We start from the raw sequence: 41,388 nt of genomic DNA, 5'->3' as shown, positions 1-41,388 counted from the left end.
GCCACACGCACGCCCTGCGGCGTGGGGGGCAGGGTCGCCGCGACCGTCCGGGCGAAGGAACCCAGGGTGGTGCCCGGCGGGGTGCGGCCCACGCGGCCGGTGCCGGTGCCCGACGGGGTGCCCGCGAGCTCCAGGACGTCGAAGGCGGGCTCCTCGTACGGGTGTGCCTCCCGGAGCGCTGCCAGCACCCTCCCGCGGGCCGACCTGGGCAGGACCATCTCGACGCGGTCCTCGGTGACACGCGTCAGCGAGCCCCGTCCGCCGATCGCGGGGCGCGCCCCCTGCCCCGGCACGAAGCTTCCCTCGCCGGTGGTCGTCCACGCGCAGCGGGTGTACTCCCCCAGGCTCCCCGCACCGGCGGAGGCCAGCGCGTCGACCACCTTCTCGGTGCTGTCGGCCGGGACGAAGACCACCACCTTGTCCAACGCCGGGGAGGGCGCCGGGACCAAGGGCTCCAGGTCCGTCAGACCCACGGCCCGCGCCAGGCCCTCGGCGACCCCGTCCGGCGCGGCGTCGGCGTTCGTGTGGGCGGTGTGCAGGGCGCACCCGGCGCGGATCAGCCGGTGGACGAGGGCACCCTTGAAGGTGGTCGCGGCCACCGAGTGCACCGGCCGCAGGAACAACGGGTGGTGGGTGAACAGCAGGTCGGCATCCCACTCCTCGGCCTCGTCGACCGTGGTGGACGTCGGGTCGACCGCCAGGAGGATCCGACGGACCGGCTGGTCGGGATCACCGCACACCGTGCCGACCGCGTCCCACGCCTCGGCGGTGCGCGGTGGGTACAGGCCGTCGAGGACGGCCACGACATCGGCGAGCGTCGGTGTCTGCACGGGTCGCACGCTACCGGGCTGCCAGGCCGGTGCGCTGCGTGACACGGTGGGCCCGGCCGGTCTCGAACCGACGACCTCCGCGGTGTAAACGCGGCGCTCTGACCAACTGAGCTACAGGCCCGTGCCGTCGGGGACACCCGACGCCGGGCGCTCAGCCTACCGGCGCAGGCCGGGGTCGTGCGCCTACAGGGCGGCCAGTGCCGCCCGGTACTCCTCCAGGTCGCGGGCCCTGCCGTGAGGGCTGAGGGTGCGCCAGCGGACGATCCCGTCGGCGTCGAGCAGGAACGAGCCGCGGCGGGCCAGGCCCTGGTCGGCGTCGAACACCCCGTAGGCGTTTGCCGCTCGCCCGTGGGGCCAGAAGTCGGAGAGCAGGTCGAACCCGAATCCCTCGGCCTCGGACCAGGCGCGCAGGGTGAACATCGGGTCGCACGAGATCCCGAGGAGCCGCACGCCGGCGGCCTCGAAGTCCTCGAGGTTGTCGCGCAGCTCCCGCAGCTCTGCGGTGCACACGCCCGAGAACGCGAAGGGGAAGAACACGATCGCCACCGGGGACCCCACCAGACCCGACAGGGCCACAGGTGTGCCGTGGGTGTCGGGCAGCTGCAGGTCGGGGGCCGGCTCGCCCGGCGCAGGCAGGTTGATCGCGGGGTCAGCGCCCTCGGCCACGGGTTCCCAGCCGGGTGGCCGACCAGTCGGCGGCGATGGTCAGGGTGCTGGTCGCGTGCAGGCCCGCGGTCGTCGCGGCCTCCTCGATGTCGCTGTGGCCGACGTGGCCCTGACGACCGGGCTTACGGGTCAGCAGCCACACCGACCCGCCGTCCTCCAGCGCGGTGCGTGCGTCGACGAGGGCGTCGGTGAGATCCCCGTCCTCCTCGCGCCACCAGATCACCACGGCGTCGGTGACGTCGCCGTAGTCCTCGTCGACGAGCTCGGTGCCGGTGATCTTCTCGATCCCGTCACGCAGCTCGTGGTCGACGTCGTCGTCGTAGCCGAACTCCTGGATCACCTGACCGGCCGTGAGTCCCAGACGGTCTGCGCCCGTCGCTCCCTGGCCGCCCGCAGGCCCCGCGGTCGATCCCACTGGTGTTCCGTTCCCTTCGTCGGTCCTGCTGCCGTTCCCCGGCCGGGGACGCACCGCCTGCTCGGGGGCGTGACGGTAGCCCACAGCATCGCGCACCCCTGTGGCAAGCGCCACACCGGTCGGCGGACACGGGGATCCGAGCGCCCGTCGGCGCCCTGGTGTCACCGACGTCACGTCCACGGACCGGATCGGAGCCCGTCCTGGTGTGACTTTCCCCGCCGGATCGGACGAGAATGGTCGGACGACCGAGGCAGCCGGCTGCGACAGCGACCGGCCCCGGTCGAACCGAGCACCGCGGCCGACCGGCCCAGGGTGCGGACGAGAGGTGAGGTTGCTGGTGGCTGCACGTGACACGACGGGCCCGCTGATCAACGGTCTGCTCAGCCAGGTCCCCGACATCGACCCCGAGGAGACCGGTGAGTGGGTCGAGTCGTTCGACGGCCTGGTCGACGAACGGGGCGGGCCGCGCGCACGTTACGTCCTGCTGAACCTCCTCAAGCGGGCACGGGAGCGCAACGTCGCCGTCCCGACGTCGCTGAACACCCCGTACGTCAACACGATCGGGGTGCACGAGGAGCCGTACTTCCCCGGCGACGAGGTCGTCGAGCGGCGGTACCGGAGCTGGTTGCGGTGGAACGCCGCGGTCATGGTCACGCGTGCGCAGCGCCCCGAGGTGAGCGTCGGGGGCCACATCTCCTCCTACGCCTCGGTCGCGACGCTGTACGAGGTCGGGATGAACCACTTCTTCCGCGGCAAGGACCACCCGGGCGGCGGGGACCAGGTGTACTTCCAGGGGCACGCCGCGCCCGGCGTGTACGCGCGGGCGTTCCTCGAGGGCCGCCTGTCCGCCGAGCAGCTGGACGGGTTCCGCCAGGAGGTCTCCGCACCCCAGGGTGGGCTGTCCTCCTACCCGCACCCCCGCCTCATGCCCGACTTCTGGGAGTTCCCCACCGTCTCCATGGGCCTGGGCCCGGCGTCGGCGATCTACCAGGCGTGGACCAACAAGTACACCCACCTGCGCGGCATCAAGGACACCAGCCAGCAGAACGTCTGGGCGTTCCTGGGCGACGGCGAGATGGACGAGCCCGAGAGCCGCGGCATGCTCCAGCACGCCGCGCAGCAGGGCCTGGACAACCTCACGTTCGTGGTCAACTGCAACCTGCAGCGTCTGGACGGGCCCGTCCGCGGCAACGGCAAGATCATCCAGGAGCTCGAGGCGTTCTTCCGGGGTGCCGGCTGGAACGTCATCAAGGTGATCTGGGGGCGTGAGTGGGACCCGCTGCTCAACGCCGACAAGGACCGGGCGCTGGTGAACCTCATGAACACCACGCCCGACGGGGACTTCCAGACCTACCGCGCCGAGGACGGGGCGTTCATCCGCGAGCACTTCTTCGGCCGCGACCCGCGGACCAAGCAGCTCGTCGAGAAGATGACCGACGACGAGATCTGGGCGCTCAAGCGCGGGGGGCACGACTACCGCAAGATCTACGCCGCCTACGCCGCGGCCGTCGCCCACACCGGGCAGCCGACGGTCATCCTGGCGCACACCATCAAGGGCTACGGGCTGGGCAGCAACTTCGCCGGCCGCAACGCCACCCACCAGATGAAGAAGCTGAAGGTCGACGACCTGAAGCTGCTGCGTGACTCGATGCGCATCCCCGTCAGCGACGAGGAGATCGAGGACCCGTACAACGCCCCGTACTACCACCCGGGCCCGGACGCGCCCGAGATCAAGTACCTCCAGGAGCGACGTCGCGCCCTGGGCGGGTTCGTGCCGGAGCGGCGCAACCGTCCGACGTCCGTCACCCTGCCCCAGGACAAGACCTACGACCTGCTCGCCAAGGGTTCGGGACAGCAGCACGTGGCCAGCACCATGGCGTTCGTCCGGCTGCTGAAGGACCTCATCAAGGACAAGGAGTTCGGCCGCCGCATCGTGCCGATCATCCCCGACGAGGCGCGCACGTTCGGGCTGGACTCGATCTTCCCGAGCGCGAAGATCTTCAACACGCTGGGGCAGAACTACCTGGCGGTGGACCGCGAGCTCATGCTCTCGTACAAGGAGTCCGAGTCCGGGCAGATCATGCACACCGGCATCAACGAGGCCGGGTCGGCGGCGGCGTTCCAGGCGGTGGGGACCTCGTACGCCACCCAGGGCGAGCCCCTGGTGCCGTTCTACATCTTCTACTCGATGTTCGGGTTCCAGCGGACCGGGGACCAGTTCTGGGCCGCTGCGGACCAGATGACCCGCGGCTTCATCATCGGCGCCACGGCGGGCCGCACGACGCTGACCGGTGAGGGGCTGCAGCACGCCGACGGGCACTCCCCGATCCTGGCCGCGACCAACCCCGCGGTCGTGCACTACGACCCGGCGTACGGGTACGAGATCCGGCACATCGTGCGTGACGGGCTGAAGCGGATGTACGGCGAGGACGAGCGTGACCAGAACGTCATGTACTACATGACGGTCTACAACGAGCCGATGATCCAGCCCGCCGAGCCCGAGGACGTGGACGTCGAGGGGATCCTGAAGGGCATCCACCGCGTGGCCACCTCCGACGGCGAGGGGCCGCGTGCCCAGATCCTGGCCTCCGGTGTCGGTGTCCCGTGGGCGATGGAGGCCAAGGACCTGCTCGCCCAGGACTGGGGCGTGCAGGCCGACGTGTGGTCGGTCACGAGCTGGAACGAGCTGCGGCGCGACGGCCTGGCCGCCGACGAGCACAACTACCTGTACCCGGAGCAGGAGCCGCGCACCGCGTACCTGACGCAGAAGCTCGCCGACGCCCAGGGTCCGTTCGTCGCCACCAGCGACTACGACCACATGGTCCCCGACCAGATCCGCCCGTGGGTCCCGGGCGAGTACGCGACGCTGGGCGCCGACGGGTTCGGGTTCTCCGACACCCGGCAGGCTGCGCGGCGCCACTTCAAGATCGACGGGCCGTCGACCGTGGTCAAGGTCCTGCAGGTGCTCGCCCGGCGCGGTGAGGTCGACCGCGGGGCGCCGGCCCAGGCGATCGAGAAGTACCGCCTGCACGACGTGCGCGCAGGCGCCTCGGGCATGGCCGGCGGGGACGCCTGACACCAGGCCCACGACGAGGGAAGGCCCTCCACGACGCGAGTCGCGGAGGGCCTTCCCTCGTCCTGCGTCCGGGTGCCGCCGACGCCGCCCCCGGAGCTGCGGCGCCCGTCAGCCGCCCACGTGCTCCTGCGCGGCTGCGACCTTCGGACCCACCTCGGCGCGGATCCTCGCCACCGCGTCCTGATCGGGGTGCATGTCGAGGGACTGCAGGTGGTGCTTGGCCTCGAGGGGACGCTCGGCCTCCAGTGCCGCCAGCACCAGGTGGCGCCCGATCACCGGGGTCTGGTCCTTGACCCGCCAGTGCCCCACACCGAGCCCCAGGGCATCGACGGGCTGGCCGGCCTCCCGCAGCACCGCCAGCCCCTCGACGAGGGCCTGGCCGGACGGGTCGCGCTCAGCCGCGGTACCCAACCTGCGCAGCATGCCCTCGTGGTCGTCGTGCACCGACAACCGGGCGAGCTCGACCAGCGGGTACCAGGCGCGGGGGTGACCCGCGAGCTCCTCCGCCAGCGCCCAGACCGCGAGGTCGGCCGCCCGCTGCCGCTCCACCTCGTCCTGCGGGGCGGTCAACGGGTCGCCGTCCGGGCCGACCTCCGCGGCCCTGCGGCGGACGATCTCGGCGAGGGCCTGGAACGCGCGGACGTCGTTCGGGTCCTCGCCGAGCATGGCGCGCACGGAGTCCTCGTGGATCGTGTCGCGGCGTCGCGCCGATGTCGGGCGTCGCACCCCGACCTTCGAGGCGGACACGGGCCGGCGGATCAGGCGTCGGAGCCGTGGGAGCAGGGCCATGCCACGACGATAGCCGTAGTGCACAAGTCCCACCTGTGCAGGAGCTCATCACCGGCGCGCGGTGAGCGGTCACACGGTGTGACCAGGCTTCCCGAGGCCCGAGATCGTTGTCGCGACTCTACAAGGCGTGCGGTCGGCGCCTGCCTCGTGGCCCTATGCTCGCCTCATGGCAGGGACGGCGACCCGCGACCAGGCGCACACGCTGCGCAGGCTGCACGACGGGAGCGGGCTGCTCTCGGCGGCCGCGATGCGCAAGCTCGACGAGACCCTCCCCTGGTACCGGGCCCTGCCCGCGGAGGACCGTTCCTGGGTGGGCCTGGTCGCGCAGGCCGGGATCTCCAGCTTCATCAGCTGGTTCTCCGACCCGAGCACGCCCCCGCACGGCGCCAGCGAGATCTTCGCCGCCGCCCCGCCGGAGCTCACCAGGTCCATCTCCCTGCAGCACACCCTGCAGCTGGTCCGCGTGATCGTCGAGGTCGTGGAGGACCACAGCGACCGCCTGGCCGCGCCCGGCGGCGAGCGTGACCTGCGCGAGGCCGTGCTGCGCTACTCGCGGGAGGTCGCGTTCTCAGCCGCGGAGGTCTACGCCCGGGCGGCGGAGGTCCGCGGGGCCTGGGACGCGCGCCTGGAGGCACTCGTGGTCGACGCCCTGGTCCGCGGGGACGCCGACGACGCGCTGCGGTCCCGTGTCGGGGCGCTGGGCTGGTCCGGTCACGGCAGCGCGCTGGTGATGGTGGGCACCACCTCCCACCCGCTGGACGACGTCCGCGCTGCCGACCTGCGACGAGCGACCCGGCGCGCCGCTGACGACGCGCTCGTCGGGATCCAGGGCGACCGGCTGGTCGTCGTGCTGGGCGGCGAGCAGGACCTGCGTGCCGCCGCGACGGCGCTGCTACCGCGTTTCGGTCCGGGACCCGTCGTCATCGGGCCCTCCGTGGCGAACCTCGACGAGGCGGGCCGCTCGGCGTCGGCCGCTCTCGCGGGACTCGCCGCAGCGCCGGCATGGCCCACGGCTCCACGCCCGGTGCTCGCCGACGACCTCCTGCCCGAACGCGTCCTGGTCGGTGACGGCGTCGCGCGCCGCACCCTCGTGACCCAGGCGTACGAGCCCCTGCTCGCGGCCGGTGGGGCTCTGCTCGACACACTGTCGGCGCACGTGGAGCACGGACGCTCGCTGGAGGCTGCGGCACGCGTCCTGTACGTGCACCCCAACACGGTGCGGTACCGCCTGCGCAAGGTCGCCGAGGTCACCGGCTGGGACCCCTTGGACGCCCGCGAGGCCTACGTCCTGCAGACGGCGCTGGCACTGGGCCGTCTCGACAGCCCGCGGGACCGCGGTGAGACCGCACGGTGAGCGGCCCCGGGCCGCGACACCCACATCACAGTTGTAGGGATCGGACAACGCACGAGCGCCAGGTTGGTGGACGTCGTGGCCCTGCCGTGGGGTCCGGGTTGGGCAGAGTGGTCAGGTGCTAGCCCTCGTGTGCCCCGGTCAAGGCTCCCAGTCCCCCGGCTTCCTCTCCCCCTGGCTCGATCTGCCCGGCGTGCAGGACCAGCTCGAGGCGCTCTCCGAGGCAGCCGGGATCGACCTCGTCAAGCACGGCACCGTCTCGGACGCGGCCACCATCAAGGACACGGCGGTCGCCCAACCCCTGATCGTCGCGGCATCCCTGGTCACTGCACGGCTGGTGCTGCAGGACCACGCCCCGGCCCAGGTGCTCGACGTGACCGCCGGGCACTCGGTGGGAGAGTTCGCCGCCGCGGCCGTCGCCGGGGTCCTTCAGGACGGTGACGCCGTCGCGCTCGTCACCCGCCGCGCGTCAGCCATGGCCGACGCCGCGGCCCTCGAACCCACGGGCATGAGCGCGGTCGTCGGCGGTGAGACCGCCGAGGTGCTGGAGGCGATCGGCGTCGCAAAGCTGCACGCCGCGAACGTCAACGGCGCGGGTCAGATCGTCGCCGCCGGTGACCTTGAGGGCCTGGCACGTCTGGCGAACGACCCGCCACCACGCGCCCGGGTCGTGCCGCTGGAGGTCGCCGGTGCCTTCCACACCCCTTACATGGCGGGTGCACGTGACGTGTTCGGCCCGCACGCCCGGGGTGCGACGCCCGCCGACCCGGTCGTGCGGCTCCTCTCGGACGCCGACGGCAAGCCCTACCCCGCCCGCGACGGCGCCCCGCACGGTCGCGGCCGTGAGGTGCTGGACCGGCTGACCGAGCAGATCGTGGCACCGGTCCGGTGGGACCTGTGCCAGGCCACCATGGCCGAGATCGGTGTCCGAACCATGATCGAGGTGGCACCGGCTGGTGTCCTCACCGGGCTCGCACGCCGTTCTCTGCGCGAGGTCCGGACGGTCGCGGTCAAGACCCCCGACGACCTGGCCCTCGCCCGCGAGGTCGTGGCCGAGCACGCCCACGCAGCAACCTCCTCCGCGGGGGACCTCGCGTGAGCCCGGCGACGCTGACCCAGGCGCAGGGACCGGCGCACTCCCGCATCCTGGGGCTCGGCGCGGTCCGCGGTGAACACACCGTCACCAACGACGACGTCGCCGGCCCGATCGACTCCTCCGACGAGTGGATCCGTCAACGGACCGGGATCCGCACCCGTCGCCGTGCCGGCGCCGGAACCGACGTCATCGACCTCGCCGAGGCGGCCGGGCGGGCAGCCCTCGACCATGCCGGGCTCACCGGGGCCGACATCGACGCCGTCATCGTCTCGACGGTCACCCACTTCCACCAGACGCCGGCCGCGGCGGCCGTGGTGGCCGAGCGACTGGGCGCTACCCCCGCAGCGGCGTTCGACCTCTCGGCCGCGTGTGCGGGGTACTGCTACGGCATCGGGCAGGCCGACGCCCTCGTCAGGGCTGGCAGCGCACGGCACGTCCTGGTGATCGGCGCAGAGAAGATGAGCGACTTCATCGACCCGGCGGACCGTTCGATCTCGTTCCTGCTGGGCGACGGGGCCGGCGCGGTCGTCGTGGGCCCGTCGGACACCCCGGGAATCGGCCCGACCGTGTGGGGCTCCGAGGGCTCGATGGCGCACGCGATCCGCCAGACGAGCTCCTGGCGGGAGGCGTTCGCCGCCTCAGAGCCGATGCCGACCCTGCGTCAGGAGGGCCAGAGCGTCTTCAAGTGGGCCGTGTGGCAGATGGCACCGGTCGCGCAGAAGGCCATGGCTGCGGCCGGGGTGGAAGCCGGCGACCTCGACGCGTTCATCCCGCACCAGGCGAACATGCGGATCATCGACCAGATGATCAAGCAGCTCAAGCTGCCTGACTCGGTGGTCGTCGCACGCGACATCGCCGACACGGGCAACACCTCTGCGGCGTCCATCCCGCTGGCCACCGAGCGGCTCCTCCGGGAGGGCCAGGTGAGCAGCGGCGGTCTGGCGCTGCAGATCGGATTCGGCGCAGGCCTGGTCTACGCCGCGCAGGTGGTCGTCCTGCCCTGAGCGGGCCACCGACCAGACCCACAACCGTCAGGGCCCGTCCGGGCACCCAACGACAAGGAGAGCAGCATGGCGCACAGCGAGCAGGACATCCTCACCGGCCTGGCCGAGATCGTCGCCGAGGAGACCGGTCTGCCCACCGACTCGGTCACGAGCGAGAAGTCCTTCACCGACGACCTCGACATCGACTCGCTGTCGATGATGACGATCGTCACCCTCGCCGAGGAGAAGTTCGAGGTCCGGATCCCGGACGACGAGGTCAAGAACCTCACGACCGTCGGCGACGCGGTCAGCTTCATCGCCGGCGCGCAGGCCTGACCTGACCGGCCGGCCCCCGGCGCGACCCGGCGGGCCGGCCGCCATCCCGACCACCACACCCTCCCTGGAGGAACGTTGAGCACCGCACGCGACGTCGTCATCACCGGCATGGGCGCCACGACCCCGTTGGGCGGGGACGTCGCGAGCACCTGGGACGCTGCCCTGGCCGGCCGCTCCGGCGCCAGGACCCTGGACAACGACTGGGCCGAGAAGTACGAGATCCCCGTCTCCTTCGCCGCCCAGCTCGCGGTGCGACCCGACGAGGTCCTCCCCCGGCCCGAGATCAAGCGCATGGACCCCTCCGCGCAGTTCGCGATGATCGCCGCGCGGGAGGCGTGGGCGGACGCAGGTGCACCTGAGGTCGAGCCCGAGCGCCTGGGCACCGTGGTGTCCTCGGGGATCGGTGGGATCTGGACGACGCTGGACGCGTGGGACACCCTGCGGGCCAAGGGCGCACGGCGCGTACTGCCCATGACGGTGCCCATGCTCATGCCCAACTCCCCCGCGGCCTACGTCGAGCTCGAGCTCGGCGCCCGCGCCGGGGCCCACGCCCTGGTGTCGGCGTGCGCCTCCGGCGCCGAGGCGATCGGCTACGGGATCGAGATGATCCGCAGCGGCCGCGCCGACGTGGTCGTCGCCGGGGGGACCGAGGCCGCGATCCACCCGATGCCCTTGGCCGCGTTCGCGGCGTCGCGGACGCTCTCGACACGCAACGCCGACCCGGCGGGCGCCTCACGCCCGTACGACGTGGACCGGGACGGCTTCGTCCTGGGCGAGGGCGCCGGGATCGTCGTCCTGGAGAGTGCCGAGCACGCTGCGGCACGTGGCGCGCGCGTCTACGCACGTGCCGCCGGTGTCGGGCTCACAGCGGACGGCTACCACATGACCTCCCCGGAGCCCGAGGGCCGGGGGCAGATCGCGGCCGTGCGTGCCGCGCTCGCCGACAGCCAGGTCGCCGCCGCGGACGTGGTCCACGTCAACGCCCACGCGACGTCGACCGTCGTGGGTGACCTCATCGAGGCCCGGAGCGTACGTGCCGTCCTTGGTGAGCAGGCCGACCACGTGGCGCTGTCAGCGACCAAGTCGATGACCGGCCACCTGCTCGGGGGGGCGGGCGCCGTCGAGACGATCTTCACCGTCCTGGCCCTGCACGAACGCACCGCCCCACCGACGATCAACGTGGACAACCCCGACCCGGAGCTGGTCCTGGACCTGGCGCGCGAGCCCAGGCAGCTGCCTCAGGGGCCGATCGCCGCCGTCAACAACTCCTTCGGGTTCGGCGGGCACAACGTGGCCCTGGTCCTGACCACCCCGTGACGGCGAGCGCCGAGGGGCTGCGGGGCGTCGCGTGCCGACGTCAGCCCACGCGGTGCAGCCACCGGACCGGGGCACCGGCACCGGCGTACCGGAACGGCTCGAGCTCGTCGTCCCACGCCTGGCCGAGCGCGAGGTCGAGCTCACGCCGCATCCGGGCCGGGTCCTGGGCGTGCTCGAGCGCGACCCGGACACGGTCCTCGGGCACCATCGTGTTGCCGTGGACGTCGGTGACGGCGTGGAAGATCCCGAGCTCGGGCGTGTGGCTCCAGCGCGCGCCGTCCGAGCCGTGGCTGGCCTCCTCGGTCACCTCGTAGCGCAGGTGGGTCCAGCCGCGCAGCGCCGACGTCAGGCGCGCGCCCGTGCCCTGGGCCCCCTGCCAGGAGTGCTCGGCCCGGTACATGCCCGGCGCCGCCGGTTGCTCCGTCCAGTCCATGGACAGGCGCACGCCTAGGACGCCCCCCGCGGCCCACTCGATGTGAGGGCACAGGGCGCGAGGCGCTGAGTGCACGAAAAGTACACCGCGGGTGATGGCACCAGCCATGTCGTCCCTCCTGAGGGTTCGAGGTTCGCCTTCCCCAACGACCTCGTCCTCCGACGGACGGTTCAGCACGCGGCGTGCACGCCAAGCATGCCCGACCGACCCCTGTGTGCGCCAGTACCCGGCGCACACGGTCCTCAGGCGAGCTGCTCCCGCATGGCCCGCATCGCCTTCTTGCGGACGGACCGCTCCAGACGGTCCAGGTAGAGCATGCCGTCCAGGTGGTCCACCTCGTGCTGCAGGCAGCGAGCCATGAGCTCGGTGCCCTCGACCACCACCTCCCGCCCGTCGAGGTCCTCCCCCACCACACGCGCGTACCAGGCGCGCTTGGTGGGGAACCACAGTCCAGGGACCGACAGGCACCCCTCGTCCCCGTCCTGGTACTCCTCCTCGGAGACCTCGACCAGACGCGGGTTGAGGACGTACCCGACCTCGTCGTCGATGTTCCACGAGAACGCGCGCAGACCGACACCGATCTGGTTCGCCGCCAGGCCCGCCCGGCCGTCGGTGTCGACGGTCTCCAGGAGGTCCTCGACCAGGGACCGCACGCGGTCGTCGACCTCGGTGATGGGTTCGCACCTGGTGCGCAGCACCGGGTCGCCGACCGTACGGATCTCTCTCATGGCCATGGGGCCATGATTCCACGCCCGACGCGCGCCGGGCGCCCCGCGGACCTAGGCTCGTCGAAGCGGTGAGGAACACACCAGGTCACCCTTTTCGGACGAAGGAGAACACCATGCGCATGAAGGCCGCCTTCCTCCTCGGCGGAGCCGTCGGCTACGTCCTGGGCACGCGTGCCGGGCGACAGCAGTTCGAGAAGATCCGGACCCAGGCCCAGCGGCTGTGGGAGGACCCCCGTGTCCAGGAGGGCATCGCTGACGTCGAGCAGCGGGCGAGCGACCTGGTCAAGGAGAAGGGCCCGGAGATCAAGGAGAAGGTCACCGGCGCGGTGCGCTCCGCCAACGACGCGGTGCGCGGAGGCGACTCCGACGACAGCGAGGCGGCGGGCGGCAAGCCCAACGGAACGACCGCCTGACCCCGACGCCGTCCCAGGGACGGTGCCGCGACGAGGGCCCCGGGCACCCCACGAGGTGACCGGGGCCCTCGCGCGTCCACCACTCGGTGCTCGTGCCCACGTCGTGGCGGGCAGACTGGACCCATGCTCCAGACCTTCACGTTGTCCCTCGGCGGGGTGCTGACCCTGGCCGGGGCGTTGTTCCTGGTCCGCGCCTTCAGGCAGGGCCAGGAGGGGCTCGCCGAGAATGAACGCCGAACGTTCCGGCTGTCGGTGGTGCTGCTCGCTGCCGGTTCGGCGCTGTTCCTGGTGACCACCGTGCTCGCGGAGAACGCCTGACCGTCCCGCCGGGCGGGAGGCGGGACGCCGTGCGACGGTGGTGGAGTCAGCACGCCGCCGACCCCTGGGGAGCGCATGTCGACCGCGATGCTGGCGCTGACGGTCGTGGTGGCCATCGGCGCCCTCTTCCTGCTGATCATGGGCCTGAAGCTGCATGCCTTCGTCGCCCTGCTCACCGTGAGCCTCGCGACCGCGGTCGCCGTGGGGATCCCCCTGGACGAGATCGCCGACGTGGTCGAGGAGGGGATGGGAGGGATCCTCGGTTTCGTGGCGATCATCGTGGGCCTCGGGGCGATGATCGGCCAGGTCCTGCGGGTCACCGGCGGCGCGGAGAGGATCGCCGACGTCCTGCTCGACGCCTTCGGCAAGAAGCGTGTGCCCTGGGCGTTGGGGGTGACCGGGATCGTGGTCGCCCTGCCGGTGTTCTTCGACGTGGGCCTGGTGCTGCTGATCTCCCTGGTCTACGCACTGTCCCAGCGTCTGAAGATGTCGCTGCTGGTGTTCGCGCTGCCGCTGGTGGGCGGACTGTCCGTGGCCAGCAGCCTGCTGCCCCCCACCCCCGCGCCGGTCGCGGCCGCGGGCCTGCTCGACGCCGATCTCGGCTGGGTGATCCTGTTCGGGTTGCCCGCGTCACTGGCGGCGGTGGCGGTCGGGGGCGTACTGTACGGCCGGTTCATCGGCAGCCGCATCGAGGTCCCCGTCCCGCAGGACATGGCCGAGGAGATGCGCGGGGGCACCGGGCAGGACGGTGACGAGCCGGAGCAGGTCCCGTCGTTCGCACTGATCCTCACGATCATCCTCACGCCCCTGGCCCTGATCATGGGCAACACGGTGACCGAGGCCCTGCTGCCGGAGGACCACGGCGCCGTCGCGGCCATGGCTCTCGTGGGGCACCCGATCGTCGCCATGCTGGTCGCGCTGCTCCTGGCGTTCTACGTCCTGGGGATGCGGCACGGGCTGGACCGGGAGCGCCTGCAGTCGGTGGCCTCGTCGGCGCTGACCCCCGTGGGCCTGGTGCTGCTGGTGACCGGTGGCGGCGGGGTGTTCGGCGAGGTCCTCGAGCGTTCGGGGCTGGGGGACGCGCTCGAGGAGGTCCTGCAGGCCACGGCCATCCCCTTCATCGTGCTGGCGTTCCTCGCGGCAGCGGTGATGCGGGTGGCACTGGGGTCGGGCACCGTCGCGACCGTGACGGGCGCGGCGATCGTCGCCCAGGTGGCCGAGGGCCAGGACCTGTCCGCACCGATGCTCGCGGCCGTCGTCGCCGCCGTGGGCGCCGGCGCCACGGTCCTGTCGCACGTCAACGACTCGGGGTTCTGGCTCGTGGGCAAGTTCCTCAACATGGACGAGAAGCAGACCCTCATGACCTGGACCGTCATGCAGACCATCATGGGGGTGACCGCGTTCGTCGTGGTGCTGATCATGAGCGCGTTCCTGACCTGACCAGGCGACCCGGCGCGGTGGGCCAGGTGCGGCGTGGACCCACGAGCGACGGACCCTCTCCCCATCTGTCGGGCGGCTGTGGTGGCGGTGGGCCGTCGGAGGATGTTACGGATGAGTAGGTGGAGCCGGCGGTCGAGCGAACGTCCGGGGCACCAGCACGTCGACCACGGAGAATCCTGGAAGAGGGTGAGCATGCCGTGCTGAGCAAGCAGTCGCGACTCTCGTCCTCGACAGTGGCCTTCTGGGCCGTCATCGGTTCGGCCGGTGTGGTCGGCGCGTGGTTGCTGGCGACCGAACGTCTGCTCGCCGCGGCGGCCGTCCTGGTCTCCGGTGCGGCACTCGGTGCGGTGCTGGCCCTGCTCGGCCGCCCGCAGGGCTCGAGCATCGTGGATCTGTCCAGCAACGGCCTGCGGGCCCGAGGGCGCGCCTCTGCCGCGGTCAGCGCGATCTTCCTCGTCGCCGGCGCCGTCGGATGGTCCTTCTCCGACGCGGCCGTGTGGCGGGTGCTGATCCTTGCCGGTGGCGGCGGCCTCCTTGGATCTGGGGCGACGCTGTGGACGGCACGCCACAACACCGGGAAGGGTGCAGAACCCGCGTCGTAGACGGCACAGGGCGCTCCGACACGGCCTCGACGTCGTGCGGTCAGGCGAACTGATCCGGGGGGCGCGGTGGGCCAGGTGGGGCTTGAACCCACGACCGACGGATTATGAGTCCGCTGCTCTGACCGGCTGAGCTACTGGCCCGCAGTGGTTCAGGGTACCGGGGCCTCCTTCCGGGAGGGGCGCACCGCACCGGGATAGGTTGGGGCGATGGGACTCTTCGGACGTGGACGGCGTGTACCCGACGACGTGCGCTCGGCGCTGCCGACCTCGCGGGGTGACCGGGTACTGGCCGAGGCCGAGCTCGTCGACGGGTGGGCGGTGGCCACCGGCGAGGGCCTGCACGTCCTGGGCACCGTGGAGGACGCCGACGCGGTGGTCAGCCACCCCTGGCACGAGGTCGACGGCGCCCGGCTGGACGCCGAGAGCGGGGAGCTGACGGTCACGTGGGTCGACGGCACGGCGCCCACCACCGTGCGGCTGAAGGACCACCGGGCCCTCACCTTCCCCCGGGTGGTGCGGGACCGGGTGCAGTCGTCGGTCGTGCACCGCGAGGCGGTGCAGGTGGCCGGGACGACGGTGCGGGTGGCGCTGCGTCGAGGACCAGGTGGTGGACTCTTCACGCAGGTGATCGGGCCCGGGACGGTGGACCTGACCGACCCGGTGACGGCCAGCGCCATCGAGGAGGCCGAGTCCCGCGTCCGGGAGGCCGCCGGCCTGGCGTGACTCGGCACGGCCGTGACCGCCACTGGTTCGGACGACGGCCCAGGATCGGGTAGCATTGCGACCCGCACGATCCCTCGTAGCTCAATTGGCAGAGCATCCGACTGTTAATCGGACGGTTACTGGTTCGAGTCCAGTCGAGGGAGCAGAAGCGGAGAAGGGCCCCGAGGATCTCCTCGGGGCCCTTCTCCGTCAGATCAGGAGGACACCCTCCTCCAGGTACCGCAGCCGATGGTGTCGAACCCCTTGTCGCTGGCACGCACCCGCACCCGGTGACGGTAGGGCTCCTCGGTGATGTCGTACTCGATGATGTCGCCCATGGTCCCGTTGAAACCGCTGAGCCGCGCCCAGAAGCACGGCTCGGAGCTGCTGTAGGCCTCGTACACCCCGGGCCGGATGTGGACCCCCACGGCGTGGATCCCGTCACCCATGCTGGAACGCGGCTCGCCGAGTGCAGTGAGACGCGTCCAGGAGCCGCAGTCCTGGGTGTAGAAGTAGCGGTCGGTGGCAGAGACGCGCACGATCTGGCGACCGAAGCCCCAGCCGTTGGTGATCACACCGCTGGAGGACGACCCCGAGTTGGTCCGACGCTCCCAGTAGCACAGGCCGGTGGTCCCGCTGGACATGTAGGTGCCTGCAGGCAGGGCGGCTCCCACCCGGTGGGTGCCGTCACGGGAGATCACCGCGGCCGGCCGCTTGACCTTGGCGGTGGCGGAGCTGGTGCGGGACCGGGTCGTGAACCCGCTGCGCTTGCCCGTCACCGTCACCGTGATCTTCGCGTTGTAGTCCGCGCCCGTGAGCTTGTAGCTCGACCTCGTCGCACCGCTGATCGCCTTGCCGTCCCTCTTCCACTGGTAGCTCAGGGTCGCGGCGGGTGACCAGGCCGCCGTGGAGGCCTTGAGGGTGGACCCCACCCGCGCGGTGCCGGTGACCTTGGGAGCCGGTGCCTTGGTGAACGCCCGGGTCACCTTCGCCGTCGCCTTGCTGGTCTTCGACGCGGTCGTGTACCCGTCGCGCGTGCCCTTCACGGTGACGCTCAGACGCTTGCCCCTGTCGGCCTCGACCACCCGGTAGGTGCTCTTGGTCGCGCCCTTGATCGCCTTGCCGTCACGCTTCCACTGGTAGGTGCGCTTCGCGCTGGGCGACCAGGTCCCCGGGACGGCAGTCAACGTGGACCCGACCTGCGCGGTGCCACGCACTGTCGGCGTGGGTGCGCTCAACGTGCCCCGGCCCACCGTGGCGGCCGCACTGGTGCGCGTGAGCGTCGTGAAACCGGACCGCTTCGCGGTGACCCGGACGGTCAGCTTCTTGCCCAGGTCGGCGACCACGGGCCGGTACGACGAGGACGTGGCCCCCTTGATCGGGGTGCCGTTGCGCCGCCACTGGTAGGTGAACGTCGCACTCGGGCTCCAGGAGCCGGGCCTGGCCTTCACCGTGCTTCCGACGCGCACCGCACCGGACAGGGTCGGCGTCGGGGCCGTGGAGAACGTACCGGCCTGGACCTGACGGCCGTCGCTGGTACGGGTCTGGGTGACGTACCCGTCGAGGGCGCCCCGGACCTCGACCGACACGGTGGTGCCGCGGTCGGCGGCCACCAGCGTGTAGGTGCTTCCCGTGGCACCGCTGATCGGGGTGCCGTCGCGCAACCATCGCACGGTGACCGCGGCCTCGGGCTCCCACCGTCCCGCGGCGGCGGTCAGCGTCTGCCCCACGCGCCACGTTCCCGCCACGGTGGGGGTGGGCGCGACCACGAACGCGCCTGCGCCCACAGGCCCCGAGGTGGTCGCGCTCACGACGAGCACCTCGCCGTCGACGGACGTACCTGTCACCGTCGCGGTCACGACCTGGCCGTACACGCTCGCGGGGAGCACCCAGGTCAGGTCCTGGGACAGCACGGTGCCGCCCGCGGTCGTCCAGGTGACGCTCACCGGTGCCGCGATGTCGAACGGTGCGGCGATCTCGACGTCGAGGGTGCCGCCGACCACGAGCTGCCCGACGAGGCGGACTCCGCCGTCGGTGACTTCCTGCTGCTCGACGTCCGGCTCGAGGACGGGACCGCTCCCGGCCTGCGCCGACGCCGGGCCAGCGGGCGTCATCAGGGCGGCGGCCAGGGCCATGGTCAGGGCCAGCGCAGGTAGGCGCCGTCGACCTGGGACGGCTGGGCTGGTGGGGGTGTTCAGGGCGCGAGTCATCACGGCCCCTTTCTCATGTTCTCCCGGTTCCGACGACCGGCGGCGATAAACCTAGGGCCTGCGGCCCCCCGTGGACAGGGACCAGGCCCGTTTCAGGCTGGGCCGAACGGGTGAACTTCCTGAGGTGCGCACCGGCGCCCGGATGACCAGACCGGTGGGCGTCACCCCTGGGCGTGCTCCCGGACCGCACGTCGGCGTTGCTCGAGCGCGACCAGCTCAGCGAACGCCTGCTGGTAGGCGTCGGCCTCCTGGACGGCGTCCATGCGCTGCAGGCGGCCCCGCGCATCAGCGATCTGCCTGGTCAGGCCAAGGTCCAGGAGGGCGGTGAGGACACCATCGACGTAGTCGGGCAGGGCGTCGGGACGGTCCTCGGGCAGTGGGGTGACGGCGAGCTCGGTCACCAGGGAGGCGAGCGTCGAACCCGCCTCGGCATGCACGCGCTCCACCCACCGGGCATCGGCGCCCCCCACTCCCCCGGCCGCACGAACGGCCTCGTGGACGGCCCGCAGCGCCGGCACGGTGAACGCGTCGGGGGCGAGCTGGTCGAACGTCACGGCGTCGACCATGTCCGGGTGCTGCAGGACCGACTCCAGGACGTTGCGCTCCAGACGCGCGACGGGGTCGACCCGGTCCGGGCCGGTGGGACGGTTCGACGCACCCGAGTGCTCCCCCCCGGGGCCGGGCACGGCAGGGGCACCCCGGTCGCGGGAGTGTGTCTCGCCGTGGTTGCGGCCGGCGGCACGCTCCGCGGCGGTCACGGCGCGCCGCACCGCCTCCAGCTCCATCCCGAGCCAGCCGGACAGCATCCGCGCGTACTCCGGCCGCAGGGCCGTGTCCCTGATCCCGGCGACCACAGGGGCGCACGCCCGCAGCGCCGCGACCCGGCCTTCCGCGGTGTTCAGGTCGTGTGCGCGCAGCGTCGAGCGGATCACGAACTCGAAGAGCGGCTGGCGTCCGGCGACCAGGGCCCGCACGGCGTCCGGCCCGTGCTCCTGCCGCAGCTCGCACGGGTCCATGCCCGACGGCTCGACCGCCACGAACGTCTGGGCGAAGAACCGCTGGTCCTCACCGAACGCGCGCATCGCGGCCTTCTGACCGGCTGCATCCCCGTCGAACGTGAAGATGACCTCACCGCCGAGCGACGTCCCTGACGACAGCTGCACACCTGCGCCGGCCGATCCGTCGCCCAGGAGCCGGCGCACGACCCGCGCGTGGTCCGGCCCGAAGGCCGTCCCGCAGGTCGCGACCGCGGTCGGGACGCCCGACAGGTGCGCGGCCATCACGTCGGTGTAGCCCTCGACGACCACCACCTGCCGGGCCCGGGCGATCTCACGCTTGGCCAGGTCGATCCCGTACAGGACGTGGGACTTGCGGTACAGCGCCGTCTCCGGGGAGTTGAGGTACTTGGGCCCCTGGTCCTCGTCCAGCAGGCGTCGGGCCCCGAAGCCCACGACGTCACCGGTCACGTCCCGGATCGGCCACACCAGACGTCCCCGGAACCGGTCGTACAGGCCCCGGTTGCCCTGACTCATCAGACCCGAGGCGGTGAGCTCCGCCTCGGTGTAGCCCCTGCCCCTCAGGTGCCGCAGCAGGTGGTCCCAGCCCTGCGGGGCGAACCCGACACCGAACCGCTCGGCCACCCCTCGGTCGAAGCCCCGCTCGGCGAGGAACGTCCGTGCCGGTCCGGCACCGGGTGTCAGCAGCTGCTCGGCGTAGAAGGCGGCAGCGGTCCGGTGGGCCTCCAACAGGCGCTGACGACGGCCGGGCTCCTCCCCCGGGCGGGTCGGCCCGCCCTCCTCGTACCGGAGCTGCACGCCCACACGGCCGGCGAGGTGCTCGACGGCCTCCGCGAACGGCAGGGCGTCGATCTTCTGCACGAACGAGATGACGTCCCCGCCCTCGCCGCACCCGAAGCAGTGCCACAACCCGACCTGCGGCCGGACGTGGAAGGACGGGGAGCGCTCGTCGTGGAACGGGCACAAGCCCTTCTGGGAGTCCACGCCGGCGGGCTTGAGGGCGACGTGCTCCCCCACGACCTCCTCGATCCGGGCACGCTCACGGACCTGCGCCACGTCCTCGCGTCGGATCCGTCCTGCCACGTCGTGAGTCTAGGCCGGGTCGGTGACCGTCCACGCCGCCGGGACCGTCACCGCACGTGGGTCCGCGAGCGCGAGGGGACGAGGCGGACGTGCCATTCGGCCGCGCTCACGTCGGTCAGGGAGGCGACCTGGTCGACGACCACCCGCAGGCGGGCGTCGTCGTCGTGGGCGGCGCGGTGGTCGGCGGCGAACGGGGGTTCGAGTGCGTCGGGTCCTCGGGTGCGGAGCACGTCGACGAGCTCGGCGACGACCTCGCGCTGGCGGCGGTACAGGGGCTCGGACTCGCGTGGGGCCATGACGTAGGTGACGGCGAGTCCCTTCAGGACGAGGATCTCGGCCTGGGTGGTGGTGGGTACCACGAGTCGGGCGTCGTACCGGGTGAGAGGGCCCGGGCCGTAGCGTGCGCGGGTGGCCCCGATGGCCGCGCCGCAGAAGCGGCCGATGAGCTGGCTGGTCAGGTCCTTGAGTGCGGCGAGGCCGCGTCGGGACCCGTCGTGGTGGCGGACCCATGCGGGGTCGGAGCGCAGCCGGTCCATGGCGGCGTTCAGGTCGTGCTGGTCGTGGGCGCCGTACCAGGCGGCGACCTCGTCCAGGACCTGGCGGCGGCACCCGGGGTCGTCGAGGACCGCGAGGTCCAGCCGTCCGCCCACGACGGCGTCCTCCACGTCGTGGACGCTGTACGAGACGTCGTCGGCGAGATCCATGACCTCGGCCTCCAGGCAGCGGACGTGGTCCGGTGCCCCGTCGCGGAGCCAGGTGAAGACCTCGGTGTCCTCGGTGTAGACCCCGAACTTGGTGCCGGGGCGCCCGTCGTGACGTGGTGGTGCGGCGTCCAGGGGCCAGGGGTACTTGACGGAGGCGTCCAGGCTGGCGCGGGTGAGGTTGAGGCCGACGGCGCGTCCGGTCGTGACGTCGACGGCTTTGGGTTCCAGGCGGGTGAGGAGGCGCAGGGTCTGGGCGTTGCCCTCGAATCCGCCGATCCCGGTGGCGAGCTCGGCGAGTGCTCGTTCCCCGTTGTGCCCGAAGGGGGGGTGCCCGAGGTCGTGGGCCAGGCATGCGGTGTCCACGACGTCGGGGTCGCAGCCCAGGGCCTTGCCGAGCTCGCGGCCCACCTGGGCGACCTCGAGGGTGTGGGTGAGGCGGGTGCGGACGAAGTCGTCGCTGGAGGGGCCCAGGACCTGGGTCTTGGCTCCGAGGCGCCTCAGTGCGGAGGAGTGCACGAGCCGGGCGCGGTCGCGTTCGAACGGGGTGCGCTGCTTGCTCTTGGGGGCTTCGGTCGCCCACCTCTCCCGGTCGGCGTCGGTGTAGTTGCCACGTGGGTGTGCCGGCACGGTGCAAGCGTAGTTGGGGTCGCACCGCGGGCTCCGGACGGGCGGGGCCCAGGGACCCCTGCAAGGTGTTACCGTAAATTTCAGCGCGGTGCGCCGGACTCGTTGCACCGGGCCCCTCGACCGACGAGGAGGTCGTGTGTCCTCTACGCTGCCGCAGGTGCGCACCCGTCTGAAGGACCTCGCCGAGCAGGCCGGGGTCAGCACCGCGACCGTCTCGCGGGTGCTCAACGGCAAGCCCGGTGTCGCCACCGAGACGCGTACGGCGGTGCTGGCCGCCCTGGACGTGCTCGGGTACGACCGGCCCGAGAAGCTGCGCACCCGGTCCGAGGGCCTCGTGGGGCTGGTGGTGCCCGAGCTCGACAACCCGGTGTTCCCCGCCCTGGCGCAAGCGGTCGAGACGACGCTCTCCGAGCGCGGCTACACCCCTCTGCTGTGCACCCAGTCCCCCGGTGGCACCACCGAGGACGAGTACGTGGACATGCTGCTCGAGCACGGCGTGGACGGCATCGTGTTCATCTCCGGACGCCATGCCGACGAGTCCGCCGGCCGGGACAGGTACCACCGCCTGACCAGCCGGGGCCTGCCCATCGTCCTGGTGAACGGGTACGCCGACGGTGTGGACGCACCTTCGGTCTCCACCGACGACGCCGTGGCCGTGGAGCTCGCGGTGCGGCACCTGGCCTCCCTGGGCCACCGTCGCATCGGTCTGGCGATCGGCCCCGACAGGTACATCCCGGCACGGCGCAAGCGCAGCGCCTTCACGCGCGCCATGACCGCCGTGGCGCCGGACACCGACCCGGACGACCACGTGGTCACCACGCTGTTCAGCGTCGAGGGCGGTCAGGCCGCAGGTGAGGAGCTGCTCGACCGGGGCCACACGGCGATCATCTGCGGCTCGGACATGATGGCCCTGGGAGCCATCCGGGGCGCACGGGGCCGGGGCCTGTCCGTTCCGGAGGACGTCTCGGTCGTCGGGTTCGACGACTCCCCGCTCATCGCCTTCACCGACCCGCCCCTGACCACCGTCCGCCAGCCCGTGGGGCCCATGGGACGCGCGGCCGTCAGCGCCCTGGTCTCCGAGATCGGCGGCGCGAAGGTCCCCCGCACCGAGCTGCTCTTCCACCCCGACCTCATCGTGAGGGGCTCCACCGGCCCCGCCCCACCAGGCTGAGGACAGTCCTCGTCCCCCACCTGACCCGACGGAACGGATGACCCGTGGCCACCACCCAGCCGACATCGACGACGACGACCCTGGTGCACCGCGCCACGTCCGGAGCCGCCGAGTGGTGGCGGACCGCGGTCATCTACCAGGTCTACCCACGGTCCTTCGCCGACGCCGACGGCGACGGCATCGGCGACCTCCCTGGCATCACCAGCCGGCTGCGGCACCTGGCCCGGCTCGGCGTCGACGCCGTGTGGCTCTCACCCTTCTACCGCTCCCCCCAGCACGACGCCGGGTACGACGTGGCCGACTACCGGGACGTGGACCCCGTCTTCGGCACCCTGGCCGACGCCGACGACCTGCTGGCCACCGCCCACGACCTGGGGATCCGGGTGATCGTGGACCTCGTCCCGAACCACACCTCCGACGAGCACCCGTGGTTCGTCCAGGCGGTGGCGGCCGGCCCCGGGAGCCCCGAACGCGCCCGGTACGTCTTCCGCGACGGGCGCGGGACGGACGGCGAGCAGCCACCGAACAACTGGACGTCGGTGTTCGGCGGACCGGCGTGGACGCGCCTCACCGAACCCGACGGCACCCCCGGCCAGTGGTACCTGCACCTGTTCGACGTGCACCAGCCCGACCTGGACTGGACCAACGACGAGGTCCGCGAGGAGTTCCGGTCCGTCCTGCGGTTCTGGCTGGACCGGGGCGTGGACGGGTTCCGGGTCGACGTCGCCCACGGCCTGGTCAAGGCCGAGGGCCTGCCCGACTGGGACGGGACCTCGGCCATGATCGACGGCGCCCACGAGGGGACCACCGGGTCTGAGGACGGGGCCACGGGCGCCGGGAGCACAGGCCCCATGTGGGACCAGGACGGGGTCCACGAGATCTACCGGGACTGGCACTCGGTCCTGGCGGAGTACGACGGGGACCGCTGCCTGGTCGCCGAGGCCTGGGTCGAGCCCCTCGCACGGCTCGCGGCCTACGTCCGCGACGACGAGATGCACCAGGCGTTCAACTTCTCGTTCCTGACCACGCTCTGGTCGGCCGACGCGCTGCGCCGCGTGGTCACCGAGTCCCTCGAGGCCAACGACGAGGTCGGGGCGCCCACCACGTGGGTGCTGTCCAACCACGACGTCGTCCGCCACGCCTCCCGGCTCGGGCTGGCCACACCCGGGGCCAAGCCCAACGGCATCGGTGCACAGGACCCGCAGCCGGACGAAGAGCTCGGCCTGCGCCGGGCCCGCGCCGCGACCCTGCTCATGCTCGCCCTCCCCGGGTCGGCGTACCTGTACCAGGGGGAGGAGCTGGGCCTGCCCGAGCACACCACCCTCGACGACGACGAGCGCCAGGACCCGACCTGGTGGCGATCGGGGCGCACCGAGCGCGGCCGTGACGGGTGCCGCATCCCCCTTCCGTGGACAGCCGACGAGCCGGGCCACGGGTTCTCCCCCACCGGCGCCACCTGGCTGACCCAGCCCGACTCGTTCGCCCGGTACGCGCTCGACGCCCAGCGCGGCGTCCGCGGCTCCACCTACGAGACCTACCGGTCCGCGCTGCGCCTGCGCCGGGAGTTCCGGCTCGGCAGCGGCTCCCTGGCCTGGGTGGACGGACTGCCCGACACCGCGCGAGGATCGGTCCTCGCGTTCGTCAACCGGGAGATCCTGGTGGTGACGAACCTGGGGCCCGAGACCCTGCGGCTGCCGGCGGACCTGCAGCTCGTCCACGCCTCCCAGGACCTCGCCGTGGCCGAGGACGACGCCGTGCTCGTCCCGGCCGACACCACCGTGTGGGCACGTCTGGGCCGCTGACCGACTGCTGACCGACCCCTGACCGGCTCAGCCGCCCGAGACGCTCAGCTCGGCCTCCCGCAGGGCGCGCTCGAAGTCGGCCCCCAGCTCGCGGGAGTCCAACCACCCCTGCGGGAGCAGCGGGCGCTTGGGCGACCCCGCCCGCCCACGCTGGCCCTCCGCCCCGGCCCCCGGGTACGGCTGCTCCAGGTCCAGCAGGCCCAGGAGCTCGTCGAGCCGGGCCAGGGAGTCCACCAACCCCAGCTGGGCACGCAGCTCACCACCGACCACGTACCCCTTGAAGTACCAGGCCATGTGCTTGCGCAGCTCACGCAGGGCGCGGGCCTCGTCCTCGAGGTCCTCCACCATCAGCTCGGCGTGGCGCCGGACCGTCGCAGCGACCTGCGCCATCCCCGGACGCACCCGTACCGGTGACCCGTGGAACGCCGCAGCGAGGTCGGCGAACAGCCACGGCCGCCCCTGGCACCCGCGCCCGACCACCACGCCGTCGCACCCGGTCCGCCGGACCATCTCCACCGCGTCCTCCGCCGACCAGATGTCACCGTTGCCCAGCACCGGGATGTCCGTGACCGCCTCCTTCAAGGTCGCGATCGCGTCCCAGTCCGCCGTCCCGGAGTAGTAGTCCGCCGCCGTCCGTGCGTGCAGCGCGACGGCCGCGACACCGGCATCCTGGGCGATCAGCCCCGCCTCGACGTAGGTCAGGTGCTCGGCGTCGATCCCCTTGCGCATCTTCACCGTGACCGGCACCCCGCGCGGCGCCGCAGCCTGCACCGCAGCCGTCACGATCGCGGTGAACAGGCCCCGCTTCCACGGCAGCACCGCACCCCCGCCCTTGCGCGTCACCTTCGGCACCGGGCACCCGAAGTTCAGGTCCACGTGGTCGGCCCGGTCCTCGTCCACCAGCATCCGCACCGCCGCACCCACCGTCGCCGGGTCCACGCCGTAGACCTGCACCGACCTGGGCCGCTCGTCCTCGTCGTGCCGGATGATCCGCAACGACTCCGGTGTGCGCTCCACCAGAGCCCTGGAGGTCACCATCTCGGCGACGTACAGCCCGGCGCCGTGCTCCCGGCACAGGCGCCGGAACGCACGGTTGGTCACCCCCGCCATCGGTGCCAGCACCACCGGGGTGTCGACCGTCAACGGACCGATCCTCAGGGGCGGAAGGACGTTCGCGCTCGTCTGCTCACTCACCGCCCCATTCTCCACCGGCCCCGCCGCGTCTTGGCCCCCGGGCTACCCACGGGAGAGGATCGCGACGTGAGCGAGCACCCGCCGGCCCCCGTCCAGATGTCCCGGACCACCGCCATCCTGCTGGCCGTGCTCCTGCCGCTCGGCACCCTGACCGTCGTGGGGCTGATGGCCCTGTGGCCCACCGGTGAACGGCTCGTCACCGGCATCGTGGACGTGGAAACCGAGTACCCCACCGCGGTCGTGGAGACCACCGTCGCCGAGACCTGCGCAGGCACCGGTGAGGACCGTCGCGCCGACGGCTCCATCCCCGGTGAGGTCGCCTGCACCTTGGTGACCGCCCAGGTCGACACCGGCGACGCGGCCGGGCGCACCGTCGAGGTGTGGGCACCGGCGACCGTCCGCGCCGACGAGGTGCCCGCCGGGACCAGGATCGTCCTGGCCCGCTACGTCGCCACCGCCGACGAGCCGGAGGTGTGGGCGTGGCAGGACTTCGCCCGCGGCATCCCCCTGACCGCGCTCGCCGTCGCGTTCGCCGTGGTGGTGACCGCCGTCGCCGGCTTCAGGGGGATACGGGCCCTGATCGGTCTGGCACTCGCGTTCGTCGTGATCGCCGTCTTCATGATCCCCGCGCTCCTGGAAGGCCGCGACCCCCTGATGGTCGGGCTCACGGGGTCCTCGGCGATCATGTTCGTGGTCCTGTACCTGGCGCACGGTTTCTCCAGACGGACCACGGCCGCGCTCCTGGGCACGATGGCCGGCCTCGGGGTCACCGCGGTCCTGGGCGTCGTCGCCGCCCACACCGCCCGCCTGACCGGCATCTCCACCGAGGAGGGGTACCGGCTGGCGATGCTCACCGGGAACCTCGACGGCCAGGCGTTGCGCGGCCTGTTCCTGTGCGGGGTGGTGCTCGCCGGGCTCGGCGTCCTGAACGACGTGACCATCACCCAGGCCTCAGCGGTGTGGGAGCTGCGCGCCGCCGACCCGAACGCCACCCGGACCGACCTGTTCAAGGGCGGGATGCGCATCGGCCGGGACCACATCGCCTCGACCGTCTACACCATCGCCTTCGCGTACGCGGGCGCGGCGCTGCCGATCCTGCTGCTGCTGAACATCTACCAGATGCCCCTGGGCCAGACCCTCGGGAGCGGAGAGTTCGCCGAGGAGATCGCCCGGACCCTCGTCGGCTCCATCGGGCTGGTCCTCGCGATCCCACTGACCACCGCGATCGCCGCACTCGTCGTCACCCGCGAGGCCGCGCTCCAGGACCAGGGCGCGCACGGGCACGGTCACGGCCACGCTGGGTTCACGGCGCCGGCGGCGCAGGTTCAGCAGACTGCTCCGGGTCCTGACCGGCAGGCACGTCCTGGGGACCCGGACCAGCGCTGACCACCACAGCGGCGAGGGCGGTCGTGATCGGGATCGCGAGGACCAGCCCGATCGACCCCACCAGGGTGCGCACGACCTCCTCGGCGATCTCACCCGCGGTAAGGGTGTGCAGCAGCGGCTGGTCGTACAGGCTGATGAGGAGCATCACCGGCAGGGCGGCGCCCACGTAGGCGAAGGCGATGGTGTAGACGGTCGAGGCGATGTGGTCCCGGCCGATCCGCATACCGCGGCTGAACAGCTCCAGCGGCCCCATCCGCGGAGCGATCGCCTTCAGCTCCCACACCGCTGAGGCCTGGGTGATGGTCACGTCGTTCAGGACGCCGAGCCCGGCCAGGATGATCCCGCACAGCACCACCCCACGCAGGTCGACCGCGGGTGCGTGCAACGGCACCAGCATCGCGTCCTCACCGGTGCGGCCGGTCAGGTGCGCCGCACCCGTCGCCCATGCCGCCATCACCGCCGTCAGGCCCAGACCCAGCAGCGTGCCCAGCAACGCCGTGGTCGTCCGTGCACTGAACCCGTGGGCCAGGTAGAGGACCACGAACATCGCGGCCGAGGCGGTCACGACCCCCACCGCGAGCGCGGGTTGGCCGGACAGGAGCGCGGGCAGGGTGAACACGCCGATCACCCACAGGGCGACCCCGAGCCCGGCGAGGGCGGCGAGGCCGCGCCAGCGCGCGACCAGCACCACGAGCACGGCGTAGACCACGGCCAGGATGCCGATGGGGACGTCGCGGACGTGGTCGGCGTAGGCGTAGGGCACCTGGGCGTCGGCCACGTCCCCGATGGACAGGACCCTGATCCGGTCACCGGTGGCGATCCCGGCAGCGACCACCTCTGGCGGGACGTACACCAGGCCCATGCCGTCGTCGAGGTCGACCTCGAGCAGCCCGGCCTCGGGCAGCACGCGCAGGACCTCTCCCTGGAGGTAGGAGGAGCCCGGGTCGACGGTGGGGATGCGGTCGACCCGGTCGTCGGCGCCCGGCCAGAGCGCCACGACACCGGCGACGGTCGCCAGGAGCGCGGGCAGGACGGCCAGGGCGAGGATGAGCCGGACCCGGGCCGACGCGCGTGGCGCCGGCCCGTGGGCGTGGGCCATGGCGGTCGGTGTGGGCGCGAGGTCGCTCACACCGTCCTGTGCCCCCCGCTCGGGTCCGTGCACGGGCCTCAGGCGCCCACGAGCCGGGCACCGAGGTAGGCGGTGACCTGGTCCAGGCTGACGCGCTCCTGGCTCATGGTGTCGCGCTCGCGGACGGTGATGGCCTGGTCCTGCAGGGAGTCGAAGTCGACGGTCAGGCAGAACGGGGTGCCGATCTCGTCCTGGCGCCGGTAGCGGCGGCCGATGGCGCCCGCGTCGTCGAAGTCCACGTTCCACAGGCGGCGCAGGTCGGTGGCCAGGTTGCGGGCGACCGGCGAGAGGTCCTCGTGGCGTGACAGGGGCAGGACGGCGGCCTTGACGGGTGCCAGGCGGGGGTCCAGGCGCAGGACGGTGCGCTTGTCGACCCCGCCCTTGGCGTTGGGGGCCTCGTCCTCGGCGTAGGCCTCGACGAGGAACGCCATGAGGGACCGGGTGAGACCGGCTGCTGGCTCGATGACGTAGGGGACCCAGCGTTCGCCCTTGGCCTGGTCGAAGTAGGACAGGTCCTGACCGGAGTGCTTGGTGTGGGTCTTGAGGTCGAAGTCGGTGCGGTTGGCGATGCCCTCGAGCTCGCCCCACTCGCTGCCGGTGAACCCGAACCGGTACTCGATGTCGACGGTGCGGGTGGAGTAGTGGGAGAGCTTCTCGGCAGGGTGCTCGTAGTGGCGCAGGTTGTCGCGTGCGATGCCGAGGTCGACGTACCAGTCGGTGCGTGCGTCGATCCAGTACTGGTGCCACTCGGCGTCGGTGCCGGGCTCGACGAAGAACTCCATCTCCATCTGCTCGAACTCGCGGGTGCGGAAGATGAAGTTGCCCGGGGTGATCTCGTTGCGGAAGGACTTGCCGATCTGGCCGATGCCGAACGGGGGCTTCTTGCGGGCGCTGGACATGACGTGCCCGAAGTTCACGAAGATGCCCTGGGCGGTCTCCGGGCGCAGGTAGTGCAGGCCGGACTCGTCCTCGACGGGACCCAGGTGGGTCTTGAGCATCATGTTGAAGTCGCGGGGCTCGGTCCACTGCCCGCGGGTGCCGCAGCCGGGGCAGGGGATCTCGGCGAGGCCGCCCTCGGGGGCCCGGCCCTTGCGCTCCTCGAACTCCTCGAGCATCTGGTCCTCGCGGTACCGCTTGTGGCAGCTGAGGCACTCGGTGAGGGGGTCGGTGAAGACGCCGACGTGGCCGGAGGCGATCCAGACCTGGCGGGGCAGGATGACCGAGGAGTCCAGGCCGACGACGTCGTCGCGGCTGGTGACCGTCGACCGCCACCACTGGCGCTTGATGTTCTCCTTGAGCTCCACGCCGAGGGGGCCGTAGTCCCAGGCGGAGCGGGTGCCTCCGTAGATCTCGCCCGAAGGGAACACGAATCCGCGTCGCTTGGCGAGGCTGATGACGGAGTCGAGACGGGAGGGTGCAGGCACGACGGGCTCCAGTGGACGTGGCGGGTCCGCACGTGGCTCGCGCGGACAGGACGAGGCGCGCTTGCGCCTGGGTGCGCGACCAAGGCTACCGGCGCTGCGCTTGACAACCGTTCTCATCCAGTTTGAGAATGATGCTCATGTCCCCCGTTTATCGTCGTGCCCGCTTGCTGCCCGTCGCGATCCTCGCCGGCTCCGCCCTGGTGCTCTCCGCCTGCGCCGGGCAGGAGGAACCGGAACCTGCGGCCCCGCCTGCCGCCGAGCCGCAGGAGACGGTGCCCGAGATCGAGACCATCGACGTCCTCGCCTCGTTCTACCCGCTGCAGTACGTGGTGGAGCAGGTCGGTGGCGAGGCCGTGTCCGTCGGCGCGATGACACCCCCGGGGATCGACCCGCACGACCTGGAGCTCTCACCGCGGCAGGTGCGTGAGATCGGCGAGGCCGAGGCCGTGGTGTACCTGAGCGGTTTCCAGCCGGCCGTCGACGACGCGGTCGAGACGCGCGCACCGGCGCACGTCCTGGACGTCGCCACCACCGAGGCGGTCGCCGCCCACATGGACCCTGAGGACGACGACCACGGCCACGACGACGACCACGGCCACGACGACGAGCACGGCCACGAGGACGACGACCACGGCCACAGCCATGACGACGACCACGGGCACGACGACGGCCACGGCCACGAGGACGACGACCACGGCCACGGCCACAGCCACGACCACGACCACGGGGACGACCCGCACTTCTGGCTCGACCCCACCCTGATGGCGGCGGTGGGCCACGACGTGGCCGAGCTGCTCGCCCAGGCCGACCCCGACCGCGCCGAGGACTACCGGGCGCGCGCCGAGGCGCTGGCCGCGGACATGGACCAGCTCGACCAGGACTTCGCCGAGGGGCTCGCCGACTGCGAACGGCGGACCGTGGTGGCCGCCCACGAGGCCTACGGGTTCCTCGCCGAGCGCTACGACCTGGAGCAGGTCGGGATCTCGGGCCTGGACCCCGAGGCCGAGCCCTCCCCGGCGCGTCTGCGCGAGATCCGGGAGGTCGTGACCGAGCGCGGCGTCACCACCATCTTCACCGAGGACCTCATCAACCCGCGGGTCGCGGAGGTCCTGGCGGCCGACCTCGACGTCACCACCGAGGTGCTCCACCCCCTGGAGACCGAGGTGGACGACGGCACCGACTACCGTGAGGGCATGGAGCACAACCTCGAGGTCCTGCGGACCGCGCTCGACTGCGCGTGACACCAGCGGTCCAGGCCGCAGGACTCGGCGTCAGCCTCGGCGGCTCACGCATCCTGCACGACGTCGACCTCACCGTCCACGACGGTGAGGTCGTCGCGTTGCTCGGGCCCAACGGTTCGGGCAAGTCCACCCTCGTCCGCGCGCTCGTCGGCGTGGTGCCCCACGACCGAGGGCAGATCCACCTGCTCGGCGCTCCGTTGGGCCCCAAGGTCGCGTGGGACAGGGTCGGGTACGTGCCGCAACGCATCAGCGCCGCCACCGGGGTCCCGTCCACCGCGCGCGACGTGGTGGTCTCAGGCACGCTGCACCGACGCCGGCTCGTGCCGCCCCGAGGCGCACGCCGTCGCGCCGACCAGGCCCTGGCCGACGTCGGGCTCGCAGACCTGGCCGGACGGCCCGTCAGCGAGCTGTCCGGTGGCCAGCAGCAACGGGTCCTGATCGCACGGGCACTGGTCAGGCAGCCACGGCTGCTCCTCCTCGACGAGCCGGTCGCGGGGGTGGACCTGCCCAGCCAGGAGGCCTTCGCCCGCACACTCGCGGCCCTGGCCGGACAGGGCACCACCATCCTGGTGGTCCTGCACGAGCTCGGGGCGCTCGCCGGGCTCGTCGCACGGGCCGTGGCCCTGCGGCACGGCCGTGTCGTGCACGACGGCCCACCCCCGCCCGCGCGGGACGAGCACGCCCGACCCGGCCACGACCACGTCCACCCCCACGAGGGCGACCACCCCACCACTGCCGACGGTGACTTCAGCGCCACCCTGCGATGGAGGTCCACGTGATCGACGAGCTCGTGTGGATGTTCACCGACCCCCTCATGCGCCGCGCGCTCGTCGTCGCGGCGCTCGTGGGCCTCACCGCCCCCGTCATCGGGACCTACCTGGTGCAGCGCCGGCTCGCGCTGCTCGGCGACGGCATCGGCCACGTCGCGCTCACCGGCGTGGCCGCCGGGTGGCTCGTGGGCAGCGTCGCCGGGCTCACCCCGCACGACGCCCTGGCCATACCCGGGGCCGTGATCGCCGCGATCATCGGGGCGGTGACCATCGAGCTCGTCCGCGAACGCGGACGCACCGGTGGCGACGTGGCGCTCGCGCTGCTGTTCTACGGCGGGATCGCCGGTGGCGTGCTCATCATCTCCCTCGCCGGCGGCACCAACGCCAACCTGGTGGGCTACCTCTTCGGCTCCATCTCCACCGTCACCAGCAGCGACGTGTGGACCACAGCGCTGCTCTCGGTGCTCGTGCTCACGGTCGGGGTGGGGCTGCGCACCGCCCTGTTCGCGGTCTGCCACGACGAGGAGTTCGCCCGCGCGGCCGGGATGCCCGTGCGCGTCCTCAACATCACCATCGCGGTCGTCGCGGCCCTGACCGTCACCGTCGCCATGCGCGTCGTCGGTGTCCTGCTCGTCAGCGCGCTGATGATCGTCCCGGTGGCCGCCGCACAGATGGTCACGTCCTCGTTCCGCCGCACCATGACCACCGCCATGGGGATCGGTGTGGTCGTGTGCCTCACCGGGCTGTCGGTGACCTACTGGCACGACGTGTCACCCGGCGCGACGATCGTGGTTCTGGCGATCGGCGTCTACGCTGCTGCTGCAGGCGTCCGTGGGTTGCGGGGCAGACTCGGGCGTCGAACGCCCGGCGACCCCCACCCCCACCTCGCCGACGACGTCCAGATAGCGGCCCCCGGAGGACGATGATGCAGCGGATGACCCGCCAGCGCTCGGCGGTGACCGAGCTGCTGGCCGATCTCGACGACTTCCGCTCCGCACAGCAGCTGCACGAGCTCCTGCGCGCGCAGGGCCAGGGCATCGGCCTCGCGACCGTCTACCGGACCCTGCAGTCGCTCGCCGACGGCGGGGAGATCGACGTCCTGCGCTCCGAGGACGGCGAGGCCCTCTACCGGCGGTGCGAACGCCAGGAGCACCACCACCACCTCGTGTGCCGACGGTGCGGCGCCACCGTCGAGATCGACGGACCCTCGGTCGAGACCTGGGCGGCCCAGGTGGGCGCGCAGCACGGGTTCGCCGACATCGAGCACACCATCGAGCTGACCGGCACCTGCGCCACCTGCACCGGCACGGAGACCTGAGTGCCGCAGTGGGTCCAGGAGGGGCCGTTCGCGGTCCTGTACACGTTCCTGCTCGTGGTGGTGTTCTTCCGCGCCCAGGGCACCTACTGGGTGGGGCGCGCCGCCGCGGCGGGCACGCTCCGGTCCCGCTGGGCCCGCCTGTTCTCCAGCCCGCAGATGGAACGCGCCACGGCCGCGATCGACCGCTGGGGGCTACCGATCATCCCCCTGTCGTTCCTGACCGTGGGGTTCCAGACCGCGGTGAACGCCGGCGCCGGGTTCCTGAGGCTGCGCTGGTACCGGTACACCCTGGCCATGATTCCCGGGTGCCTGGCCTGGGCACTCATCTACAGCCTGGGCGGACTCGCCGCCTTCCAGGCGGGCAGCGCCCTGCTGGCCCGATCCCCCTGGGCCCTGGCCGCCGCGGTGGCCCTCGTCGCGGCCGTCCTCTACGTCCTGGTGCGGGTCCGGCACCAGACCGTCAGTGAGCCTGGGACACGCAGAAGTGGTTCCCCTCAGGATCCGACATCACGACCCAGCTGAACGCCGGGGTGCCATGACGGGCCACCTCCAGGGCACCGTCGCCCAGCAACCGGCCCACCTCCACGTCAGGGTCGTTGGACCCCAGGTCCAGGTGGACGCGCCCCTTGCCCGGTGAAGGGTCCTCGACCTTCTGGAACCCCAGGCGAGGGCCGTGGGCCACCTGCACCATCACGAACTGCCCGTCCTGGTCCATGACGACCTCACCGCCCAGCTGCCTGGCCCACCACTGGGCCAGGGCCCGGGGGTCGCGCGCGTCGAACGTCACCATCTCCACCATCAGGTCCATGCGTCGCACGCTACTGGCTGTCCACTGACGGTGCTGACGGTGCTGACGGTGCCGACGGGACGTCCACAGCTCCCCCGTAACGACGGTCCCGCCTGGCATAGGTGTCGACCGCCCGCCACAGGTGGCGGCGGTCCACGTCCGGCCAGTACTCCTCCAGGAACACCAGCTCGGCGTACGCCGCCTGCCAGATCATGAAGTTCGACGTCCGCTGCTCCCCCGAGGTGCGCAGGAACAGGTCGACGTCCGGCAGGTCCGGCTCGTCCAGGTGACGGGCCACGGCACGCTCGTCGATCCGCTCCGGGTCCAGACGGCCCGCCGCGACCTCCCTGGCCAGGGCCTTGGCGGCGTCGGCGACCTCCGCCCGACCCCCGTAGTTCACGCACATCGTCAACGTGCACACGTCGTTGCCGCGCGTCAGGTCCTCGGCCTGCTCCAGCTCGGCGATCACCGACCGCCACAGGCGCGGCCGACGACCCGCCCACCGCACCCGCACCCCCCACGCGTGCATCGTGTCGCGTCGGCGCCGCAGCACGTCCCGGTTGAACCCCATGAGGAAGCGCACCTCCTCCGGTGACCGCTTCCAGTTCTCGGTCGAGAACGCGTACGCCGACACGTGCCGCACACCGATCTCGATCGCACCGGCCACCACGTCCAGCAGCGCCGCCTCACCGGCCTCGTGACCTGCCGTACGAGGCAGGCCCCGGGCGTTGGCCCACCGGCCGTTGCCATCCATCACCACGGCCACGTGCTGCGGCACGAACGCCGCGGGGATCGCCGGCGGCCGGGCGCCGGAGGGGTGCGGGGGCGGGGCCTGGACCGGTTCGGTGCGGCGCGGACGTCGTGCTGGACGTGGCATCAGACCCTCTCGACCATGCGCAGGGAGCGCAGACCGCGCTCCAGGTGGAACTGGCAGAACGCTGCGACCAGGCCGTTGCCCTCACGCCGGTGACGTTCCGTGCTCGCGTCGGCGGTCTCCCAGTCACCCGTGAGCAACGCCGCCAGCAGGTCGAGGGTCTCCGGCGCCGGCGACGTGGCCCCCGGCGGTCGGCAACGAGGGCACATCGCCCCACCGCTGCCCACCGCGAACGCCCGGTGCGGACCCGTCGCGCCGCACCGGGCGCAGTCCACGAACGACGGTGCCCAACCCGCGACCGCCAGTGCACGCAGCAGGTACGCGTCCAGCACCAGCCCGGGAGCGTGGGCGCGGTCCGCCAGCGTCCGGACCGCCCCGGCGAGCAGCGCGAACTGCGGAGGCGCCGGCTCACGCTCGTCCTCCACCAGGCGGTCGGCCGTCTCCAGCATCGCCGCACCAGCGGTGTACAGGGCGTAGTCGGCGCCGATGGCCCGGGCGTACGGACCGATCGTCTCCACCTGGGTCACGACGTCCAGGTTCCGGCCCCGGTGCAGCTGGACGTCGATCAGCATGAACGGCTCCAGGCGCGAACCGAACCGGGACGACGTCCGTCGCACGCCCTTGCCCACCGCCCGCACCTTGCCGTGGTGGCGTGTCAGCAACGTGACGATGCGGTCCGCCTCACCCAGCTTCTGGGCACGCAGCACCACGGCCTCGTCTCGGTACAGGCTCACCGGACCATCCTCCCCCAGAACCCGGGCCGCGACCGCCGACGCGCGCCGGGCTCAGCGGTGGGCGCGGTTCACCGCCGAGATGATGGCCCGGAACGAGGCGGTCGTGATCGACGGGTCGATCCCCACCCCCCACAGGACGGTGTCGCCGACCTTGCACTCGACGTACGCCGCCGCGGTCGCGTCACCACCGGTGGACAGGGCGTGCTCGGCGTAGTCCAGGACCTCCACGCGCTCACCGACATGCTCCAGCGCGTGCAGGAACGCGTCGATCGGGCCGTTGCCCTCACCCTCGAGGGTGCGCTCCACCCCGTGGTCGACCAGGTCCACCGAGAGACGGTCCGGGGCGTCCTGACCGCTGGAGGTGCGGCTTCCGCGCAGCGCGAACCGGCCCCACGGGGCGAGCCCGCTGCCGGGCTCGACCGGCAGGTACTCGTCGGAGAAGATCCGCCACAGGTCCTGCGCGGTGACCTCCTGCCCGTGGCTGTCGGTGAACACCTGCACCGCGCGGGAGAACTCGATCTGCAACCGTCGCGGCAGGTCCAGGTGGTGCTCGGTGCGCATCAGGTACGCCATGCCGCCCTTGCCCGACTGGGAGTTCACCCGGATCACCGCCTCGTAGGAACGGCCCAGGTCACGCGGGTCGACCGGCAGGTACGGCACGGCCCACACGAGGTCGTCCACGTCCACGCCCTTGTCGGCGGCGCGGGTGGCCATCGCGTCCAGGCCCTTCTTGATCGCGTCCTGGTGGGACCCGGAGAAGGCGGTGAAGACCAGGTCTCCCCCGTACGGGTGGCGCTCGGGCACCGGCAGCTGGTTGCAGTGCTCCACGGTGCGGCGGACGTCGTCGATGTCCGAGAAGTCGATCTGCGGGTCGATGCCCTGGACGGCCAGGTTCATCCCCAGGGTCACCAGGCACACGTTGCCCGTGCGCTCACCGTTGCCGAACAGGCAGCCCTCGATGCGGTCCGCCCCCGCCAGGAACCCGAGCTCGGCGGCCGCCACCCCCGTGCCGCGGTCATTGTGGGGATGCAGGGACAGCACCACGTCCTCACGGTTGGCCAGGTTCCGGCTCATCCACTCGATCGAGTCCGCGTAGACGTTCGGCGTGGCCATCTCGACGGTCGCCGGCAGGTTGATGATGACCTTGCGGTCCGGGGTGGGTTCCAGGACCCCCAGCACCTCGTTGCAGATGCGGGCCGCGAACTCCAGTTCCGTCCCGGTGTAGGACTCCGGGGAGTACTCGTAGTAGACGTCCGTCCCCGGGATCGTCTCCTCGTACTTGCGGCACAGACGTGCGCCCTCCAGCGCGATGTCGACCACGCCGTCCTGGTCGGTGCGGAACACCACGTCCCGCTGCAGCACCGACGTGGAGTTGTACAGGTGGACGATCGCCTGGTCCGCCCCGGCGATCGCCTCGAACGTCCGCTCGATCAGGTGCTCACGGGACTGGGTCAGGACCTGGATGACGACGTCGTCGGGGATGCGGTCGGACTCGATGAGCATCCGCACGAAGTCGAAGTCCGTCTGGGACGCCGAGGGGAACCCGACCTCGATCTCCTTGTAGCCCATGCGCACCAGCAGCTCGAACAACCTGAGCTTGCGCTCGGGGTTCATCGGCTCGATCAGCGCCTGGTTGCCGTCCCGTAGGTCGACCGCGCACCAGCGGGGCGCCTGGGTCATGCGCCTGCCGGGCCACGTCCGGTCCGGCAGGTCGACGGCGATCTGGTCGTGGTACGGCAGGTACTTGTGCACGGGCATCGGCGAGGGCTTCTGCGCGTTCCGCACCGCGTAGGGCACGGTGGCCGCGTCCCGGGGCCCGGGTGTGCTGCTGCTCATGGTTCTCGTCCTTCTGGTGGGCTGTCAGGGCTGACCGGCACACCGCACCACCGCGACGAGGGACCGGTCGGTCAGGCCTCGCCGCGGCGACGAAGGAGCAGCGCTCGCTGCGTGGTCGCACGCACCCGCCCACTGTACCCACGATGTCGCCGGGATCACAGGTGCGCCCTCACACCAGCGCCGGGAACACCCCCCAGTAGGCGGCCGAGAGCAGCAGCATCACCGCACCGCCGACCGTGCTCGCCAGGACCCACTCCCCGGCCGTACCGCGCGCCGCCGGGACCCCGCCGCGCCGCCGACCGTCCAGGATCCGGTACACGAGCACCACCCCTGCCAGTACCGTCACCACCCCGAGCATCCGCAGGGCGAACCACCCGCCCTGCACCACCGCCACGCTCGTGCGGTAGTTCTGCGCCAGATGGGCCACCGTCAGCAGGTACACCGCGAGGGCGGCGAACGTCACCACGCACCCCGCGCCCAAGGTGATCAGCGGCGCACGTACCCCCTCGGCCATCATCGTCCCGGGACGCCGGAGCACCCGGCGCACGGCCCACACCACCGGCCCGGTGGCGACCGCCAGGAACGAGGCCACGAGGCTGACGACCAGCAGGTCGCCCTCGGCATACCAACGGGGCCGCTCCACCGGTCCGGCGACGAACCGCTGGTACGGCTCGGCCCCCGCCACCCTCGGCTCTGCGCCCGCCGAGTGCGGCAGCGCCTGCACCCAGTGCGCCAGGTCACGGACGAAGTCCTCGCACAGCTCGCCGTCGATGCGCATCCCGTGGTTGGCGTCCCGGTAGTAGCGCAGCGTCCAGTCCTCGTTGCCCGCCACCTCCAGGTCCGCCACCAGCTGCAGCGGCGCCTGGACGATCGGCATCGCCTCGTCCCCGGTGCCGTAGCCGATGAGCACCGGTTGGCGCATGCGCTGCTGGAAGGGCCGGACGTCGAACCGCGTGTACTCGAACCCACCACCGGGGATCTCCATGCCCACGAACCTGGGGATCGACCTCAGGAGCGAGTCCGGCACCCCGATGTTGCGCAGGTAGGAGTCGACCGCGAACGCCGCCTGCTGGCGCGGCGGGACCACCGGGGCCGCAACCAGCACGGTGAACGCCACCGACGGGTTGTCGGCGGCCATCAGCGGCACGATCCACCCGCCCTCGCTCTCGCCGTACACGCCCACACGGTCCGGGTCGACGCCGGGGAGGTCCCGCAGCAGCTGCACGCTGCGCAGGTAGTCGTTGGCCATCGCCGGGTACTGACGGTCCCTCGTGGTGTAGGTGTCCAACCGCTTGTCCGGGACGAGCGTGACCACACCCGCCGAGGCGAGGGCATGGGCATGATCCACGAAGGCGTCCTCGAAACGTCCCGTGCCCGCACCATGGACGAACACCACCCCGGGTCGCGGGCCCTGGGCCCCCAGGGGCTGGGCGACACGCGCCTGGACGTCATGACCGGTCAACGACACGTCCACCACAGAGGTGGCGACCTCGTAGGTGCCCACCGGGTCGGTGACCACACCCACGTCGATCGTGGTGTCAGCGGTGGCGACGTCGACGGTCTCGGTCAGGGGCACCGGGTCCCACCCCGGGCCCGAGACCGCACCGACCAGACCGAGGCCCACGACGACGCCGGCCGTCGTCAGGGCGATCCGGTAGCGCACCAGCCGGAGTGTAACCAGCGCCCCCGGTCAGAAGCCCAGACGTCGGAGCTGGCGAGGGTCGCGCTGCCAGTCCTTGGCGACCTTCACGTGCAGGTCCAGGAACACCCGGGCACCGAGCAGCGCCTCGATCCCCTGCCGCGCGCGCGTGCCCACCTCCCGCAACCGGGAGCCCGCCTTGCCGATCACGATCGCCTTCTGGCTGTCACGCTCCACGAAGAGGTGGACCCGCACGTCCAGGAGCGGACGCCCCTCGTCACGGCCCTCGCGCGGGACGATCTCGTCCACGACCACCGCCAAGGAGTGGGGCAGCTCGTCACGCACCCCGTCCAGAGCGGCCTCCCGCACCAGCTCGGCGACCATGACGGCCTCCGGCTCGTCCGTGAGCTCACCCTCCGGGTACAGCGCCGGGCCCTGGGGCAGGTGCGACACCAGGACGTCGACCAGGGTGTCGACCTGGAACCCGTCCACGGCGCTCACCGGCACGATGTCGTCCCACTCCCCCAGTCCGTCCACCGCCATCAGGTGCTCGGCCAGTCGCCCCCTCGGCACCAGGTCCGCCTTGGTCGCGACCGCCACCACCGGCGTGCTGGACCGGCCCCGTCGCAGCTCGGCGAGCTGAGCCGCGATGTACCGGTCACCCGGCCCGACGCGCTGGTCGGCCGGCATGCAGAAGACCACCACGTCGACCTCCGCCAACGTGTCCCGGACGAGGTCGTTGAGCCGCTCGCCCAGCAGGGTCCGTGGTCGGTGCAGACCGGGGGTGTCGACCAGGACCAGCTGGGCGTCGTCCCGGTGGACGATGCCCCGGACCGTGTGCCGCGTCGTCTGCGGACGACCGGAGGTGATCGCCACCTTCTGGCCCACGATCGCGTTGGTCAGCGTCGACTTGCCCGCGTTGGGTCGCCCGACGATGCACGCGAAACCCGACCGGAAACCGGGGCCGGCGTTCACGAGGGCCTTCCGGCCAGGAACGTCAGCAGCAGGCGACGCTGCAGCGCGAACATCTCCTTCTCCTCCTCGGGCTCGGCATGGTCGTACCCCAGCAGGTGCAGGATCCCGTGCGTGGTCAGGAGCAGCATCTCCTCGGTGGCCGAGTGACCGGCACGCGCCGCCTGCCCGGCCGCGACCTGGGGGCACAGCACCACGTCACCCAGCAGTCCGGGCGGGGACGGGTGGTCGGCGGAGCCGGGGCGCAGCTCGTCCATCGGGAACGACAGCACGTCGGTGGGGCCGGGCTCGTCCATCCACTGCACGTGCAACCCGGTCATCACCTCGGTGTCGACCATGAGCACCGACAGGTCGGTCTGGGGGTGGACGTGCATCTCGTCCAGGACGTACCGGGCCAGGGCCGCGAACTCGGCCTCGTCCACCTCGACCCCGGACTCGTTGTTGACCTCGATGCTCATGCCCGCCCTCCTCGGTCCGGCTGCGGCCGCCTGGCGTCGAACGAGGCGTAGGCGTCGATGATGTCGCCGACCAGTCGGTGACGGACCACGTCCTGCGAGGTCAACCTGCAGAACGCGACGTCGTCGACCCCCGACAGGATCTCCTCCACGACCCGCAGCCCCGACGTCGTGCCGCCCGGCAGGTCGACCTGGGTCACGTCACCGGTCACGACCATCGTGGAGCCGAAACCGAGTCGGGTGAGGAACATCTTCATCTGCTCGGTCGAGGTGTTCTGGGCCTCGTCCAGGATGATGAACGCGTCGTTCAGGGTGCGCCCCCGCATGTACGCCAGGGGCGCGACCTCCACCGTCCCGGACTCCATGAGCCGGGGGATCGAGTCCGGGTCGACCATGTCGTGGAGCGCGTCGTACAGCGGCCGCAGGTACGGGTCGATCTTCTCGCTCAGGCTCCCGGGCAGGAACCCCAGCCGCTCCCCCGCCTCGACGGCCGGGCGGGTCAGGACGATCCGGTTCACCTGCTTGCCCTGCAGGGCCTGGACCGCCTTGGCCATCGCCAGGTAGGTCTTCCCGGTACCCGCCGGGCCGATGCCGAAGGTCACCGTGTGGCGGTCGATGGCGTCGACGTAGCTCTTCTGCCCGACCGTCTTGGGTCGGATCGTCCGCCCCCTGCTGGACAGGATGTTCTGGGTCAGGACCTCGGCAGGGCGGCTCGCCTGCGCAGCCGTCAGCATCGCCACCGCCCGCTCCACCACGTCCGCGTCCAGGCCCGTGCCGGCCGCTGCGACCTCCAGCAGCTCGTCGATCAGGCGCGCGACCAGCCCGACCTCGGCCGCGGGGCCACGCAGGGTGATCTGGTCACCGCGTGCGTGCACCGCGACGGTCGGGAAGCCCTTCTCGACCGCGCGCAGGACCTCATCCCCGGGACCCAGCAACGCGACCACGGGTAGGTCGGCCGGGACGAGGATGCGGTGCTCGATCTCGGTACCGCTGGGCACGTGCCGGGTCACGCCGGGCTCCACCCCAGCCCCGTGCCGCCGATCACGTGCCCGTGGACGTGGAACACCGACTGCCCGGCCGTCGGCCCGGTGTTGAAGACCAGTCGGAACTGTCCACCCGACTCGTCGGACGCCACCTGCTCGGCCAGGCCCACCATCGCGGCGAGGAGTTCGGGATCCGCGGCGGCGAGCTGCGCGACGTCGGCGTGGTGGTCGCGGGGAACCACCAGGACGTGCAGGGGCGCCTTCGGCTCGATGTCACGGAAGGCGAGCGCACGCTCGTCCGATGCGACCACCGTCGCGGGGACCTCACCGGCGACGATGCCGCAGAAGACGCAGTCCGGGGCTGTGAGCGACGGCTCGGCGGTGGTGGGCACCCACCCAGCCTAGTGCCCGAGCGCGACGGCGCCCGAGCACGACCCCGGTCCGTGCTGTCCCCGGCGCCTCAGCCCCACCGGCCCAGGCGTTGGGACAGCACGGCGACCGCGACCGGCCCGGCGGTCGAGCTGCGCAGGACGTGCGG

40 protein-coding genes and 3 tRNA genes are annotated in these 41,388 nt (G+C 72.0%); 20 read left to right on the top strand and 23 right to left on the bottom strand.

What is annotated here, in order from left to right; translation table 11 throughout:
• The 4 genes from N869_RS01545 to N869_RS18355 all read right to left on the bottom strand — a co-directional run.
• Positions 1-830 (bottom strand): Nif3-like dinuclear metal center hexameric protein (locus N869_RS01545; protein ID WP_035056870.1); only part of this gene is annotated, 830 nt, incomplete at its 3' end.
• 47 nt (positions 831-877) lie between these two features.
• A tRNA-Val gene (locus N869_RS01540) sits at positions 878-951 on the bottom strand.
• Between the two features lie 62 nt (positions 952-1,013).
• Positions 1,014-1,496, bottom strand: coding sequence for a peroxiredoxin (locus N869_RS01535; protein WP_052104837.1), 483 nt, complete (start codon positions 1,494-1,496; stop codon positions 1,014-1,016).
• Positions 1,480-1,911 carry a DUF3052 domain-containing protein gene (locus N869_RS18355; protein ID WP_035056834.1) on the bottom strand — a complete coding sequence of 144 codons (432 nt, stop codon included), beginning with the start codon at positions 1,909-1,911 and terminating at the stop codon, positions 1,480-1,482. Before N869_RS18355 ends, N869_RS01535 begins: the two co-directional genes overlap by 17 nt.
• A gap of 337 nt (positions 1,912-2,248) precedes the next feature.
• Between N869_RS18355 and aceE the strand changes: the two genes are divergently transcribed.
• On the top strand, positions 2,249-4,987 hold the full coding sequence (gene aceE / locus N869_RS01525) for a pyruvate dehydrogenase (acetyl-transferring), homodimeric type (RefSeq protein WP_035056864.1): 2,739 nt from the start codon (positions 2,249-2,251) through the stop codon (positions 4,985-4,987).
• 108 nt (positions 4,988-5,095) lie between these two features.
• Here the strand turns inward: aceE and N869_RS01520 are convergent, their stop codons facing one another.
• Positions 5,096-5,776: a hypothetical protein gene (locus N869_RS01520; protein WP_035056832.1), complete on the bottom strand. Its 681-nt coding sequence runs from the start codon at positions 5,774-5,776 to the stop codon at positions 5,096-5,098.
• A 166-nt stretch (positions 5,777-5,942) separates the two neighbouring features.
• Here N869_RS01520 and N869_RS01515 point away from each other — a divergent pair, with 166 nt between their 5' ends.
• The 5 genes from N869_RS01515 to N869_RS01495 all read left to right on the top strand — a co-directional run bounded on the left by N869_RS01515 (position 5,943) and on the right by N869_RS01495 (position 10,859).
• Positions 5,943-7,130: a PucR family transcriptional regulator gene (locus tag N869_RS01515; protein WP_035056830.1), complete on the top strand. Its 1,188-nt coding sequence runs from the start codon at positions 5,943-5,945 to the stop codon at positions 7,128-7,130.
• Between the two features lie 115 nt (positions 7,131-7,245).
• Positions 7,246-8,226 (top strand): ACP S-malonyltransferase, encoded by a 981-nt coding sequence (locus N869_RS01510; RefSeq protein WP_084136322.1) that lies wholly within the window; start codon positions 7,246-7,248, stop codon positions 8,224-8,226.
• Positions 8,223-9,227 (top strand): beta-ketoacyl-ACP synthase III, encoded by a 1,005-nt coding sequence (locus N869_RS01505; protein ID WP_035056827.1) that lies wholly within the window; start codon positions 8,223-8,225, stop codon positions 9,225-9,227. Before N869_RS01510 ends, N869_RS01505 begins: the two co-directional genes overlap by 4 nt.
• A 66-nt stretch (positions 9,228-9,293) precedes the next feature.
• Positions 9,294-9,542 carry an acyl carrier protein gene (locus N869_RS01500; protein ID WP_035056825.1) on the top strand — a complete coding sequence of 83 codons (249 nt, stop codon included), beginning with the start codon at positions 9,294-9,296 and terminating at the stop codon, positions 9,540-9,542.
• Positions 9,543-9,617: 75 nt separating this feature from the next.
• On the top strand, positions 9,618-10,859 hold the full coding sequence (locus N869_RS01495; protein ID WP_035056824.1) for a beta-ketoacyl-[acyl-carrier-protein] synthase family protein: 1,242 nt from the start codon (positions 9,618-9,620) through the stop codon (positions 10,857-10,859).
• A gap of 40 nt (positions 10,860-10,899) precedes the next feature.
• Here the strand turns inward: N869_RS01495 and N869_RS01490 are convergent, their stop codons facing one another.
• Positions 10,900-11,400, bottom strand: a complete 501-nt coding sequence (locus N869_RS01490; RefSeq protein ID WP_035056823.1) for a DUF3145 domain-containing protein — start codon at positions 11,398-11,400, stop codon at positions 10,900-10,902.
• 134 nt (positions 11,401-11,534) lie between these two features.
• Complete coding sequence (def, locus tag N869_RS01485) at positions 11,535-12,026, bottom strand: peptide deformylase (protein ID WP_035056820.1); 492 nt, start codon at positions 12,024-12,026, stop codon at positions 11,535-11,537.
• Between the two features lie 107 nt (positions 12,027-12,133).
• Between def and N869_RS16330 the strand changes: the two genes are divergently transcribed.
• The 4 genes from N869_RS16330 to N869_RS01465 all read left to right on the top strand — a co-directional run bounded on the left by N869_RS16330 (position 12,134) and on the right by N869_RS01465 (position 14,793).
• Positions 12,134-12,433, top strand: a complete 300-nt coding sequence (locus N869_RS16330; protein WP_052104836.1) for a YtxH domain-containing protein — start codon at positions 12,134-12,136, stop codon at positions 12,431-12,433.
• Between the two features lie 123 nt (positions 12,434-12,556).
• On the top strand, positions 12,557-12,751 hold the full coding sequence (locus tag N869_RS01475; RefSeq protein WP_035056818.1) for a hypothetical protein: 195 nt from the start codon (positions 12,557-12,559) through the stop codon (positions 12,749-12,751).
• A gap of 75 nt (positions 12,752-12,826) precedes the next feature.
• Positions 12,827-14,191, top strand: coding sequence for a GntP family permease (locus tag N869_RS01470; protein ID WP_035056816.1), 1,365 nt, complete (start codon positions 12,827-12,829; stop codon positions 14,189-14,191).
• Between the two features lie 197 nt (positions 14,192-14,388).
• Positions 14,389-14,793, top strand: a complete 405-nt coding sequence (locus tag N869_RS01465; RefSeq protein ID WP_156968279.1) for a hypothetical protein — start codon at positions 14,389-14,391, stop codon at positions 14,791-14,793.
• Positions 14,794-14,860: 67 nt separating this feature from the next.
• Here the strand turns inward: N869_RS01465 and N869_RS01460 are convergent.
• A tRNA-Ile gene (locus N869_RS01460) sits at positions 14,861-14,934 on the bottom strand.
• A gap of 66 nt (positions 14,935-15,000) precedes the next feature.
• Between N869_RS01460 and N869_RS01455 the strand changes: the two genes are divergently transcribed.
• Both N869_RS01455 and N869_RS01450 read left to right on the top strand, forming a co-directional pair.
• The gene (locus tag N869_RS01455) at positions 15,001-15,516 is read left to right on the top strand and encodes a hypothetical protein (RefSeq protein WP_035056810.1); all 516 of its coding nucleotides are present in this window, start codon (positions 15,001-15,003) and stop codon (positions 15,514-15,516) included.
• Between the two features lie 70 nt (positions 15,517-15,586).
• Positions 15,587-15,659: transfer RNA gene (locus tag N869_RS01450), tRNA-Asn, on the top strand.
• A 51-nt stretch (positions 15,660-15,710) separates the two neighbouring features.
• Here N869_RS01450 and N869_RS01445 read toward each other — a convergent pair.
• The 3 genes from N869_RS01445 to N869_RS01435 form a co-directional block, all read right to left on the bottom strand.
• Positions 15,711-17,705, bottom strand: a complete 1,995-nt coding sequence (locus N869_RS01445) for a hypothetical protein (protein ID WP_156968278.1) — start codon at positions 17,703-17,705, stop codon at positions 15,711-15,713.
• Positions 17,706-17,866: 161 nt separating this feature from the next.
• Positions 17,867-19,804, bottom strand: a complete 1,938-nt coding sequence (gene dnaG, locus N869_RS01440) for a DNA primase (RefSeq protein WP_035056808.1) — start codon at positions 19,802-19,804, stop codon at positions 17,867-17,869.
• 47 nt (positions 19,805-19,851) lie between these two features.
• Positions 19,852-21,135, bottom strand: a complete 1,284-nt coding sequence (locus tag N869_RS01435; RefSeq protein WP_035056805.1) for a deoxyguanosinetriphosphate triphosphohydrolase — start codon at positions 21,133-21,135, stop codon at positions 19,852-19,854.
• A gap of 157 nt (positions 21,136-21,292) precedes the next feature.
• Between N869_RS01435 and N869_RS01430 the strand changes: the two genes are divergently transcribed.
• Both N869_RS01430 and N869_RS01425 read left to right on the top strand, forming a co-directional pair.
• Entirely contained in the window at positions 21,293-22,306 is a 1,014-nt protein-coding gene (locus N869_RS01430) for a LacI family DNA-binding transcriptional regulator (protein WP_232229562.1), read from the top strand.
• 44 nt (positions 22,307-22,350) lie between these two features.
• Positions 22,351-24,108: a glycoside hydrolase family 13 protein gene (locus tag N869_RS01425; RefSeq protein WP_035056800.1), complete on the top strand. Its 1,758-nt coding sequence runs from the start codon at positions 22,351-22,353 to the stop codon at positions 24,106-24,108.
• Positions 24,109-24,135: 27 nt separating this feature from the next.
• Here N869_RS01425 and dusB read toward each other — a convergent pair whose 3' ends face one another.
• Complete coding sequence (dusB, locus tag N869_RS01420) at positions 24,136-25,302, bottom strand: tRNA dihydrouridine synthase DusB (protein WP_035056798.1); 1,167 nt, start codon at positions 25,300-25,302, stop codon at positions 24,136-24,138.
• 66 nt (positions 25,303-25,368) lie between these two features.
• On the opposite strand from dusB, the gene N869_RS01415 reads away from it, so the two are divergent.
• Complete coding sequence (locus N869_RS01415) at positions 25,369-26,688, top strand: YibE/F family protein (RefSeq protein WP_084136319.1); 1,320 nt, start codon at positions 25,369-25,371, stop codon at positions 26,686-26,688.
• On the opposite strand, the gene N869_RS01410 is transcribed toward N869_RS01415, so the two are convergent.
• Positions 26,606-27,817, bottom strand: a complete 1,212-nt coding sequence (locus N869_RS01410; RefSeq protein WP_232229560.1) for a YibE/F family protein — start codon at positions 27,815-27,817, stop codon at positions 26,606-26,608. The two genes, N869_RS01415 and N869_RS01410, sit on opposite strands and share 83 nt — an antisense overlap.
• 38 nt (positions 27,818-27,855) lie before the next feature.
• Positions 27,856-29,241, bottom strand: coding sequence for a glycine--tRNA ligase (locus tag N869_RS01405; RefSeq protein ID WP_035056796.1), 1,386 nt, complete (start codon positions 29,239-29,241; stop codon positions 27,856-27,858).
• Between the two features lie 137 nt (positions 29,242-29,378).
• Here N869_RS01405 and N869_RS01400 point away from each other — a divergent pair, with 137 nt between their 5' ends.
• The 5 genes from N869_RS01400 to N869_RS01380 are packed head-to-tail and all read left to right on the top strand — an operon-like array spanning position 29,379 to position 33,092.
• The gene (locus N869_RS01400; protein ID WP_035056850.1) at positions 29,379-30,482 is read left to right on the top strand and encodes a metal ABC transporter substrate-binding protein; all 1,104 of its coding nucleotides are present in this window, start codon (positions 29,379-29,381) and stop codon (positions 30,480-30,482) included.
• Positions 30,473-31,261 carry a metal ABC transporter ATP-binding protein gene (locus N869_RS01395; protein WP_052104834.1) on the top strand — a complete coding sequence of 263 codons (789 nt, stop codon included), beginning with the start codon at positions 30,473-30,475 and terminating at the stop codon, positions 31,259-31,261. The genes N869_RS01400 and N869_RS01395 overlap by 10 nt, the downstream gene beginning before the upstream one ends.
• The gene (locus N869_RS01390; RefSeq protein ID WP_408606334.1) at positions 31,261-32,178 is read left to right on the top strand and encodes a metal ABC transporter permease; all 918 of its coding nucleotides are present in this window, start codon (positions 31,261-31,263) and stop codon (positions 32,176-32,178) included. Before N869_RS01395 ends, N869_RS01390 begins: the two co-directional genes overlap by 1 nt.
• Positions 32,178-32,570, top strand: a complete 393-nt coding sequence (locus tag N869_RS01385; RefSeq protein WP_035056791.1) for a Fur family transcriptional regulator — start codon at positions 32,178-32,180, stop codon at positions 32,568-32,570. Before N869_RS01390 ends, N869_RS01385 begins: the two co-directional genes overlap by 1 nt.
• Entirely contained in the window at positions 32,571-33,092 is a 522-nt protein-coding gene (locus N869_RS01380) for a DedA family protein (RefSeq protein ID WP_052104833.1), read from the top strand. It abuts the gene before it with no gap.
• On the opposite strand, the gene N869_RS01375 is transcribed toward N869_RS01380, so the two are convergent.
• From N869_RS01375 to N869_RS01335, 9 genes are all read right to left on the bottom strand, one after another.
• Complete coding sequence (locus N869_RS01375) at positions 33,031-33,378, bottom strand: VOC family protein (RefSeq protein WP_035056841.1); 348 nt, start codon at positions 33,376-33,378, stop codon at positions 33,031-33,033. The two genes, N869_RS01380 and N869_RS01375, sit on opposite strands and share 62 nt — an antisense overlap.
• 10 nt (positions 33,379-33,388) lie before the next feature.
• On the bottom strand, positions 33,389-34,234 hold the full coding sequence (locus tag N869_RS01370; protein ID WP_035056788.1) for an isoprenyl transferase: 846 nt from the start codon (positions 34,232-34,234) through the stop codon (positions 33,389-33,391).
• Complete coding sequence (gene recO, locus N869_RS01365) at positions 34,234-34,965, bottom strand: DNA repair protein RecO (RefSeq protein WP_035056786.1); 732 nt, start codon at positions 34,963-34,965, stop codon at positions 34,234-34,236. Before recO ends, N869_RS01370 begins: the two co-directional genes overlap by 1 nt.
• A 51-nt stretch (positions 34,966-35,016) precedes the next feature.
• On the bottom strand, positions 35,017-36,801 hold the full coding sequence (leuA, locus tag N869_RS01360) for a 2-isopropylmalate synthase (RefSeq protein ID WP_052104832.1): 1,785 nt from the start codon (positions 36,799-36,801) through the stop codon (positions 35,017-35,019).
• Between the two features lie 169 nt (positions 36,802-36,970).
• Positions 36,971-38,464, bottom strand: coding sequence for an alpha/beta hydrolase family protein (locus N869_RS01355; protein ID WP_035056784.1), 1,494 nt, complete (start codon positions 38,462-38,464; stop codon positions 36,971-36,973).
• 27 nt (positions 38,465-38,491) lie between these two features.
• Entirely contained in the window at positions 38,492-39,415 is a 924-nt protein-coding gene (gene era, locus N869_RS01350) for a GTPase Era (RefSeq protein ID WP_035056782.1), read from the bottom strand.
• Positions 39,412-39,870 (bottom strand): rRNA maturation RNase YbeY, encoded by a 459-nt coding sequence (gene ybeY / locus N869_RS01345; protein ID WP_035056780.1) that lies wholly within the window; start codon positions 39,868-39,870, stop codon positions 39,412-39,414. The genes era and ybeY overlap by 4 nt, the downstream gene beginning before the upstream one ends.
• A complete protein-coding gene (locus N869_RS01340; RefSeq protein ID WP_035056836.1) occupies positions 39,867-40,877 on the bottom strand; it encodes a PhoH family protein in 1,011 nt (336 codons plus the stop codon). Before N869_RS01340 ends, ybeY begins: the two co-directional genes overlap by 4 nt.
• Positions 40,874-41,242 carry a histidine triad nucleotide-binding protein gene (locus tag N869_RS01335; RefSeq protein WP_035056778.1) on the bottom strand — a complete coding sequence of 123 codons (369 nt, stop codon included), beginning with the start codon at positions 41,240-41,242 and terminating at the stop codon, positions 40,874-40,876. Before N869_RS01335 ends, N869_RS01340 begins: the two co-directional genes overlap by 4 nt.
• Between the last annotated feature and the right edge of the window lie 146 nt (positions 41,243-41,388).

It is taken from the genome of Cellulomonas bogoriensis 69B4 = DSM 16987 (assembly GCF_000767165.1).
Taxonomy (GTDB): domain Bacteria; phylum Actinomycetota; class Actinomycetes; order Actinomycetales; family Cellulomonadaceae; genus Actinotalea; species Actinotalea bogoriensis.
This window is presented reverse-complemented; position numbering and strand designations above follow the sequence as displayed.

Bases quoted from the DNA above. Each gene is read 5' to 3' on its own strand.
- leuA (WP_052104832.1), bottom strand. From the start codon at position 36,801: ATGAGCAGCAGCACACCCGGGCCCCGGGACGCGGCCACCGTGCCCTAC.
- N869_RS01490 (WP_035056823.1), bottom strand. From the start codon at position 11,400: ATGGCTGGTGCCATCACCCGCGGTGTACTTTTCGTGCACTCAGCGCCT.
- N869_RS01370 (WP_035056788.1), bottom strand. From the start codon at position 34,234: ATGCCACGTCCAGCACGACGTCCGCGCCGCACCGAACCGGTCCAGGCC.
- N869_RS01385 (WP_035056791.1), top strand. From the start codon at position 32,178: ATGCAGCGGATGACCCGCCAGCGCTCGGCGGTGACCGAGCTGCTGGCC.
- N869_RS01445 (WP_156968278.1), bottom strand. From the start codon at position 17,705: ATGACTCGCGCCCTGAACACCCCCACCAGCCCAGCCGTCCCAGGTCGA.
- N869_RS01500 (WP_035056825.1), top strand. From the start codon at position 9,294: ATGGCGCACAGCGAGCAGGACATCCTCACCGGCCTGGCCGAGATCGTC.
- N869_RS01455 (WP_035056810.1), top strand. From the start codon at position 15,001: ATGGGACTCTTCGGACGTGGACGGCGTGTACCCGACGACGTGCGCTCG.
- N869_RS01520 (WP_035056832.1), bottom strand. From the start codon at position 5,776: ATGGCCCTGCTCCCACGGCTCCGACGCCTGATCCGCCGGCCCGTGTCC.
- N869_RS16330 (WP_052104836.1), top strand. From the start codon at position 12,134: ATGCGCATGAAGGCCGCCTTCCTCCTCGGCGGAGCCGTCGGCTACGTC.
- N869_RS01475 (WP_035056818.1), top strand. From the start codon at position 12,557: ATGCTCCAGACCTTCACGTTGTCCCTCGGCGGGGTGCTGACCCTGGCC.
- N869_RS01400 (WP_035056850.1), top strand. From the start codon at position 29,379: ATGTCCCCCGTTTATCGTCGTGCCCGCTTGCTGCCCGTCGCGATCCTC.
- N869_RS01515 (WP_035056830.1), top strand. From the start codon at position 5,943: ATGGCAGGGACGGCGACCCGCGACCAGGCGCACACGCTGCGCAGGCTG.
- ybeY (WP_035056780.1), bottom strand. From the start codon at position 39,870: ATGAGCATCGAGGTCAACAACGAGTCCGGGGTCGAGGTGGACGAGGCC.
- N869_RS01470 (WP_035056816.1), top strand. From the start codon at position 12,827: ATGTCGACCGCGATGCTGGCGCTGACGGTCGTGGTGGCCATCGGCGCC.
- def (WP_035056820.1), bottom strand. From the start codon at position 12,026: ATGGCCATGAGAGAGATCCGTACGGTCGGCGACCCGGTGCTGCGCACC.
- N869_RS01375 (WP_035056841.1), bottom strand. From the start codon at position 33,378: ATGGACCTGATGGTGGAGATGGTGACGTTCGACGCGCGCGACCCCCGG.